We start from the raw sequence: 57,671 nt of genomic DNA on the forward strand, positions 1-57,671 counted from the left end.
ATTTAAAAATGACTAAAATACTAGAGAGAGTATTGACTAAAGATTTAGAAATAAATAAAATAGATTCGGAAGAAATTGACTATATTATCAGAAAATTATAAAATAAGCTATCTGAAAGGTTAAAGGAGTGAACAAATGGTCAAAAAAGCGAGTGAAGCAGAAATCTTAGAAGAACTTTATGATTTAATTCTTAGTAAAACATTGAATAGCAAAGAACGTGAAGTTTTAGTGCAGAGTAAGAATAATTTAGAAAAGGGAAATTATACTCCGAAGGTAATCAACGATCTTCAACATTCTCTAGCGCCTCTTGCTAGAAAACAGGAATTATCTAGTGAAGTTGTGAGGTTTTATCTTCAGTTGTCGCAACAATTTATTGAAAGAGGTCAACGTGGAAGTTGGCTTTCGCTTTAATGATAATAAATCTTTCCTTTAGAATGAGCAAACAATTCAATACACTTTATAATAAATTTTTTATAAAATAAGAGTAGTTTTTTTTATATATTATAAGGAGATTTTAAAATGGTAAAAAATATATCGTTGGATTGGTTTTTGGGAATTTTATTGCCTTGCTTATGGATTGGTATTGTTTCTGGACTAATTTCTGGAATGGTAAAAATTGGTTGGGAAGCCATTCTTCCTCCTCGTACAAAAGAGCGAGATGAAACAAACCCTCCTCAAAAACTTATGCAACAAATTGGCTTTCCCCAAAAAATTACTCATGCTTACTTTTTGTATTCTAAAGACCAAAAAGTGTATTGGTTTGCCTTGATTCTTCATTTCAGTTTTTCAATTGTTTTTTCATTTATTTTTGTTGTCTTATCACAAATATGGAGTGGTATAAGCTTAGGCGAGGGGGCTCTTTACGGTATTATTATCTGGTTTTTATGGCATATTCTGTTAATGCCTATTACTAGAACGGTACCACAACCTTGGAAGCAACCTTTTTCAGAACACTTTTCAGAATTTTTTGGGCACATCGTCTGGGCTTGGTCAATAGCTGCTGTGAGTTTTTATATGATTGCTACTCACTATTCAGATGTTCTTTCACTTTTCTAAAATAAAAAGAGCCATTCTTAAGGGGGCTTTTTTTATTTCAGATTTGATGAGAATTTATTCACTTTAAAGAGATTTTCTTCAATAACAAATTCCCACTTTTGTACGTCTTTTTGATATGTTTGTCTATCAGGCAGGGGATCTTTTAGCATTTCATTATATCTGGACATTGACCTTGAGGTGACAAGGTACATAAGGCTATCATTTTCATCAAAAGATAGAGAATATTTCGCTTTAAGGGAAATTTCCACAGTAATTTTATTCTTGAATTGGTGTAGGTTGTTTATTCCTTCAATCTGAATATCAAAAATGGATTCTTTTTTTCCATACATATCATTGTGAACAATATGTTTGTCCTGTTTTTTTAGTAAATTTTTACTGTAAAATTGACTGTTTTGATATAGTTTTGACTGATTCCATGAGCTAAGAACAGCTAAAATAAGAGCTTCAATCTCATCAGCCTTAATTACGTCTTCTGAGATATTTTTAGCGGTAATATATTTTTTTTTAGTTAATTTTTCAATTAACAATAAGGCAAGTGGTGATAAAACTAGAATAGGGATTAGAAGTAGTTTCAGGGAAAATAGATTCATATTAATTTGTGGTTTCTACGGGGGTTAAATAAGCTTTAAATTCGTGATCTGTGGAGCTGTCTCTTGTTGTGATAGTGCACTCATCAAAATGAGTGATATTTGATGAAACTGTAGCTCTATAGGCAGAAACAGTAATCTCTTGACTTAATGTTGAGTCGGGAATGCTATATGCTAAGGTCACTTCTTCCAAGTCCATAAATAAATCTCTGAAACTTAATTTTTTTATTTTTTCTTTTGTTTCGTTTAAATTTTCTGAGGCACTCCATCCAAGACCTAAAAGAGTGTCAAAATCGTAATATGAAATTTTTATTGCAGCATCAGAGATATTTTTGTCTTTAAAGTTGACTGACATCGTTTTATCCCGAGCACCTCCAGTAAAGGAAATGTCAAAGAAGAGAAATTTAGGTGCGGAGATGGTTAGAGTGGCATCAGGATCTGGAGAATCATGATTTAAATTAACTTGGGCATTTCCTTTGGCATTCGACCAGTTTCCTGCAATTGCCTCTTCAAAATCCTTCAAAAAAGATTGATTTTGAGCCTTCCATGCTTCATTAACTGAAGTCATGTTATTTTTAATTGGAGTTATTGCTTTTTTATACTGAACGGAATTTTTCCGATAGTAGATCATCTTTTGCTTTTTATTGCTTAGTGTCAAAATGTTTCCCGAAATATCAAAAGATGTTTGATATTTGTAGGAGTTGAGATAACTTAATTCATGTTTCTTTTCATTAAATTGATAATTTTTTTCTTTAGTGAAATTAACGATAGAAGTACTCTTATTGGGAAAATCTAATAATTTGAGATTACTTGTTACTTGTATGGGTTCTTGTAATAGTTCCCACTGACCCTTTATTAGTGTACTTTCTGACTTTGTTAGTTTGCTACATGCTGAAAGAGAGAAAAAAGTTGTTATTAGTATAGCTACTACGATAATTTTATTTTTCAATTTTTACTCCGTTTTAGAAACATTTCCAGAAATTTGAACCCCTTCATCACCACATTGTGTGATGAGTAAGGCAGTATCAAATGATAACTTTCCGTTCTTATATGAAAGTTCGGAAGGGGAAAAGCTTTGAGAAATCGTGCCAGTATCAGTTGTTACATCATAGGAAAAAGCAATATATTTGATACGGTTAAACATTTGTTCGGCGGTGAGGTCTTTAATGATATTTAAAAGTTTCTTAGGATCTACTGGAATATGATCTGAAGGTTCTAATCCTAAAATTCCATTAGGTTGATAAGAAGCATAAGCGTTGTGAATTACTTTTTGGTCAAAATTTGTCAAAGAATCAGAAGAGGCGTGAAATGAAAGATTAGTTCCACCATCAAAAGTTAATGTTTGCATTCCGGGCGCCCAAGCCACACCTTGCCCAGTAGTTGCTACTGCCTTAAAGTGGCCTGACCATGTTCCAATCATTGCTTCCTTGAGTGATTTTTCAATGATGTCTGTTTTTGCTTTCCAAACTTCATTCAAATTAGTCACTGATTTTTTCTCTTTGGCTTCTTTGTCGTTAATTTCTTTGGTCTTTTCTTTTTCAAGCTTACTTCCTACTCGATAATAAACATTTCCACCAATATCTGAACTCGTCGTATCAAATTTTAAAATATCCTGACCATGTTCTAACTTATAATCATAACTGTATGAACCAATAATAATTTGTCGACCTAGCTTATAGTCGTATTCATTAGTAGCAAGTGTGACTTTTTTCTTATCAAACTTGATTTTTTCACTGGTAGATGCGGTTAAATCTAGCAGTTTATGTGCATCTGCAGTACTCGTTGTTTTCGGAAGATTGATTTTACTTTCAGAATACGAAATCCACTCCCCTTGAATAGCTTGGTGAGGATTAGTATTAGTTTTAACGCTATCTTTACTTGAAGTTTTACAGCTGCTTAAAATTCCAATAGAAAAAATAGCAAAGATGATAATAAAAAATTTTTTCATAAATTTATATACTCCAATTTTGGTGACATTACGGCTTAATTATAGCATATAAGTGAATAAATATAAGTAATATCAGAAAAATGATGATGTATTTTGAAGATTATTTATAAAATTATTATGCAAGTGCATTTTGTCAAACAGTTATTGAATATGTTGATATAAATTCTAAGGGGGTTATGATACAATAGTTTAAGAAATTAGAAAAGAGCTTAACATGAAAATTAATACAATTCCACTAAAAATTGTCGTGTCAGTCATTATGGTTATAACAGTGATATTGTCTATTGTATTTGGGATAGGAATATGGGAAATTTTCCATAAACCTGATATATTGTTTATAAAAGTTTTATTTTATTTTTCATTTCTTATATCTTTGTTGTTAAATTTAGTATCTTGCTCTCAAGTATATAAGATATTAAAATATATGGATAAAGATGTTATATTCACCAAACAAATTCAGGGAATAATTAATAGAATAAAGAAGATAACATATGCTGTGTTTGTTGTTTTATGGGGAATTTTCCCAATGATGTATCATGCGGCAATGATTACAAAGGTTTATGCTACGATTCCAATTGCATTAGTTTTTATTTTCTCACCTTTAATTTTAAGTACATTTACTGCTGTAATTGAACAACTCCTCAGAAAAATTATTGAAATAAAATCTGAAAATGATTTAACAGTATAAGAGAAGGGAGAAATTAATGGCTATTAAAGTACATATAGATAGAATTTTGGTAGAACGGCAAATGTCCGTTACAGAGTTGTCAGAAAAAGTTGGTATTACGATGGCCAATATTTCGGTATTAAAAAATGGAAAAGCCAAGGCTATACGTTTCTCCACTTTAGAAAGTTTGTGTAAAGTATTAAACTGTCAACCAGGAGATTTACTTGAATATATAGAGGACTAATTATTTAAATAATAAATAAAAACACCTAGAGGTGTTTTTTTATTTCTTTAAATATCAAGATAAACAATAAAAATATATCGTAAAACGATAAAAAAGTGTTGACAATCAGTAATTTTTTTACTAAAATAAAGTGGTATTTTGATATCAAAAAAATGATTTACTCGCATCGACCAAAATTTGAGTAAATCATTTATAGAGAAAATAACAAAATTAATGAGGTCTTTTGTGAAGACACCAGTTCTTTTTTGCTACCTTAAAATATTGTAGCATGTATGGTAAAGTAGCACAAGACTTGTTCTCCTATTACTATAATAGGAACCAAAATAAAGGATAGAAAATCTAAAATAAAGAAATTAATGATATGAAAAAGAGAAAAAGGATCAAAATTTCTCCAATACAAGGTGCTGTAATAGTTTTAATGTGTTTTATGGTAATAAGTATCGTCTTTAATATCCACGAATCACAACGGTGTGAGGTGTTAATACAAAAGTATAAAGTTGAACATATAGCGCGTGCTCGTCAATACAATATGATTATGCTGCTTTATAAATCAGTACCAATTGAATGGGAGAATGCCCAAAATGAAAATTCTAAATTATCGGATACAAAGTTGGTGAAAACTCTAGATGATGCTAAAGAGTTTAATGAAAAGGAAAGTAAGATAGGACAATGAGAAAAGTTGGAATAATCTGTCTCATATTTCTTACCCTAATCGTTTCATTGATTGCTTTTAAAGTGTATATAAATTATGAGCTTGACAGAAGAATAACTCTTGAATTTAAAAAAGAACAACAAAGTATAGAAAGAAGTGCTAGAAATAAGGTAGGGAGCACTTTTACAGAACAAACTGGATGTTCATAGTAAAAACTTAGATATCTTTAGCATTAAATGATGACCCTTGTTGCAATTTTTAAGCGACAGGGGTTAAGGCATTGTAAGGGTGGAAGAGTTATTTCCCTCCTACAAAAATATGGACTTAAAAGTCTGAATAAAAAAGGAAGATAGACTTCATGAAAAATTCTAAAATTTTACTTACCACGGTGACATTACTGACACTTACTGCAATTGGTATGCAAACCGTAGATGCAGCTACTGTATCAGGCGCAGAAAATAGTACGGAGAAATCATTAAATAATTCCCAAAATAGTTCAACAGATTCAACACCAACACAAGATGAGTTAAGAGCACGTTTTAATGAACTAAAAGCTCAAAAAGAGGCGAATCAAGAGGCAGCGACATACAATAAAAATGCAAGTGATGAAAAAAATGCAGAACTTACTTCTCAACATAAAGTAATGGATATTGCAACAAATCAAGAGGCCGCTACAAATAATCTCCTTGCTACCCCATATAAATATGCGGAAATTGAAGCGCAAGAATCGGCGGCAGGGAATCCAAATTCAATATCTGGAACAGATTACAAGAATTCAGAGCTTCAAGCACAGCATGAAGAGCAACAAACAGAATTAAGAGCAGAATTTAATAATCTTAAAGCAGCTAAGTATAACCAATCTCCTTCAGCGTATAAAGATGGTGAAATATCAGCGCAAGAAGCATCAATCGGAAACCCAGATAATATCAAAGGTAGTGACTATAAAACAGCGGTTTTAAAGCGTCAAGCATCTGAAAAAGAAGCACAAGAACATGATGTTAGTGGAACGGATTACCGTAAGAGCGTCACTAAGTTGGAAAAGTTAAACAAAAAAGATAGTGCAAAAACTACAGAAACAACTAATAAAGTGGCTGGAAAAGAAGCTGTTAAAGTCAATCCTATCGTTTCAAGTGGAACGGTATCAATCCATAGTGCACAGCCTGAAAGTGCTAAAGCTGTAAAAGCAACAGCTACGGGAACAAAAGCTACCACAACGTCTGTAACTAAATCAGCCAATCAAAATGAAGTTAAAACTCTTGCTGCAAGTTTACCAACAACGGGTGATGATGCGGGTCTTTCACTTTTTCTTACATTTATAGGAATGATACTTTTTGGTTCTGTAGGAGTTATCCTTGCGTTATTTCAAAAACATGGACGTCATAGTAAATAATTCTGGTTTATTGAAGATTTTGTTCAATTTGCGTTGAAACTATTATGTTGAAGATTCTCAAACCTTAAACTTATATTTATACTTGGGAGTAGGTATAATTAATATAGTGAGAATCGTAGTTTATTTATTATGAGAGAGAAAAAAGAGATGGGACAGAAAATAAAGTCAACGGATATTCTGAGAACGATAATTGGACTTTTATTATTGTTTGTCGGCTTCTATATCATGTCAAGTATTGATTTACATATTGGATATGTTCAAGAATTTACACTTCTGATTTTTAGTATTGTAGGAGTAACTGTGATTTTTGGAAATCAGGCATTGATATGGTTTTCAAAACCACAGGGAAGATATACAAAAATTGCCATTGCATGTTTAATTATTAATATGATATGGTCAATGCTTGGAGGAACTATTGTTGCACTGATTTTTGGTAATTCAGGGAATCATGCCAATGCAGTATTTGGAGATTATATCATGATATTTTTCGTCCCGTTTATGATTATGGGCTAAGAATTATTTTCAATCGGAATATTGGAAACACTTCGTACAAAGTGGGGATTACCAACTATGATTTCGACTTTAGTCACTTCGGTAATCTTTGGATTAATTCATTTTAATACCTATAATGGTGGAAATGTTTTGCGAACAATTATTCAAATCTTATTAGTTCAGGGAGTGGCGAGATTGATATTCAATTACGCTTACTTGAAAACATCGAGTATTTGGACTTCGTATGCTGTTCATTTAGTCTTTGATTTAGTGTTTCTATTTGTTTTACCTTTTGTGATACCGAAATAAGGATAGGTTATAATAATATTTTGATTAAAGATTCATCTGGTAACTAATTAAAGATGTGCTTAGATCAAAAAAAGAATATAAAAAAACAGACTAATGATAGTCTGCTTTTTTTAATATTTTATGAAGATATTTATCCTTTATCCGCACCAGCTGTGATTCCATTGACATAGAATTTTTGCATGATGACAAATAGGATTGTGATTGGGATGGCGATGATAACACAGCCTGCGATAAATTGTGTGAAGAAGGCTGTGGCAGCTCCTTTTTGCGAGTGAACCATGCTATATAAACCATAGGCAATTGTAAAGGTTTCTGGATGGGCTTGATTATTTCCTAAAATGATTCCAGAAAAGATGAAGTCTGTCCATGGGGCGATGAATGCCATTAAAGCAGTATAAACAATGATTGGGCGAGAGAGAGGCAAGGTGATATGCGTGAAAACTTGCCATTTGTTTGCTCCATCAATTGTTGCAGCTTCATCAATTGAACGTGGGATGGTGTCAAAGAAGCCTTTAGCGATATAGAAACCTAATCCAGCTCCACCAACATATACCAATATCAAACCACCGAGGTTTAACATGTTCATTGCTTTTAAAATATAATAAAGAGCAATCATTGACATGAATCCAGGGAACATTCCGAGAACGAGGGCGATTTGCAAGAATGGTTTACGGAAAGCAAAACGTAAACGGGAAAGTGTATACGACATGATAATCGTAATAAATGTAGAAAGTGTAGCAGAGATAACGGCTACGATAAAAGTGTTAATAATCCATGAAACGAAGGGGAAACTACCACTTTTATTTTGGAAAAGTTGGATATAATTCTCAAAGGTAAATGTTTTGGGGATGATTGTTGAGACAAACCCTGTATTGTTTTGAGTCAGACTGGCTAAGACAATCCAAATAATAGGGAAAATCCAAACAATTGCTAAGAGAGCGAGTAGAATATATCTCAAACTTAATGAGATACGGCGTTGCGTTTTATAAGATTTCATTTCAATTAGCCCTCCTTAAATGCATTTGTACGACGGTATGCTACTAATGAAATAGATGCATTAACAATGAAAATCAAGATACCAAGAACTGCGGCTGCGTTGTAGCGTTGTGTTTGACCGAATACGAGGTTGTAGAGCCAAGTAACAAGAAGGTCGGTTGAACCTGCACCTTGGTAATTTGGATTCATTGGCCAACCACTAGTCAAGAGGTAAATAACGTTGAAGTTATTGATATTACCAATAAACTGTTGAATCAATGCAGGAGTCATAACAAAGAGAATCTGAGGGAAAGTGATAGAGCGGAAGATGTTCAAACTATTTGCTCCGTCAATACGAGCAGCTTCGATTTGATCTTGGGGGAGATTTTGGATAATTGCAGTAGACACAAGCATTGAGACAGGGATACCAATCCACATATTAACAAAAATTACCGTAATCCGTGCGACCATTGGGTCAGAAGCTGCACCAATAAAGTTTATTGGATTAGAAATAAGATGAAGATTCATCAAGATTCCATTTAAAGCTCCTTGTTGGTCCAAAAATTGTGCCATCATCAATAAGGTTACAAATTGTGGAACGGCAAATACGATAACAAAAACGGTTCTCCAGAATCCTTTAAATTTAATTCCAGTAGATTCAATGAGAAGAGCTAGTAATACACCTCCAAGGAATGTTGTAGCTGTTGCAACAATTGCCCATACTAAGGTCCATCCCAAAACTGGGAAGAATGTGCCAGCTAAATCACCGGTTAAAACATTAGCAAAAGCTTGGAATCCAGTCCATGAGAAAGCAGTAGCATGAAGGCGATCATAGTTTGTGAACGCCATTGAAATCATATATACAGTAGGTAAAACGGTAAATGCTAGAACACCAATCAATGGAACAGCCATCAAAGTTGCATAAAGTTTTTCGTCAAGTAAAGAAGCGAGTTCTTCTTTATTTGTTGGGATATGTTTACCTTCTCGTTTTAAATAATAAAGATGCTTATTTGAGCGGTAGTTGAACCAATAAAGCAGTATAAATAAAATCACAACAAGACAGGCAATAAGTCCCCAAAGTAGAATTAAAACAGAGTTATCTGGTTGCAAAGTTTGTGGAAAACCAGAGGCATCGGTAATTGTTCTTTTTATTTTATTTGGGCCTAAGCTACTAAGAAGAGAGAAGGCACTGATTCCAGAGAAAAGAAGCCAGCCAATAAATGCAATTTCAAGAATTAAAAGTGTGAAGCCTTTTACCCATTGTTTATTTTTAATTTGGTTCAAACCCATAACAAAGAAGGTTAATTTTGTTACTGTGTCCCCTTTTGAGAAAACTTCGCCTAATTTAATTGATTTTTCTTCAGGAGAAATCGTGCTTTCAGTGAGTTTTCTTTTTTTCTTTTTAGTCATAATATTTCCTTTAAAAATTAAGAGGTTAGGCTGAAGGAGCCCAACCTCTTATTCACATATAACCATTAGATTGTCTCTTATTTAGAGATGCTGTCTTGGAATTTTTGTAATTGAGCTTGATAGTCAGCTGGTTTGATAGAGCCAGTGTAAGCACCGTTCATCAAAGGACCAGCATTATTCCAGAAAGTTGCCATTTGTGGAAGTTTAGGCATTACTACAGAATTTCCTTCTTTAGACATTGTAATAACTGCTTTGGTAACGTCTGAATTCTTCACAGCGTCATTCATTTGAGCGTCGTTATTTGTAGGAACATCTCCTTGAGAATTAAAGAGTTTCAACTGAGCAGATTCACTTGAGAGATATTGAGCAACTGTTTGAGCAGCAGCTTGACTCTTAGAAGCTGAATTGACTGCAAATCCTTTAATACCTTGGAATGATTGGAGTTGTTTAGCTTGTCCATCAATGTTGATTGTTGGGTAAGGAGCAACTGCGAAGTTATCACCTAAAATCTTTTTAATGTTAGCAGTATCCCAAGGACCGTCAAACATGGCAGCAACTTTACCGGCTTGGAGTTGATTTAAGGCGTTAGTTGTTTGAATTACATTTTTATTTGATTTTTGTGCAGCAATCCATTCAAGTGCTTTAACACCATTTGCCGATGCAACGTCAGTAGATTTCACATCTTCGCCTGATTTACCGAAAAGGGTTGTGCCAGCTGTAAAGAATACTGGATAAGAGTAGTAAGGGTCGGTGTAGTTAGCAGCAAATCCAGCTTTAGCAGTCATTCCTTCCCAAGTTTTGACATCGTCAGCTGACAATTTAGACTTGTTATAGAAGAGGACAAGAGATTCTGTTGATTTAGGGAATGCATAAATCTTGTCTTTGTAAGTTACACCATTAACAGTGACATCAGAGTTGTCTTTTTTGATTTCGTTAGCTAATTTTGTAGCAACTGGATTGATATAACCTTTATCAGCCATATCACCAAGTTGGTCATTTGGTACAGCGAAGACGTCAGCATATTTAGAAGGGTCTTTTGCGATATCTACTTTAGCATTTGCTGAACCAGACGCATTGGCAATAATTTGAACTTTAAGGTCTGGGTATTTTGAAGCCAATCCTTTAGCAACGTCTGTATATGTTGCTTTTTGTTGTGTGTCTACATAAACACGAACTGTTCCTTTAATGCTGTCTGAGCTAGAAGATGATGATTTGTTAGAACTTGCTGATGAACCGCAAGCTGCGAGGGTTGCGAGGGCGAGTACAGATGCTCCACCAAGAGCAACTTTTTTCCATGATTTCATTTTGTGTTTCCTCCTAATGAAAACGGTTTATTTTATACACTCCTCATTTTACGCAACCGTTTGCTTTTTGTCAAGGGAAAAAATATTACATTTTGATTACTTAGAAATTGGTTTATACCGACTTTTCAGCGTATTCTTTAGAATGAAAAATAAATGTTTTAAAAAATAATATGCGAAAATTGTCGCAAACGGTTGCGTCAATGAAAGCGTTATGATAAAATATGATTAATGTGAGATTTATCTTCTCCAGATGTGGTGGAAATGACACTATCGAAAAGCGACGGAAAAGGTGCTTTTCGCTGTCCTTGAGATTAATTGAAAATAGTTTAAGACAGTACAGCCATCAAAAAAATTTGGAGGTTCTATTATGAACAAAGCTGCAATTTATCATCGTCCTGAGTCGGAATTTGCTTATCTTTATGCAAAAAATCTGATGCATGTTCGTCTGCAAACACAAAAATGTGATGTGGAAAAAGTCGAATTATTTTATGGCGATCCTTATTCGTGGGAAGGGCTTGACAACCCTGAAACACAGTATTGGGCTAGTCAAAAAGTAGAGATGAAAAAGTATCTCTCTACTAATATTAGCGATTATTTTGAGGCCGAAATTACTGTTGCAACGAAACGAGTAGATTACTTATTTGTCATTACAGGTTTGGATGGAGAAAAAGTAGTTTACACAGACCAAGGAATGTTTGATTATGATGAGAGCTTGGTGACTAAAAAATATGGGGCTTTCCGTTTGCCTTATTTCCATGAAAGTGATCGTTTTAAAGCACCTGAATGGGTCAAAGAAACGGTTTGGTATCAAATTTTCCCTGAACGTTTTGCCAATGGGGATACGAGCAATGATCCTGAGGGAACAAAAGCTTGGAATCCACAAGATGTTCCTGACCGTCAAGATTTTTATGGGGGAGATTTGCAAGGGGTGATTGATCATTTGGAACATTTGACTGAACTCGGTGTGAATGGTATTTACTTTACCCCTATTTTTCAAGCTTTTTCTAATCATAAATATGATACAGAAGATTATATGGAAATTGATAAGCAATTTGGGGATAAGGAATTGTTTAAAACTTTGGTGAAAGAAGCACATGCGCGTGGTATTAAAGTCATGTTAGATGCGGTCTTTAATCACATCGGAGATACGTCTGCTCAATGGCAAGATGTATTGAAAAATCAGGAAAAATCAAAATTTGCGGATTGGTTCCATGTTAATAGTTGGCCAGCAACTTATACTCCGACTGATGATTTTGAAAATGCTGAAAATGCAACTTATGATACTTTTGCCTTCACCCCACATATGCCAAAACTGAATACGGCTAACCCAGAGGTTGAAGCTTATCTTTTGAAAGTAGCTGATTATTGGATTTCTGAGTTTGATATTGATGCTTGGCGTTTGGATGTGGCGGATGAAGTGGATCATACTTTCTGGAAAAAATTCCGCACAACTTGTGATGCGGCAAAAGATGATTTTTATATTTTAGGTGAGGTTTGGCATTCTGCACAACCTTGGTTAGTTGGTGACGAATTCTCTGCCGTTATGAACTATGCTTATACTGATGCGATTAAAGATGGTTTGATTACGAAGAAGATTTCTTTGGAACAAATGGTTTCTAATATTAATACGCAACTGACATTATACCGTAAGCAAGTGAATCAAATGATGTTTAATGTTTTAGATTCTCATGATACACCCAGAATTTTGACTGTTGCAAAAAATAATAAAAATTTGATGAAATTGGTTGAAACGTTCACCTTCATGCAACCAGGTGTGCCTTGTATTTATTATGGGGATGAGTATGCGGTGACAGGTGGAATGGACCCTGAGTGTCGTAAGGTGATGCCTTGGGAAGAAAAAGATCAAGATTTAGAGATGTTTGACTTCTTTAAAAATTTGATTGCTCTACGCAAACAATATCAAGGAATTTTAAGTGATTCAGAAGTAGAATGGAAAATCGTAGATTCAGAAAATGGCATTGTGAAATTTGAACGTGGATCTCTGAAAGCTATTTTCAATATTGGCGAAAAACCGGCTTATTTTTCAGCTGATGAAGTGGTTTTCTCTAATTTGGTTGACCAAAATAATATTTTACAATATGGTTTTGTAATCTATAAATAGAAAACGGATTCTGTCAGTTCACTGCGACCGAGGGAATCATTGAATCGGTAAATAAAGAAACTATCGGCTTTGCTGATAGTTTTGTCAGTAAAAATTGCTGACAGAATCTTTGGTTTAGTGAGTATTTTACTGACGGGATTAACTTATAAAGCTGTCAGTAAAATTTTAATTGAGTTCATTCTCCTATATCCTAGGAAAATAGGAGAATGAACTCACATCTTAATGGAGTAATTAATATGAAAGAAAATTGGTGGCAAAAAACAGTCGTTTATCAGATTTATCCGCGTTCTTTTATGGATGCTAATGGTGATGGTGTTGGTGATTTGCAGGGAATTATCTCTAAATTAGATTATCTTGAAAAACTTGGGATTGGTGCAATTTGGTTGAGTCCAGTTTATCAATCGCCAATGGATGATAATGGTTATGATATTTCTGATTATCAAGCAATTGCTGATGTTTTTGGAACGATGTCGGATATGGATGAATTGCTCTTGGAAGCTAAAAAGCGAAATATTCAAATTGTTATGGATTTGGTAGTTAATCATACTTCTGATGAACATAAATGGTTTGTGGAAGCTAGAAAATCAAAAGATAACGGTTATCGTGATTATTATATTTGGGCTGATGAACCCAATGGTTTGCAATCTATCTTTTCTGGTTCTGCTTGGGAATTTGATGAGGAATCGGGCCAATATTTCCTTCATCTTTTTAGCAAGCGTCAGCCAGATTTAAACTGGGAAAATCCTCAGGTTCATCAAGAAGTTTATGACATGATGAATTTCTGGATTGATAAGGGAATCGGCGGTTTTCGTATGGATGTGATTGACTTGATTGGGAAAGAAATTGACCAAGAAATCACAGGAAATGGGCCTAAATTACATGAGTATTTGCATGAAATGAATCAGGCAACTTTTGGTCAGAAAAATTTGTTGACTGTGGGTGAAACTTGGGGAGCAACACCAGAGATTGCGGAACTTTATTCTGACCCTAAACGTCAAGAATTATCAATGGTTTTCCAATTTGAACACATCACAAATGCTTATCTTGATGAGGGCGAAAAATGGGATAAAAAGGAATTTTCAGTTTCAAAACTTAAAGAAATTTTAGCCAAATGGCAAGCTTTAGAAAAAGGTTGGAATTCACTTTTTTGGAATAATCATGATTTACCACGGATTGTCTCAAATTGGGGAAATGACGGGAAATATCGTTTGAAATCAGCTAAAGCTTTTGCGATTTTATTGCATTTGATGAAAGGAACGCCTTATATTTATCAAGGTGAAGAGCTTGGAATGACGAATTATCCTTTTGAATCAATTGAAGAAGTCAATGATATCGAGTCACGGAATATGTTTGCTGAACGCTTAGCTGCTGGTCATTCTGAAAATGAAATCATGGATTCAATTCGTCGTGTTGGTCGTGATAATGCAAGAACACCAATGCAATGGACTGCTGGAGAAAATGCAGGTTTTACTGATGGAAAACCTTGGCTCGCTGTCAATCCTAATCATGAAGAAATTAATGCTGATCAAGCCATGAGTGATCCTGATTCTGTTTTTTATACTTATCAAAAGTTGATTGAACTTCGTAAACAACATGATTGGGTCATTTATGGGGACTTCAAGTTGATTGATTCTGAGGCTGATGTTTTTGCATATTTGCGGACTTATAAGGGCAAGAAATATTTGGTCGTTGCCAATTTATCTGATGAAGAAAATCAATTTAAAACAGGATTTGTCTGTCGTGACTTATTGATCCACAATGAAAATTTCCTGCCTGAACTTTCTCAGATTAAATTAAAAGCTTGGGAAGCCTTTGCTTGCGAAGTGGAATAGTTAAAGCGCAAAAGGGTGAGGTGAAAATGAGCGAATTTAAAAGAATGGTTGCTGGCGAACTCTATAAAGCAAGTAAAGTTGAACCAGAATACAAACCTGATAATAATCGAGCATTAAATCAAGAAATTAACCAACTCAATCTACTTGATACAGAAAAAATTGTGGCACTTGAAAAAGAACTTTTTGGTCAAACTGGCGATGAGTTATTTGTAAATCCACCGCTTTACATCGACTATGGTAAAAATACAAGAATTGGTCAGCGCTTTTATGCCAATATGGACTGTATTTTTCTGGATGTTGCACCGATTACGATTGGCGATGATGTGATGTTTGGACCTCGCGTCAGTCTGATTACGGCTTCTCATCCAATTGATGCCGGAGTTCGACAGCGTGGACTAGAATATGGAAAAGCGATTACGATTGGTAACCGAGTTTGGCTTGGTGCAGGAGTAATTGTTAATCCGGGCGTTACGATTGGCGAAAATACAATTGTGGGTTCAGGAACGGTAGTGACAAAAAATTTGCCAGCAAATGTGATTGCAGTAGGTAATCCAGCAAGAATTCTCCGCGAAATTACTGATTCTGACCGACTTTACTGGGAAGAAAAAGAGAACGAATATTATGAAAAATAGGCTTTTACTTCTGTCAGTAACTTTACTTGCGACGTGTGCTTTAAGTGCTTGTCAAAAAGCAAATTCAAAAGATTCATCAGTAAAAAAAGTGGCTGTCAGCCAAAAGGTTGATAGGAGTTTGTATCGTAATTTTTATGAAATATTTACGAGTTCATTTGCCGATTCAAATCATGATGGCGAAGGTGATTTAAATGGGGTCACGCAACATTTAGACTACTTGAATACTGGAAAATCCAATTCTACAACGGATTTAAAAGTGCAAGGACTTTGGATGACACCGATTTTTGCTAGTCCTAGTTATCATGGCTATGATGTCACTAATTACGAAGAAATTAATCCTAAATTTGGAACAATGGCTGATTTTGAAAATCTGATTGCTCAAGCTAAAAAACGAGGAATTGCTGTGATTTTAGATATGCCATTTAACCACACGGCGACTGATAATGTTTGGTTTCAAAAAGCACTAGCTGGCGACAAAAAATATGTGGCTTATTATAATTGGTCAGATACAGCTAAAGAGGGTTATAGTTTAGCCAGCAACGGCAAATACTATGAGTCAGAGTTTGATAAATCCATGCCAGACCTCAATCTTGCCAATCCTGAGGTCAAAAAAGAAATTGCAAAAATTACGAAATTTTGGTTAGACAAAGGTGTTTCTGGTTTTCGTTTGGACGCTGTCGGTTTTTATTTCTCAAATGATGACAAAAAAACGACGGCCTTTACCAAATGGCTGACAGACACGGTCAAAAAGCAAAATCCAAAAGCCTATTTAGTGGGTGAAGTTTTTTCAACGGCTTCGGCAATTGATGATATTTATCCATCAGGTATTGATTCATTATTTGACTTTCCGAATGCTTTGCAATCGAGTTCAAGTCCAATTAATTCAGCTTTAGTCTTAGGTGAAGGCTCTTTATTTGGTCAACAAATTGAAGCATGGGACCAAGAAATTCATGCGGATAACCCGAAAGCCATTGACGCTCCTTTCTTGAGTAATCATGACACAGACCGATCTGCAACACTTTTAAGTTCTTTATCCATGCAGAAAATGGCTGCTCAAACTTATCTTTTGATGCCGGGAAATCCATTTATTTACTACGGTGAGGAATTGGGGCTGACCGGTTCTGGCATTGACCAAAATAAACGTTTGCCAATGCCGTGGAATGCTGCCGGGACAGATTCTCCCAAAGCAGACATTTCTGTGCCAGGTGCGACAGAAATTGCCACAACTGACGGAGGCTCAGTAGCTCAACAAGAAGCCAATCCGAACTCACTGCTCAATTGGTACAAAAAAATTTTACGGGTCAAAGCAAAATATCCTGAAATTGCGACGGATAGATTGAAAAATATTTCTGTCAGTGAAGAGAGCTTGTCTGTCATTAATTATGGAAAGGATTTGACTATTATCAATAATTTTTCCGATACAGAAAATGTGACAATGAAACTCCCAAAAAGCGTTGTTGGGACAAAAATCACTGACCAACTTTCTGTCAGTAGTTCTCAAGCAAAATTAACTGATGGAAAATTGACAATTCCAGCTTACAGCACCGTTATTTTGAAAAAATAAATAAGTTCAGTTTAGGGACTTTAAAAATGAAAATGTAAAACTATGAAAAAAATAAAAACAAATGATTTTCACAAGATGGTAGGTTATCAGATTTATCCAAAATCTTTCAAAGATACCAATGGAGATGGCATTGGCGACATCAATGGCATCATTGAAAAAATTCCTTACCTACGTGAATTGGGGATTGATTTTATCTGGATAAATCCAATTTACAAGAGTCCACAAGTTGACGGGGGCTATGATATTTCTGATTATCAAGTCATTGATGAAATGTTTGGCTCACTTGAAGATTTTAAAAAATTACTAGATAAAGCGCATGAAAATGGCTTGAAAGTCATCATGGATTTGGTAGTCAATCATACATCAGACCAACATCCTTGGTTTTTAGAAAGTCAAAAATCAAAAGACAATCCTTACCGTGATTATTATTTGTGGGAAGACGCTAGCCCTAACCAAATGCCAAATGATTGGATTTCCTTTTTTGGTGGTTCAACTTGGGCTTATGATGAAAAAACAAAACAAGCTTATTTTCACGTTTTTGCCAAAGAGCAGCCTGATTTAAATTGGAAAAATCCCAAAGTTCGGCAAGAAATTTATGACATGATTCGCTGGTGGTTAGATTTGGGAATAGATGGCTTCAGATTAGATGCGATTTCACACATTCAAAAAATGCCATGGAACTATAAAATTAAATCTTGGAAAGGCGACGGCCCGTGGGTGCCTTTCATGAATGTTGCTGGGATTGAAACATATATGTCAGATTTGAAAGCTATTTTTGATGAATATGGTGCTTTGACTGTTGGGGAAGCTTCAGGGGTTCGCTCCAAGCAAGCGCCCGATTGGACCGATGAAGCTGGCTATATCAATATGATTTTTGAATTAGAACATAATGTCAGAAAATCAAATGGCAATGGTCAGGGCAGTATTTATGGCTACAAAAAAGTCATTATGCGTTGGCAAGAAGATTTGCTTGAACGGGGTTGGAATGCTTTGTATATTGAAAATCATGACCAACCAAGAAGTATTGATACTTTTGGCGATGGTTCAATAGAATCAGCAAAAGCGTTAGCTGTCAGTTATATGCTCTTAAGAGGAACGCCTTTCATATATCAAGGGCAGGAATTTGGGATGACTAATTTTCCATTTACTGACGCAAAGCAATTACGAGCTGACGAGATTAAAAAGAAATATGAAATGTTACTGACAGAACTGTCAGCAAAGCTGTCAGTTCCTCAATCTGCCGATTCAACATCTTCCGTTGGTCGCGTTGAACTGACAGAACTGTCAGCAAATCAAGCACTAGCAGAAGTCACTCAAAATAGTCGTGAACACTCAAGAACACCAATGCAGTGGGACAATTCTAAAAATGCAGGATTTACAAGTGGACAAGCTTGGATGGAAATTAATCCAAATTTTTCTGTTATTAATAGTCAAACTAATCAAGAACTCATTGAACTTTATAAAAAATTGATTGAATTACGGCATCAAGAACCAGCGATTTCAGAGGGTTCAATTAAATTTCATTTTAAAAGACATCCTCAAGTTTTAGTTTATGAACGAGCTGAATTTTTAATTATTGTCAATTTGGCTGACAAAAAAGCTCATTTAGATTTTACAAAAATTGACAGTTTGACTGACAGCTCTGCTGAAAGTTCTGTCATTAATTATCAACAAGTCTTGGGTAGTTCAAATCAAAAATTTCAAGAAAAAATGGTTCTGTCAGCCTGGGAATATCGGGTTTATAAAAAATAGAAGGTGAGAACAGGATAACACTATGAAACAAATCAAAAGAATTATGGGCATTGACCCTTGGAAAATCACATCAAATCAGATTGAAAAAGAAGACCGTCGTTTGCAAGAATCACTTACTTCCATTGGCAATGGCTACATGGGAATGCGCGGAAATTTTAGTGAAACTTATAGTGGCGACAGTCACCAAGGAACTTACATTGCAGGCGTTTGGTTTCCAGATAAAACACGTGTAGGTTGGTGGAAAAATGGTTATCCTGAATATTTTGGTAAAGCAATCAATGCCCTCAATTTTGCTTCTGTCAGAGTTTTTATTGATGACAAAGAAGTTGATTTAGCCGCAAGTCACGTGACTGATTTTAATCTGTCGCTTGATATGGAAAAAGGGGTACTCACCTATACTTATGTAGCTTATGGAGTACGTGTGACCGCCGAAAGATTTTTCTCAATTGCTCAACAAGAACTTGCGGTTTTTGCTTTCATGTTTGAAAGCTTAGATGGTGAAATTCATCAAATCCGTACAGCCTCAATCATTGATGCAAATGTTCGTAATGAAGATTCCAACTACGATGAAAAATTTTGGACAGTAAAAAACCTTGATAATACAGCTACAGGTTCATTTATTGTCACCGAAACAATTCCTAATCCATTTGGAGTTGAACAATTTACGGTAGCAGCTAAACAAAGCTTTGCAGGCGATTTTACTCGAGTTAAGCAAGAAACAAGAGAAAGTTCTGTTTTAGATGTTTACGAAGCAAAATTAATAGAAAATGCACCACTCACCTTTATCAAAAATGTTTTAGTTGTCACAAGTCGTGATATTGAACCCTCGAATTTAACAAAGGTGCTATCAAATTTGACCCTTGAAATTTCTAAGAAAACATATCATGAATTTTATAAAGAACAAGAAATCGCTTGGAAAAAACGTTGGGAAATTGCTGATGTACAAATTGACGGTTCAGCAGAAGCTCAACAAGGGATTCGCTTTAATCTTTTCCAACTTTTCTCTACCTATTACGGCGAAGATGAACGTTTAAATATTGGCCCTAAAGGATTTACTGGAGAAAAATATGGCGGAGCAACTTATTGGGATACAGAAGCCTATGCCGTTCCATTATACTTGGCACTTTCGGATGAAAAAGTTGCTAAAAATCTTTTAAAATATCGTCATAATCAATTGCCACAAGCACAACATAATGCCCGTCAACAAGGACTTAAAGGTGCTTTGTATCCAATGGTTACTTTTACAGGTGTTGAATGTCATAATGAGTGGGAAATTACATTTGAAGAAATTCACCGTAATGGAGCAATGGCTTATGCGATTTATAACTACAGCAACTACACGGGAGATGAAACTTATCTTGCTCATGAAGGCTTAGAAGTTTTGATTGAAATTGCTCGTTTTTGGGCAGATCGTGTGCATTATAGTAAACGAAATGATAAATACATGATTCATGGAGTCACAGGCCCAAATGAGTATGAAAATAATATCAATAACAACTGGTACACTAATAAATTGGCAGCTTGGGTTTTGACTTATACTGCTGAAAGTTTAGCGAAATATCCACGCCCAGTTTTAATTGAAGGAGCTGAAATTGCTCACTGGGCAGAAATTGTGGATAAAATGTATTATCCAGAAGATGAAGAATTGGGTATCTTTGTTCAACATGATGGCTATTTAGATAAAGATTTGACTCCAGTGGCTCGACTTGACCCTAAAAATCTTCCATTGAACCAAAATTGGTCTTGGGATCGAGTGTTACGTAGTCCATATATTAAGCAAGCAGATGTGCTTCAAGGAATTTATTTCTTCGGCAATCAATTTTCATTAGCCGAAAAACAACGAAATTTTGATTTTTATGAACCATTAACTGTTCATGAAAGCTCACTTTCTCCATCCATTCATGCGATTTTAGCAGCAGAGCTTGGCATGGAAGACAAGGCTGTTGAAATGTATGAAAGAACAGCTCGTCTTGACTTAGATAATTATAATAACGACACAGAAGATGGACTTCACATCACATCAATGACTGGCTCATGGTTGGCGATTGTTCATGGTTTTGCCCAAATGAAAACCTGGGATGGTCAATTGAGTTTCGCCCCATTTTTACCACAAGCATGGACGGGTTATGCCTTTCACATTAACTATCGCGGACGTTTATTAAAAATTTCTGTTGGTCAAGAAGTGAAACTTGAATTATTACGTGGCCAAGTCTTAAATCTTGAAATCTATGGTGAAAAAATTGAGTTAAAAGATTTTTATGTTACGAAAACAAAGTAATTTGATGTCTTTAAATGACTTTTTTATCAAAAATCTAAAAAATAGTTGAAAATTAATCGAAAATTTGGCAAAATAAAATTTCAGAGTGTCAAATAAAAGAAAGAGAAAGGAGCGGTGAGTTGAGCTGGGTTTAGCTAGTCTCAAGTGAAAATATGGCAGTTACAATTAAAGATGTTGCAAAAAAAGCTGGTGTTAATGCCTCAACGGTCAGTCGGGTCATTAAAGATAGTTCAGAGATTTCGGATAAAACAAAAGTAAAAGTTCGCAAAGCCATGCATGAATTAGGTTATCGAAGGAATGCAGCGGCTCAGATTCTAGCTTCGGGAAAAACAAATACAATTGGTGTTGTTTTCCCGCCAGTGGCTGACAAAGCGAGCCAACCTTTCTTTATGAAAATATTGACCTCAATCAATGAAACAGCTCGTGATTACGATGTTTCAATCGCTATTGCGACGGGGCATTCAGCCAAAGAGTTGAAAAAACAGATTGAACTTCAATATTCAGAAAAGCGTGTTGACGGATTTATCGTGCTTTACGCTGGAAAAAATGATGAAGTTCGCGATTATTTATTAGAAAATAAGGTTCCTTTTGTTTTAGTTGGAACTCCGGCTGAAGGAAAAAATGAAATTACCCATGTGGATAATGATAATATGCTGCTTGGACGCGAGGCTGTTCGTCATTTAGCACAATTAAAACATCAAAATATTTCATTTGTGACCGATACGAAAGAAACAGAAGTTTTTGAAGAACGTTATCAAGGTTTTAAAGATGAATCCGAGAAACTTGGGCTCAATCATGACCTCTTGTTTATGGATGCTAATTTTTCCTTGCGAAATGAAACAGCTCTTGTAGTTATGGATGATGTCTTGTCTTTAAAAGTTGTGGAACGTCTAAGAAGTCAAGGTCTAAATGTTCCAGAAGATGTGAGTTTAATTACTTACAACAACTCTATCTTTGGAGCAATGATTCATCCTTATTTAACAACTTTTGACATTCATATTGAGCAATTAGGGGCAAGTGCAATTAAGAAAATCTTGGACTTACGAGATAAGAAAGAAAATTTGCCAGAAAAATCAATTATCCCTTTTGAATTAATTATTAGAGAATCAACAAAAGCTAGAATTTAAGTTCTAGCTTTTTTAGTTTTGTTTAAGATAAGGTTAAGCCTAGTACAAGACAAAAATATGATAATAGTGTAAAATAATAGAAAGGGTTGGGCGCAGTTTTATTGACTTTCCAAGCAATTTAACTAAAAATAATTTATAAATTATGAGCCCTAAAAAATATGAAAAGGGATGGATTCAATGATTAAAATTTTATTAGTGGAGGATGATTTATCACTCTCAAAATCTGTTTACGATTTCTTAAAATCATTTGCGCAAGTCAAACAGGTTTATGATGGAGTTGAAGGACTCTATGAAGCAGAATTGGGAATTTATGATTTAATTTTGCTTGATTTAATGCTTCCAGAAAAGAATGGTTTTGAAGTCTTAAAGGAATTACGTGAGCAAAATGTAGATACACCAGTCTTAATCATGACTGCTAAGGAATCTTTGGATGATAAAATGCACGGATTCGACATTGGAGCAGATGATTATTTAACAAAACCTTTCTATTTAGATGAACTAAAAGCACGTATTCAAGCACTTTTGAAACGGACAGGTAAATTAGAAGATTCAAACGGTTTAACTTATGGAAATATTCGTTTGAATTTATCAAATAAATCAACTTTAGTTGATGATCAACCTGTTGATTTAATCGGAAAAGAATTTGATTTAGTCGTTTATTTAATGCAAAATCAAAATGTTATTTTGCCAAAAGAGCAAATTTTTGACCGGATTTGGGGCTATGACAGTGATACAACAGTAACTGTTGTTGAAGTTTATATGAGTAAAATTCGGAAAAAATTGAAAGATACAGAATTTGTCAATAATCTTTCAACCTTGCGAAATGTTGGCTATATCTTGAGATAAAATTTTACTGACAGCTTATTGTCTAGAGATGAAAGTCATCTATAAATTAACAAAAAGTTCTGTCAGTAAATCTATCTAGAAATGAGACCTCTTTGAAGAAAATAATTAAAAAAGTTAAATCTTCAGCTATTGTAAAAAATGATGGGAAAAATTTCCTTCATTTTTTTCTAGCTTTTACAGTCATTTTTGTTGCTTTAGCCGTGATTATTATTCAAGTCATGCAATTAGGAATGTATCGAGCGACTGACCAAAATTTACACAATTTGGCTCAAAACCGAGTCTTTTTGATAGAAGCAGCGAATAATCAATTAGGAATGAATAATTCGCAAGATAGTGGCTATTACGGTCCCAATAATAGTGTAATTTTTTATGATTCAGAGGGTAAAAGTTTCATACCTTCAGCGGGTTCAAATGCAAATATAAGTACAAACTTTGGCATGAGCCTTCTGCAAAAAACAATGAAATTTAACGAAAATCAAATTAACACTATTCAAACTGTTTCTGTAAAAAATCCTTATGGAGATAATTGGCACTATCGTTATCTGACAACATCACAATTTATTATTACAAATACTGATGGAACAGTAACTCCGGTTTATGCACAAATTTTTTCAAATGTTGACCAAATTCAAGATGCCATGAGCCGAGCCATGTGGGTCATTGTGACAACAATGATTACTTTCTGGCTTCTGTCAGTAATTATTAGTCTATATCTTGCAAACTGGACATTAAAACCAATTTTGGCCGCTTATGAAAAACAAAAAGAATTTGTTGAAAATGCTTCACATGAATTGAGAACACCTCTGGCAATCTTGCAAAATCGTCTAGAATTACTTTTCCAAAAGCCAACAGCAACAATTATTGATGAATCAGAAAATATTTCTGAAAGTTTATCAGAAGTTCGTAATATGCGTTTATTAACAAGTAACTTACTGAACTTAGCTCGTCGAGATTCTGGAATCAGAATTGAGCCAGAGGCGACTACGGCAACTTATTTTGAGAATATTTTTAATAGCTATGAAATGCTTGCTGAAAACGCAGGTAAAAAGTTTTCAGGCCATTTGAAATTAGATGGAACGATTAATTTGGACCAAGCCCTGATCAAACAATTGCTAACCATATTATTTGATAATGCTCTTAAATACACGGGTGATGAGGGTGAAATCTCTGTAGATGTTCAAAAAAATGGGGGATTCTTAGTTTTTGCTGTCGCCGATAATGGTGAAGGAATTTCTGATGAAGATAAGAAAAAAATCTTTGACCGCTTTTTCCGAGTAGATAAAGCAAGAACGCGTCAAAAAGGTGGCTTAGGTTTGGGTCTTTCTCTGGCCAAACAAATTGTTGAAGCTTACAATGGGAAGATTACAGTTGAAGATAATAAACCTAAAGGTACAAAATTCATTGTTAGAATTCGTGTGGATAGCACAATTTCAAATCCTGCAAAAATTTTCCAAAAGTTGTAAAATATGATAGGAAAAAATTACTGACAAATTATGATAAGATAATAGTAACATTCAAATTATGACAATTTTGTCAGTCGATTTACTAGTTTTTAAAGACAATTTCTGTTAGTAAATAACTAAGTAAATCTAAAAAGGAGAAAATCAGAGATGTCAGTGTTAGAAAAAATAGACAGCCCAGCGGATTTAAAAAAAGTATCAAATCAAGAACTAGAAGAATTAGCTTCAGAAATTAGAACAGCAGTTCTTCATAAAGTATCAAACATCGGTGGACACGTTGGCCCAAACTTGGGTGTGACTGAATTAACAATTGCCCTTCATAAAGTTTTCAATTCACCAATTGATAAGTTTATTTGGGATGTTTCTCACCAAACTTATCCACATAAAATTTTAACTGGACGTAAAAATGGATTTACTGATGGACATTTCCATGACATCACACCTTACACCAGTCAAAGAGAATCAGAACACGACTTTTTCACAGTTGGCCATACCTCGACTTCAATTGCTAATGCCTTAGGTTATGCCAAAGCGCGTGATTTGACAAATGACAAAGGCAACATTGTTGCGGTCATTGGTGACGGTTCACTTTCTGGGGGACTTGCTATGGAAGCCCTCAATAATGCCGGAGATTTCAAAGGAAACCTCATTATTTTAGTTAATGATAATCAAATGTCAATTGCTGAAAATCATGGAGGACTTTACCGTAACCTTGCCGAACTTCGGGCGACAAATGGTCAAGCCGAAAATAACTTCTTTAAAACTTTTGGTTTAGATTATAAATATCTTGAAAATGGAAATGATATTGAATCTTTAATTCACCTATTTGAAGAAGTAAAAGATATCGACCATCCAATTGTCCTTCATATTCATACTGAAAAAGGACGTGGTTATCAACCAGCTCTTGAAAATAAAGAAGCTTTTCACTGGCACATGCCTTTCGATTTAGAAACTGGTCAATCAAAAGTGATTGATTCTGGTAAATCTTATAGTTCAGTTATGTTGGATTACATGGATAAAAAGGTTTCAGAAGGCCTTCCTCTTGTTGCCATCAATGCAGCAATTCCAGGAATCTTTGGACTGAAACAATTTGCAGCTAAATATCCTAACCGTTATATTGATGCAGGAATTGCTGAGCAATTTACCATTACTTTTGGTGGTGCAATGGCTGCGGCTGGTGCTCGTCCAATTATTTTCCACAATTCTACTTTTGTTCAACGTGCTTATGATCAATTTTGGCATGACTTAGCAATTAATGAAGAACCAGCAATTGTTATTGTTAAAGGTGGAGTTATTTCAGGTTCAGATGAAACACACCAAGGCTCATCAGCCATGACTTGGATTTCAAACATTCCAAATATCAAATATCTTGCTCCAACTTCTGAAGAAGAATTTATTTCAATTCTTGATTGGGCACTTGAGCAACATGAAGAACCAGTTGTGATTCAAATGCCAGAACACGGCTTAGAATCACGTCCGACTGTTCTCACAGATTATTCAACCCCTTCATATCAAATGACAAAATCAGGCGAAAAAGTTGCCCTCTTGGCACTTGGTGGTCTTTATTCACATGGTGAAAAAGTAGCTAAAGTTTTGGCTGAAAATGGAATTAATGCAACCCTAATAAATCCACTTTTCATCAACGATTTGGACCAAGCTTTCCTTGAAAACTTAGTTGAAAATCATCAAGTTATTGCGACGATCGAAGATGGAATTCTTGACGGAGGATTTGGTCAAAAAGTTGCTTCCTTCCTTGGTAAGTATGATGTTAAAGTTTTGAACTTTGGTGCGAAACGTGAATTTAATGATTCTGTTCCAGTGACAGAACTTTATAATCGTTATCATTTGACACCAGAACTTATGGTTGCTGATATTCTTAGTCTTTTGAAATAAAAATTTACTGACAGATGTTCCAAAATATTTCTGTCAGTAAAAATAAAGAACTGGTAATGTCTGTCAGTAAAACTAGCAAGAATGATGATAAGTTCTTACTTAATAAAGTGAAATAGATGAAAAAAGTATTAGTAAAAGCAGTACATGGCTACCAACGCTGGATTTCTCCAGCCTTGCCACCAGCCTGTCGCTATTATCCTACCTGCTCCAATTACATGGTTCAGGCCATTGAAAAACATGGACCAGCCAAAGGTTTGGCAATGGGAACAGCACGTATTTTACGTTGTCACCCATTTTGCCAGCCAGGATATGATTTAGTTCCAGACCATTTTAGTTTGCGAAGAAATTGGGCAGAACCAGAAAAAGAAGAAGACTCAAATTAATTTGAGTCTTTTCTATTTATAAAATTATAGAAAACGCTTCAAAAAATAGATGAAATCGCTATCAAATGTCATAAAAAAATGTTAAAATGAAAAAAAGAATAAAAAAGGAGTGTCATCTATTATGCCATTTAGTAAAGATTTTCTCTGGGGCGGAGCAACTGCAGCTAATCAATGTGAAGGCGGCTATAATCAGGGAGGACGTGGACTTGCCAATGTCGACCTTGTTCCACACGGAAAAGATCGTTTTCCAATTATTACAGGGGAAATGAAGCACCTTGAATTCGATGAAGACCATTTTTATCCAGCAAAAGAAGCGATTGATATGTATCATCATTGGAAAGAAGACCTCGCACTTTTTGCTGAAATGGGATTTAAAACCTATCGAATGTCTATTGCTTGGACAAGAATTTTTCCAAAAGGCGACGAACAAGAGCCAAATGAAGAAGGCTTGCAATTTTATGAAGATATTTTTAGAGAATGCAAGCGTTTAAGAATTGAACCCTTAGTAACCATCACTCACTTTGATTGTCCTGTCCACCTAATTAAAGAATATGGTGGCTGGCGTAATCGAAAAATGGTTGGTTTCTATGAAAATTTAGCCAGAGCAATTTTTACTCGTTATAAAGGATTAGTTCGCTATTGGTTGACATTTAATGAAATTAATATGCTCCTCCATGCTCCATTTATGGGAGCAGGACTTGTTTTTGAAGAAGGAGAAAATAAAGAACAAGCCAGATACTTAGCCGCTCATCATGAACTATTAGCATCGGCTTTAGCAACAAAAATTGGACATGAAGTTGACCCAGAAAATAAGATAGGCTGCATGTTAGCTGCTGGAGATTACTATCCATTTGATTGTAATCCAGAAAATGTTTTTGAAGCTCAAAAACAAAATCATGATAATCTCTTTTTCATTGATGTTCAATCTCGTGGAAAATATCCAAACTACCTTTTAAAGAGATTAGAGCGTGAAGAAATTACACTTCCGATTGAAAAAGGCGACTTAGAAATCCTTGCTGAAAACACAGTTGACTTTATTTCATTTAGTTACTATGCAAGTCGAGTCGCTAAAGTCAAGGATGAGGATGCAGATAAATCAGCTGGAAATATCTTTGAATCTGTAAAAAATCCTTATTTAGAGGCCAGTGAATGGGGTTGGCAAATTGACCCACTTGGTTTAAGAATCACAATGAATTCTATTTATGACCGCTATCAAAAACCATTATTTATTGTAGAAAATGGTTTAGGAGCAGTAGATAAACCTGATGAAAATGGATTTGTAGCTGATGATTATCGAATTGATTACATGGCTGCACACATCAAAGAAATGAAGAAAGCAGTTGAACTTGATGGCGTTGAACTATTAGGTTATACTTCTTGGGGATGTATTGACTTAGTATCAGCAGGAACGGGTGAGATGAGCAAACGTTATGGATTCATCTATGTCGACCGAGACGATTCTGGTAAAGGAAGTTTGAAACGGACGCCTAAGAAATCATTTAACTGGTACAAGAAAGTTATTGCAAGCAACGGTGAAGATTTAACAAATGAATAATTAAAAAGGGGGGCTTTCCTCCTTTTTTTATCAAACAAAACATTTCTTTGATTTAAGATTTTTATCTAGCAAGAAAAATTTACAATAGTTAAGCAAGTGTCCATTAAAAGGAAGCAGTGCTAGAACTTTTTTATGAAATATGATAAAATCGTGTATTGCGTAATTTTTAAATCCGCAGTCATGAAGTATGAAAAAGCCTCGATGATATTTAAGAAATTTAAAAAGTTACAAGTGAGATAAGAATGATGAGGATAAGAAGTGAAAAGTATTAAAAATACATGGAAGTTGTTTGCCCTAGACTGGAAGCGAATATTTAAAAATCCCGTGGCGACTTTTTTAATTGTCGCCCTAATGATAATTCCCTCTTTATATGCTTGGTTTAATATTAAAGCCCTGTGGGACCCCTATGCCAATACTTCGCAACTGCCAATTGCGGTCTATAGTGCAGATAAATCGGCAAGTTTTCAAGATAAAACCATCAATATTGGTGATGAAGTACTGAAAAATTTAAAGAAAAATCACCAATTAGGCTGGAAATTTGTTGATTCCAAAGCAGATTTAGATAAAGGTGTGAAATCTGGAAAATACTATGCTGGAATCTATTTACCAAAGGATTTTTCAAAAGACCTCTTAAGTTTCACCACGGGTGATATTAAAAAACCACAAATTGTTTATTCAATTAACGAAAAAATCAATGCCATCGCTCCCAAAATAACATCAAAAGGAGCCTCTTCTCTACAATCGCAAATTTCTGAAGAGTTTATCAAAACGGCAAGTAGTACCCTTTTAAAAACCTTCAATACAATTGGTTACGATATTGATAAAAACATGGTAAGTATTCAGAAGGTTAAATCAGCGATTTTATCAACTAATGATAATTTAGGAACCATTGATAAATACACTCAACAAGTTGTTGATCTTCATGGAAAAATGCCAGAAATTAAAGAAAAACTGGCAAAAGCTAATGAATTTATCACTTATTTACCAGAAGTAGATGCTTTAGGTCAAAAGGTCATTAAATTAAATGATAAAATGCCAGAAATTGATAAAAGTTTTTCACTCGTTTTGACCCTTCAAGAGAAAATACCTGAGATTCAAAATGCTGGAAAACAAATCTCGATGATTGATGATGACTTTGCGTCAGTAGAAAGTACCATGACTCAAGGTATTCAAGAAGCCAAACAAGGTTTACAAATTATCAATCAAGTCCAAAAATCAATGCCAGACATTAAAAAATTGGGACAAGATGCTGATAGTTTGGGGACTATAACCTTGGATGCGGTGAAAAAAATGCAGAGTGCATTGCCTAGCATTACAAATAGCGTTCAAATAACACTTCAATCAATTCAAGAGTTCTCAAAAAATACTTCATCCGTTATTTCTGTTATTGATCAAGCGATTGCCGATAATCAATTAACTGATGATGAAAAGGAACAAATAAATAGCTTAATTACCAATTTTACTAATAACATTGCTAAACAAAGAGAAGCCATTCAAAATATTGTTGAATATATGAAGCAGGTGCAAGAAAGCAATGGAAATCACGATTTAGATTCTACTATTGAGCAATTAACTAATCTAGATTCGCTCTTGTCAGAACTTAGTACCAGAATGAGTCACCTAAATGACTTAGTGCAAGAGGGTGATGTATCTAAAATTCGAGCTTATCTATCACAAATCAATGATGTAGTAAATAATATTTCTGATTTAATTAATAAAATTGATGTCAGTGAGATTAGTAGTACAATTAATAAAGCTCTAACAACATTGATTAATACCATAACAGACGCTAAAGGTTTATTAAATCAAGCTCAACAAATCGACTTTGATGCCTTACTAAATTCAACAAGTCAAACAGTTTCTAATGCTATTACCATTTTAGAAAAATATCAAGGCGAAATGCCAGCCATTAAACAAGAAATTCATGATGCGAATGTAATGTTAAATGGCAATATGACAACGATTGTTAATGCAATTAATGAAGGAGCTAATCTCTATAAAAATGAGTTTCCTACTCTTAAAACTAAGTTAGGGACTGCTTCTGATTTCTTTAAAAATGATTATGCTGGTGTTCGTAAGGATTTGACAGATACCTTAACAATGGCAAATGAGAAAATGCCTGATGTTGAGTCTGCTTTGAATCAAGCCAACGATTTAATTCAAAATGATTGGCCTGAAATCAAATCAGGAATTCAAAAAGCAGCCACAGCTATTCAAAAAGGTGAAAAAGAAGTTGACTTAGGTGAAATCGTCAAACTCCTAAAATTAGATGCGACCAAAGAAAGTGACTTCCTGACACAACCGGTTGAAGTCCAAGAAAATCAAATCTATCCGATTGCCAATAATGGTTCAGCAAGTACACCTTTCTATACTGCGCTTTGTCTGTGGGTCGGTGCAGTCTTACTTTCAAGTTTGGCAACAACGGAGGTTCACTTATCAGATAAAGATAAAAAACGTTATTCTAAACGTGAACAATTCTTTGCTCGAATGGGAAGTTTCGTAGCCATTGGACTTGCTCAAGCCTTGATTGTAACGCTTGGAAATTATTTTGGTTTAGGAGTAGATGTAAGAGATCCATTCTACAGTGTTCTCTTTGCCTTACTAATATCCATAGCCTTTATGATAATGGTTTATGTTCTGGTCGCCCTGTTTGGCAATGTAGGTAAAGGAATAGCGATTATCATCCTGGTTCTTTCCATTTCTGGTGGTGGTGGGAACTATCCAATCCAAGTTTCTGGAAAATTCTTCCAAGCCATTAATCCTTATTTACCATTTACTCATGCTGTCAACCTTTTACGAGAATAAGCGGGAGGAATTTACTGGCCAAATGCTTGGTTTGCGATAATCATTCTTGTAGCAGTATCAATAGTATTTGTTGCAATAGGTGCCTTCCTCTTCCCACACTTTGAAGATAAAACGAAGAAAATTTCCGAAATCGGAAGCAAGAGTCATTTCTTCCATTAATGTTAAGAAAACTACTGACAGACTGGTCAGTAGTTTTTCTATTATTTATAATCATAATGAGCAAATAGTAAGGGAGAACTTGTGCTATAATATGTCTATGACAAAAGTAAACGAAGAACGTGTACAAGAAATTTTTAATAGTATTTCATCAGATTATGATAAAATGAACGCCATTATCAGTTTTAAACAACATGATTTATGGCGTGCTAAAACAATGAAAAGGATGGGAGATTTAACTGGTCTGTCTATTCTTGATTTGTGTTGTGGAACTGGAGACTGGACTTTTGATTTATCTGAAAGTGTCGGCCCTTCTGGTAAAGTAATTGGTCTTGATTTTTCAGAAAATATGCTCGAAATTGCTAAGGCTAAACTTAAAGAAGAAGCGAAGAAAAACATTGAATTTCTCCAAGGAAATGCAATGGCTTTACCTTTTGAAAATGAAAGTTTTGATGTAGTTACGATTGGTTATGGTCTAAGAAACACACCTGACTATCTTACTGTATTAAAAGAAATTTTTCGTGTGTTAAAACCAGGGGGCAGAGTAGTTTGTATCGAAACTTCACACCCCACATTACCAATTTATAAACAAGCTTTTGAACTTTATTTTAAAAATGTCATGCCCTTTTTTGGTAAAGTTTTTGCCAAATCTTTAAAAGAATATCAATGGCTTCAAAAATCAGCAGAAGATTTTCCAGATGCCAAGACGCTTGAAGAACTTTTTAGAAAAGCTGGCTTTGTTGCCGTAGACTATCAAAAACATGGCGGTGGAGCAATCGCAAGTCATTTTGCCACTAAATCCAAAAAACCTAAATCAAATATTCGTATTGGTAAAAAGTAGTCGGTCAATAAAAAATAAAAATTTCGAGGGAAAAATATGCCTTATAAACGTTATGGGGAAATTTTTAAAAAACTACGAGAACAAAAGAATTTTTCGCTTTCTCATTTTTCAGAAATAGGTATTTCAAAAGCGAGTTTATCAAGATTTGAATTAGGTCAAACCATGATAAGCTTTGAACGCTTGGATAGTGCGCTGCAAGAGATGAATGTGACTTTAGCTGAGTATGAACATTTTATCAATAATTTTTCAATGGATTATAAAGAAGAATTTTTAGAAGATATAATTCTTGCGGATATTGCAGATGACGTCGATAAACTTCATAGTCTCTATTTAGAAGCTATGGAATATGATTCAAAAATGCTAGCTTATTGTGCTAAAAGTCGGTATGAAACACTGACACAAATGGAAGCTGACGATGTGGTTGAATATCTCTATGACGTTGGAGAATGGGGCTATTTTGAACTTTCAATTTTTTATCTGACTTTGGATAGTTTCAGTGAACGAGAAATTATGTATTTGATGAAAGAACTATGGGGGAAGAGTAAACACTTATATGGTGTTTTTAAATATCGCAGAAGAGTTCTTCAATCTTCGTATCGAGCGGTCGTTTTGCTTTCCTCAAAAGGAGCTCGTGACTCAGCTAGAAGTATCTTGCAAAAAAGTTACCCTAAAGATTATTTCTACGACCTCTATGTTGAAAATCTAAGAAATCTGGCACATGGTTTTTATAGCTATTGTTTCAAAGACAAGATAAGCGGTGAAAAGCAAATCAAAAATGCCATTGAAATTTTTGGGCAAGTTGGATATGAAGATTTAGCAGATTATTATCAAAAACGATATCAAAAGCTTTTAGGAAAATTATTAACATAAAAAAGTCTCCAGATTACTTCGTTGCATTTTTGCAATGATTTAAAAAGGAGACTTTTTTTCTGCTAGAATAAAATTAAAGATAAAAGAAAGCGCGCTTGATTATCAAGAAAAAATAAAAAAGGAGGAAATATGTTAAAAAAAGAAAGAGAAATGAGAGAGAAAATTTTGAATCGAATTGAGAAATTGCTACAGGCAGGTTCAAAATTAAACGAAGCAGAAAAGAAAATACTGATGGACTATTATGAACAGATTGAAAAATCTAAAAATATGGAATTTGAACTCGTTCATCTTAGAAATGCCTTGCTTCCTTTGGTGATTTCTTCTCAACATTCTTTAAATGTCTTAAAATTTTACAAGGAACTTCGTTCAGAGCGAAAGGTGACTTGGGGCGAGGGAAGTTCTTTACTGACTGGGATAGCTCAATTTCCAGAAAAAAATGAAAGGAAACACTTATGAAAACAAAACAAATTTATGTAAGTCTTATGACTTCAGCAATCTTGCTATCAGCAGTTACTCCAATAATAGTTAATGCTGATGTCATTAGTTCTAACGGGACAACAGAGCAAGTTTCTAATAGACAAGCTTCAAACACTGATGTACAAGGACAATTTGAACCCTATGTTTCTGTTGAGGATAACCAGTATGTTTTAAATATTCCGGAAAATATTCAGGTTAGCCAAACTGAGATTGAACAAGTAAAACAACAAATTAATGCTGTAAATCAGCAAGTTGAAACGAATAAATTAATTATAAATCCTATCACTAAATAAATTGTGAATCGTGCCTCTACCCTGAAATCATCGGGATACACCTATGGGAATTTTTGGTGGGGAACTTGCTACTACTTCAGAAGTAATGCAGCAGTTTATCAAATGGACCATGATTTAGATAATTGGGCTATCGGTTCAGGTCTTGTTGGTATATTTGCCCCACCAATTGCTGCTCTGGGTGGTGCTTATTATTTGAAGGTTAAAAGTGATTTAGATTATATGAATAGTATCCACCAAAAGGATTATCTTAATATGGAGGTAAACTGGGTGGGAGTCTATTCAATTTATGTTCCGTAAGGAGGTAGAGTGATGTTTTTAGTTTTATGGCTGGCGATTATCGTCATCTCATTTCTTTTACAAATCTATGTTTGGCCACGAATTCCAAAATCAATTTTTAAGTATAGAGGTTTAGTCTTATCTATTTCTCTCATTATTCTTATTTTTGTTGTAAGAATACCACTAGAAAATACTGCATTGACACTTCCATTTTATTTGATGATGTTTTTCGGGCTCTTTCTTTTTTGGAAAGATAGAAAACTTTAAGTAAATCTGTAGTTAAAAAATTAAAGGTACTCGATTGAGTGCCTTTTTGAGTAAATTTATACAGGTGATGTGTATATTATTAAAAGTACAAAACATAAGGAATCTATTTTATGGTATAATAATCTTGCTTAAAAATTTATTAAAATAAGCGTTAGTAGGGAAGTAGTAATGAAATTAAAAGATATAGAGAAATCAACAAATAAAAATCTTTATCTGCTTTTTCTAAGTGTACTCGTGGGCTTGACTGCGGGTTTTTTGGCCAGTCTTTATCGGTTGGCACTGGAAAAAGCTGAAACTTGGGGCTTGAGTATTTATCGCTTTGTTAGCTCACACATTATTTTTATTCCCCTCCTTATTTTGGGTTTGGCTTTCTTAGCCTTTGTGGTTACTTTCTTTATGAAGAAATATCCGATGAGTTCAGGTTCTGGGATACCACAAGTTAAAGGGCAATTACAGGGTTATTTTAAAAATAATTGGTTCACGACTGCTTTTGCTAAATTTATCGCTGGGACTTTAGCAATGTTTGCAGGTCTATCACTGGGGCGTGAGGGTCCCTCAGTTCAACTTGGGGCTTCAATGGGTCAGATGGTTTCTAGCCGGTTGGCTGAAACTGAACGTCATAAAAGAATTCTAATTGCTTCTGGAGCATCTGCTGGTTTATCTGCTGCTTTCAATGCACCTTTGTCAGGTGTCATGTTTACTTTGGAAGAAGTATTTAAATACTTTTCTCCATTGATTTTATTAACTTGTATGACCTCAGCAATGGTTGCTGATATGGTTGCACGAATAATGTTTGGGAGTGGTCCAGTTTTTCATTTCCAAATTGTTGGTTCAATTGAACTCTCAAATTATTGGCTACTTATTATTTTAGGAATTATTTTAGGACTTTTCGGTGCTTTTTATAACTGGACACTCCTCACAAGTCAAAATTTGATGAAGAAAATAAAGAGTCCATTTCTTCGTGTTTTACTTACTTTTTTAGTGGTTGGGGCAACTGGTTTATTGTTTCCTAATATAATTGGGAGTGGCCATCGTTTAATGGATTCCTTTAGTTTAGAAATGGGATTAGCCTTTCTATGTTTGATTCTCATTGGGAAATATCTGATTTCAATGGTATCTTATTCTTCGGGTGTGCCAGGAGGAATTTTCTTTCCCCTGTTAGTTTTGGGTGCTAGTCTTGGAGCTGTTTTTGCGACAATTGTTATTTCACTTTTTCATCTTCCAAGCCATTTATTTGCCAATCTAGTAATTTTAGCGATGGCTGGGACTTTTACAGCAATTGTTCGAGCACCGATGACTGGAATCCTTCTTTTGGTGGAAATGACTGGTTCATTTGACCATTTACTTCCTCTGGCTCTTGTCTCTTTAATTGCTTATGTCGTTGCTGATTTATTACAATCTGAGCCAATTTATGATTCCTTATTAGACAACATGTTGAAAGAAAAAGAAATTGATGTTGATGATTCGGATAAGCAGATGATGTTTGAAACAATTGTTCAATTTGATTCAGTTGCGGATCGTAAGAAGTTGTCAGAGATACATTTACCAGAAGGATGTTTGCTGGTTTCGGTTCATCGTTCAGGTAAGGATATCATTCCACACGGGAATACTGAATTACAAGCAGGAGATTATTTGACCTTTTTGATTAGACGAGAAGATGAAGTGATTGCTAGAGAACAACTTCGTCAGGTTTTAAATGAAAAATAAAAAAGTGATATTCTATCACTTTTTTTATTTGCTTAAATATTGCCAAAGGATTGATAAAAACAGACTCACAGCATAAGCGCTGTTAAATAGAACCATATTTCTCAGTGAATAAACAAAGCTGCGAGGACTTGGAACTTGACTAGCATGAGATTTTAGATTCTTTCTGATAATTGGAAAAGTGAGTAAACTAAGTAAAGTTGGCCATTCAAATATTCTAAAGATAAATCCAATAATAATAGCTAAATAGGAAGAATACATCAAAAGTTGAAAAAGTTTGATTCCGTTTGGACGACCGATATAATAAACTAATGTGTAACGATGATTTTTTATATCGCTATCTAAATCACGTAAATTATTGGCCAGCATGATGTTTGCAATGGTAAAAATGAGTGGTAAACTTGCAATTATCATGGCGATGGCTGCAAAAATACTACCAGTAAAGCTAAAAGAGTCGTTTGTGAAATCAAGATTTAGGTTAAAAATAGGTGATTGAGCGCTGTTGATTAAGATGATCATTGCAAAAATTCCAAAGCCCATTGTCCCACCAGAAAAAATTTCTCCTAAAGGCATACGTGAAAGTGGAATAGGACCGTAAGTATAGAAAACGCCAATAAAGAAGACGATTCCACCAAGAATAAAGAAAAGCCAGCCAACAAAATAAGCGAGGAGAAATCCTAAAAAAAGGCTCAAAATAAGCATAAACAAGATAATAGAAGCTACCAATCGGGTGGAAAGATTGGCTTGACCAATGATATTTTCTTGCTTTTTATAATCTTCATCTTTGGCTTTTTTGAAATCTTGATAATTGTTAATAGCAGTTACGGTCATATCAAAAAGGAGCATTGCTATTAAAAATAAGAGAGATAGGCCAATATTTATCATTTTAAAATAGCTTAAACTAAAAAGTAAACCAATAATGTAAGGGAAAATACTGGCGATTTTAGTTTTTATTTCGACGAGTTCTAAAAAATTTTTGAGGGACATAATTACTCCTGAAAATATAATTTGAATAAAAACAGCCGTTATTTTACGGCTTTTACTTATTTATTTTTTGAGAAAATAATTCTCTATTTTTTAATCATATTAAAAAAGTTTAAGTAAAAACGTTAACAAATGTTACTCATTTTACTGAAGTGCTTTCATTTCTATTGTAATTATAACTGATTATAGGTTAAGAATCAACATAGACTTGAAGATTATATTTAGTAATCTTTGTTAAGATAAATATAAAATATACTAATTTTAATTGATTTGGGAACGGTTTAAGCTTCCAATAGTTCGTACTAAAGATACTACAATATGAGAATAAGATTTGAAGGAAAAGGCTTTATAATCACTTTTGTGAGGGATTCTTAGCATTTATTTTAAGGTTCGGTTAAGCAATGGGTAATATAATCATTTCTCATGAGTGGTGGAGAAAATTTACTACTGATGTTAAATTGTTTTTTAACTCACAATAAGTTGTGAGAAATGAATTTTTAAACGTCCATAGCGTGCAATGACGTTAAACTGCTTACGGTAATCCTACACAAGCGTTCGGACTTTATGATGTGTATGGGAAGTAACCATGTTAATAGAAGATAGACTGGATTCAGTTTGAATCCTATGGAATGTTCTTAGTGGCGAAATCGAAAGGTCTAAATGAAATTAAGTAAAGTTGCTATTTCAACGGGATTAGTTGCATCATTCATGTTTATTGGGGGCGGAATCGCTCATGCGGATACACCTAAATCAACTCATGAAGTTGCTATAGAAGTAATTAACGGAAACTACGGAAATGGAGATACTCGTGTCACTAACCTTCAAAGTAAAGGTTTTGATGTGAAAGCAATCCAAACAGAAGTTAATAACATTCTTACAGGAACAACAACTCAAGTTTCTGCAACAACTAAAACTGCTGAAGAACAACCTACTAAAGTTACATCAGTTGCACCAACTCAAGCAACACAAAGTGTTTCTGGTGGGCTTAATATGAGCCAAACTTCTGGACAAGTTGACATCCAAGCTCTTGCTAATTATATGGCATCGAATACAGCTAATGCAGCGGGCTATTCTGCTAGCGAATGGGCTTATATCATTACTCACGAATCAAATGGTGGGATTGATAGTGTGAATTCAAGTTCAGGTGCTTATGGTGCTTTCCAATTGCTAGGTCATGGCGAATATGCTGGAATGACTTTGGCAGAACAAATTGCGATGGCAAGTAAACTTCCTGCTGGTAGCTGGGTTGTTTATAACTAAGCATTGATTAAAACTCGTCTTAAAATCTTTGATAAATAAATCAAACTTAGTGGCTCATAGCAATCAACTCTCAAGTTCGTTTGGGATTGATTGAGTATAAAAAAGAACACCGAATTCGGTGTTCTTTTTTATTAGATGGCCCCTGCCAGAATCGAACTGGCAATCACTGCTTAGGAGGCAGTAGTTATATCCAATTTAACTAAGAGACCAGAGATAAATTACTGACAGGCTTACAAAATATTTCTGTCAGCAACTTTTAATGAGCTTTATTTATTGTCAGCATCAAAAACAATGCCAGCACTTTGACGCATTTGGTATGAAGTTTCTGAAACTTCTTGGGCAAATTGATGTAGGTCATAACTTGCAGCAAAATCATTATTTTCTAAGATTTGGGCAAAGTCAACAGCTTCATCATAAAGAGAGTGTTTTGGAGCTTCAATGTCGATTATAGTTTCTGAACCATCCATAGCAATGAATTTGGCAGAAGTAATCGCATTAACACCATCCAAAATTAAAGTTCCATCAGTAGTATAGATTTCACTAGGAAGATATGAATTCACATTTCCTGCGCATTTAATCGAAACTTTGTAATCTTGATAGTCAAGAATTCCAACACCAGCTAAATCAACGCCTGACGGAAGTAAAACTGCATCATAAGTTGCTTTTTGTGGTTTGCCAAACCAAAAGATTGCAGCATACAAAAGATATACACCAAGATCGGCTAAAAGTCCACCAGAGAATTTTGCATTAAATTTATTAGGGATTTCACCGTTTAAAAGAGCAGGCATTTTTGATGAATATTTTGAATAAGTAAAGTCTGCCCCTTTGACTGTTTTGTCAGCAAGAAAGTCTTTAATAATTGAAAATGAATGTTCATGAATATTTCTGGCTGCTTCAAAGAAGAAGACCTCATTTTCTTTAGCAAGCTTAATAATTTCTGTCAGTTCTTTAGGATTTGAAAAGGCAGGTTTTTCAACAATGACATTATGTCCTGCTAAAATTGCGGCTTTAGCTTGCTCAAAGTGGAGGGCATTTGGACTGGCAATATAGATAATATCAAGTGAAGCTTTAAAAAAATCGTCAAGATTATCGAATTTTTGGATGTCTTTAAAATCGGCAGAAAACTGATCAGCAGATTTGAGCCGACGGGAATAGACTGCAGAAAACTGAAATTTTTCAGTCATATGGGCAGCATCAATAAATGAGCGAGCAATCCAGCTCGTACCAATTACTCCAAGTTTTAGCATCAAATTCTCCTTTATAGGTGGACAGAATCATTCGTTAGAAGATTCTAAAATTCTATTAAAAGCTTGTTCTATTATATCAAATTTTTTCTTAAAGGTCATTGCTCTACTATTGAATTTTCAGTAAATAAATTATAAAAATAAGAATTCCAAAGATTCCATGTCACTTATTAAGAGCTTTTGTCAGTAAAATTAAGAGTTTTTGATGTGAACGCTTAAAAAGTAAAAAAATTGTCAGTTGATGACAAAAAGCTCAAAAATTGTGGTAGAATATATAGAAGAAAATTTGGAGAATTAATTTTGAAGAAAACGTTGATTATTGGTGTCACTGGTGGGTCAGCAAGTGGAAAGACAAGTGTTTCACATGCTATTTTAGAAACTTTTTCAAATGAACGAATTGCAATGATTGAACATGATAGTTACTATAAAGATCAATCGCATTTGACTTTTGAAGAACGGACAAAAACGAACTACGACCATCCATTAGCCTTTGATACAGATTATTTAATTGCTCAATTAAAAGAGCTTCAATATGGACGAGCGGTTGATATTCCGATTTATGATTATGCAAAACATACGCGTTCACAAGAAACTTACCGTCAAGAACCTGTTGATGTTTTAATCGTTGAGGGAATTTTGGTTTTAGAAGATGAACGTTTGCGTGATTTAATGGATATCAAAATATTTGTTGATACAGATGACGATGTGCGGATTATCCGTCGAATTCGCAGAGATATTGAAGAAAGAGGAAGAACTCTTGATTCAGTAATTACACAGTATTTAGATGCTGTTAAGCCAATGTATCATCAATTTATTGAACCCACAAAGAGATATGCAGATGTGATTATTCCTGAAGGGGTATCAAATACTGTTGGGGTTGATATTATTACGACGAAAATCGCTAGCATTTTAAACGACTAAAAAAAGCTGTCTATGACAGTTTTTTTGTTTTTGGATAGTGAATCTCGTGAAAAATTGGAAAAATAAAAAGGCTAATTGTCCTTAAATAGCAATAATGGTAATGCTTACTTTTTTTGTGAAAGTATGATATACTTAATTCGTAACAATTGCAGAAAGGAAATCCGCAACTTAAAGCGGTGGGTTATGAGAAATTTGTAACCAAGGGATTTTGTCAAAATGGAACTTTTTGAATCACTGAAACAAAAAATTAGTGGAAAAGGCTTAAAAATTGTCTTTCCTGAAGGAACTGATGCACGTATTTTAGGTGCTGCAAATCGTCTTAACGCTGATGGACTAATTACACCTGTCTTTATTGGGAATGTAAAAGAAGTCACTGAAACATTGATTTCACGTGGAATTAATCCTGAAGGCTTTGAGATTTATGACCCAGAAAATTGTGGACGTTTTGAAACGATGACGGAAACTTTTGTGGAACGTCGTAAAGGTAAAGTTACAGAAGAACAAGCAAAAGAGCTCTTGAAAGACCCAAATTATTTTGGAACGATGCTTGTTTATATGAAAATTGCTGACGGAATGGTTTCTGGCGCAATTCATTCAACTGCTGATACTGTTCGTCCGGCCCTTCAAATCATTAAAACGAAACCAGGAGTAAAATCTGTTTCTGGTGCTTTTATTATGGTTCGTGGTCGTGATGACAATGAAAAATATATTTTTGGTGACTGTGCGATTAACATCAAACCAGATGCACCAACTCTTGCCGATATTGCTGTAGCTTCAGCCGAAACAGCAGCACTCTTTGATATTGACCCCAAAGTTGCCATGCTTTCATTCTCAACTAAAGGTTCTGGAAAATCAGAAGATGTTGATAATGTAGTAGAAGCGACAAAACTTGTTAAAGAAGATTACCCTGAAATTGAAATTGATGGTGAACTTCAATTTGACGCTGCTTTTGTTCCAGCGGTGGCTCGTCAAAAAGCACCAGATTCAACTGTTGCTGGTCGTGCCAATGTCTTTATCTTCCCTGATATTCAATCAGGAAATATTGGATATAAAATTGCTCAACGATTGGGTAATTTTGAAGCGATTGGGCCAATTTTGCAAGGTTTGAACGCACCTGTTTCTGACCTTTCTCGTGGAAGTAACGAAGAAGATGTCTATAAACTTGCAATTATCACAGCTGCCCAAGCTTTAAAATAAATAATGATATTCTGTCAGTAAATTTGTAAATGAATAATTACTGACAAGTCTGTCATTAATCCGCCATTTGAGGCGGATTTTTTTGTTGGTCTAAAAATGTTATAATTAAAGAATCAAAAAGGAAATGAGAAAAAATGAGAAAATCAAAAATTTTTGCTCTAGTAGGGTCGATTATTTTTTCAATTTTGGCACTTGTTGGGCTAATTAGTTTTTGGGCCATTATTTATATGCCAGAGAATTCAGAAATTATGACAGAACTTCAAGATTCAGGATTTGATAAGCAATTATTATCTACCGCAGCAATGATTGCAGCTCTGATTTTAATCGCTTTACTAGCTTTAAATTGGGTGGCTTTTGCAAGATTGACAAAAGAAAAAGGTTGGGGAATTTATTTCTTAGTTGTTGGTATCTTTTATTGTGTAGCCTCTGTTTTTAACGGTGTTGGCTTAATTTTGACCTTACCAGTTGCCCTCTGTTTCATTCTTGCTTATGTCTATCGAAGACGAGAAGTCCTTGAAAATAAATAAAAAAAATACTGACAGACTTTCTGTCAGTAATTTTTTATTAGACTTTACATGATGCCCCAATGATTAAAAGCATTGATGATTCCGTGGTTAGTATTTTCTGTAGAAATAAAATCGGCTAACTCTTTTAATTCAGGAACAGCATTTCCCATTGCCGTTCTGTGGTCAGCTGCTTTGAATAAATCTAAGTCATTGCGACCATCACCAAAGGCAAAAGTTTGACCAGTGAAATTTAGCACCTCTTTGACATGATTAATTCCTGTCCCTTTGTTAGTTGTGCTGTTTGTAACATCAATCGAACTTGGAGAGTTCATGAAAAAGTTAAGTTCAGGAACGCGTTCTTTATAATAATCAACTTGACTGAGTTGATTGGTCAAAACCAAAAGCATATTGACTTCCTGAGAGAGGTAACGTCTAGCATCTGCCTGTGGCATTGGCATATGAGTGTAAGCATAAGCGGTTTTAGCTAAGTCAGTTAGTTCACTCACCCAATAACCTTGACTGTCATAAAAAGAAAGAGCTTCTGAGTGAGGACTTGCTGCCTCAAGTAATTTTTCAACACTACTTGTCGGAATTTCTTCTTTATATATTGTTTCACCATCTAAAACAATATACTGTCCGTTCATGGCAACCGCTCCACTAATCCCAGTTAAACTCATGATTTCATCAAGTTCAAAATGTCCACGGCCAGTAGCAATGAAAGGTAAAACACCATTTTCGCGAATCCGATGAATTCCTTCAATAACTTCTTGGTCAAGTTTACTTTGACTGTTAAGCAACGTTCCGTCTAAATCGAAGAAGGCTAAAGCCTTATAATCATTGATATTTTCCATAATTTTATTGTATCAAATTTATGATATAATTGTAAGTGGAATTATCCATTCTTTTATAAAGAATTTAAATGACTGACAGAACTGTCAGTTTGTGTTAACTATAAAAATAAATAAATATAATTAATATTATTTTACTGACAAACCTGTCAATATTATTAAAAATGAGTGAAAGTAAAAAAATGCCTGCAAAGAAAAAAACAACCAGAAGAAATACTAAAAAAGAACAACAGAAAAAGGCCGCAACACGCAAAATGATTGCTTTTTTTGTTGGGCTTCTTTTAATCTTATTTGCGCTTGCTCGCCTAGGAATTGTCGGAGTCTTACTTTATAACATTGTCCGCTTGTTTGTTGGTTCTCTTGCGATTGTTTTTCTTCTCTTGCTTGCTGGACTAATGATTATTTCCGTCTTTCGTAAGCAAGTTTTAAAAGAAAATAAAAGAATTACTCCAGCCATTATTTTAACTTTTATCGGCCTAATGTTTGTCTTTCAAATTCGACTTCATCAAGGATTTAATGAAACTTTTCATCTTATCTGGTCTGATTTAATGGCTGGCCGTGTCATTCATTTTGTCGGCTCAGGTGTTATTGGAGCATTAATCACCGAGCCTGCTAAAGCCTTGTTTTCAGTCATTGGTGTCTATATTATTGCTGCAGTACTTTGGTTAGTTGCTATTTATCTTATGATTCCAGGACTTTTCCCTAAAATGCGTGAAGATTTACATCAACGTTTAGCGAAATGGAAAGAAAAGCATGCCGAAAAAGCAGAAGCTAAAAAAGCAGCGAAAGCACTTGCTGAGCTAGAAAAAAAACAAGCTGTAGCAGAAAGAGAAGAGCTTCCAGAGGCAGCAGAAAATTCATTATTTACCTCAGCACCTACTGAAATTCCAATTAATATACCAGAAGCGCCTTTTGAAGAAAATGAAACTGAAACTGAAAGTCCAGTTTTAGCAGAAGTTCCTCTTGATGATGAACCTGTCAATTTTTCAAATACTAATAACTATAACGGTAACTATAAATTACCAACCATTGATTTACTGGCAGAAGTTCCTGTCAAAAATCAATCAGGCGAACGTGAGAATGTTCGTAAAAATATTGGTATTTTAGAAGAAACTTTCAAATCTTTTGGGATTGGTGCCAATGTTGAATCGGCAGTCGTTGGTCCATCAATTACAAAATATGAAATCAAATTAGCGACTGGAACAAAAGTTTCACGCGTTGTTAATTTATCAGATGATTTAGCATTAGCCTTAGCTGCTAAAGATATCCGAATTGAAGCACCAATTCCTGGGAAATCTTTAGTCGGCGTCGAAATTCCTAATGCCGAAGTTGCAATGGTTGGTTTCCGCGAAATGTGGGAGGCTGGCAAAACTAATCCAAGCAAATTGTTAGAAATTCCTCTTGGTAAATCATTAGATGGTGGAATTCGCACATTTGATTTAACAAGAATGCCTCACTTATTGGTTGCAGGTTCAACTGGTTCAGGTAAATCAGTGGCGGTAAATGGTATTATTACTTCAATTTTGATGAAAGCTTTGCCTAGTCAAGTGAAGTTTCTGATGGTTGACCCTAAAATGGTCGAACTTTCTGTTTACAATGATATTCCTCATCTATTGATTCCAGTCGTAACAAATCCACGTAAAGCTTCACGTGCCCTTCAAAAAGTTGTTGACCAAATGGAAGAACGCTATGAACTCTTTAGTCGTTATGGCGTCCGTAACATTGCTGGCTATAATGAAAAAGTACAAAGATATAATGCAGAATCAGATGAAAAAATGCTTGAACTTCCTCTGATTGTAGTCATTGTTGATGAATTAGCCGATTTAATGATGGTTGCCAGTAAAGAAGTGGAAGATGCAATTATTCGTTTGGGACAAAAAGCTCGAGCAGCAGGGATTCATATGATTCTTGCGACACAACGTCCATCTGTTGATGTCATTTCTGGACTAATTAAAGCAAATGTTCCTTCAAGAATTGCCTTTGCTGTTTCATCTGGAACAGATTCACGAACAATTTTAGATACTAATGGGGCTGAAAAATTACTAGGTCGTGGGGATATGCTCTTTAAACCTATTGATGAAAATCATCCGATTCGTTTGCAAGGGGCTTTCTTATCTGACGATGATGTCGAATCTGTTGTGACCTTTATTAAAGACCAATCAGAAGCTCAATATGACGAAAGCTTTGACCCTGGTGAGGTAGATGAGAGTCAAGTTGGTACGGGCGCTTCAAATACAGGATCTGGTGACCCCTTATTTGAAGAAGCACGAAATATGGTTATTATGGCTCAAAAAGCTTCAACGGCTCAATTGCAACGGGCTTTAAAAGTTGGATTCAATCGCGCCTCTGACTTGATGAATGAGTTGGAAGCGCAGGGAATTGTTGGTCCTGCTAAAGGAACGACTCCTCGTAAAGTCCTTGTTAGTCCAGATGGAGAATTTATTGGAGGAGTAGAAGAGTGAGTGAAGAACTATATTATCGTCACTATTTTCTACAAATCTATGAAATCTTACGAGAAGATGAACAAAATAAAAAACTTTCAATCAAGGAAAAAAATGTTTTAGCTGATGCTTTGGTTTTAAATGAACGCAAAGAACCAGTTTTACAAATATTAGGCCAGCTTTATATGCGCTTAGAATTTTGGAATCGGCCTGCTGATGATGAGATTTTAAAAGGCGGCATGAAAGCCCCAGTCAGAACACTTTATGAAGAATTAAAGGCAGATAAAAATATCACTTCTTCACAAAAATTTATTCCAGGAGTTGAAGCGTATCGACCGATTACATGGAATGATGCTTTGTATGGAAATAAAATGACGGAAGATGATGGCTTTATCGGTGGGGGCTATGTCACTTTTGACTCTAATGAAAAATATAAATCAATGGAAGAGAGAATAGCCGTACCTGATAATGAAATTGTTAGAAATGCAAAATCAAGTTTTGCTAAACTCTTTCAAGTTGGTTGTTTAGGTTTTGCTCTGCTCATCCTGCTCCTTGTTCTCTTGGGGTTTGCTTTAAAAATGGTAACGAGGTAGTTAAAAATGACAGTATTTGATGAATTTAATGAAATCAAAAGAAAAGGACTCCCTCAAATTTTAGTAATTTTTGGTGAGTCAAGGGAACTAGTTGGAGAATTGAAAAATCAACTCTTAACAGAGGTTAATTTCGAGCCAACGGATTTGAGTCAGGCTTATTATGACTTAACTCCTAGTAATAGCGATTTAGCCCTTGAAGATTTGGAATCTCTCCCTTTTTTCTCAGATTCTCGGTTGGTAATCCTGGAAAACTTGGTTAATTTAACAACGGCTAAAAAAAGTGTTTTAGATGAAAAACAGTTGAAGCGCTTTGAAAATTTTTTAGATGATCCGCCGGAAACTACGCAACTTGTTTTAATCCTTTATGGAAAATTGGACAGTCGTCTTAAAGTTGTTAAAAAATTAAAAGCTAAAGCAGCTTTGCTTGAAGCACAAGAATTAAAGAGTCAAGAATTAATTCAATATTTTAGTCGAATAAGCCCTTTACCAAAGGCAGTTTTGAGTTTAATTGCCGCTAAATCAAATGATAATTTTTCAGTAATGAAGCAAAATATTGACCTCGTTCAAACTTATGCACTAGGGCGAGAAGTGACACTTGATGATGTGGAAAAAGTCGTCCCAAAATCGCTACAAGATAATATTTTTGCCTTAACTGATTTAATTTTTAAAGGAAAAATTGATGAGGCGCGTGATTTAGTACATGATTTGACCTTGCAAGGGGAAGATTTAATTAAAATATTAGCTATTTTGACAAATTCTTATCGTTTGTATTTACAAGTCAAACTTTTCCAAGCCAAGGGTTGGCAAGAAAATCAACAAGTTGCCTTTTTAAAAATGCACCCTTATCCTGTAAAATTGGCCAATCAATTGGTTAGAAAATTAAACGTTAAATCCTTAAAAAATGGACTTTCTGATTTAATTAAACTTGATTTTGATATAAAAACAAGTGCAGCTGATAAATCCTATCTTTTTGATATCACTTTAATCAGGTTGACCTTGAAAAAAAAATGAAAATCTGTTATCATAAATAATGGACATTTTATAATGATGATGATGAAGAGGTAAAAATGCCGACATTTAAATTTACGCCTAAAGATATCTATGAAGCAGACTTCTCTACAAAGATGCGTGGTTACGATAAAGAAGAAGTCGATGAACTCCTTGATGACGTTATTGCTGATTATGAAACTTATCAGACTGAAAACTTGCGTCTTCAAGAGGAAAATGAGTTTTTGAAGAAAAAGATTGCTGAATTAGAAATGCAAGTTTCTAAACCAAATCAAGCAAATCTTGATGATACACAACGCTTTGACCCTAACCAAATTCTTCAAGCACGTTCAAGTAAACCAAAAGTGGAAATGCGTAATCCAAGTAATTTTGATTTACTCAAACGAATTAATCGTTTAGAACAAGCTGTATTTGGACCTAACGGCATTGCTAGTGAAAACAACTAAGAAAATATAAAATTGAAATGTTTTATGTTCTGCATTAGGTTTAGCAATGAACCTTTTTGCAAACTTCACAAGATGTGAAGGCAAAGATTTTGGTAAATGAACTTTATTGTTCTGCTTAATTTTTGATAGAAACAGTTTTCGGATAATCGCGCGATTTTTTTGTAAATCGTGAGGAAAGTCCATGCTCGCGCGTTGCTGAGATGCACGCAGTGATTGTGCTAGGTCAAACAATAAACCTAGGTAGGAGCGTCATGCCTAACGGCTGGCCAAAACGCTAAGTCTTTTGATATGCGTGAGTAGCCTGTAAAAGTGCCATAGAGACGAGTCTTAGAGGAAACTCTAAGAATGGAACGTGGTAAACCCCTCAAGCGAGCAACCCAAACTTATGGTCGGGGCACTTGACTAGCCAAAATGAAGGCGTGGTCGAGGCTGAAATTAAGAATTTTGGCAGACAGATGATTATCGAAGGGGAGATTCACGAATGTGAATTGAACTGGAACAAAACATGGCTTATAGAAAACTGTATGACACAGGCTGGGGCTTTTAGCCTCGGCTTTTTTTGATAAATAGTGTTTAATTGAAATAGATAGAATTATCTCTGTTCATTTTATGCAGAGAATGGAAAGTTAAAAAATGCAAAAGAAATTCAAGTTATTAGCAACTTCTTCAAGTGGTTTAGAGAGTTTAGTTGCTCGCGAACTTCGTAATCTGGAAATTGAAAATGTTTCGATTGACGACCGTTCACGTGTCTTCTTTGAGGGAAATTTGGCAACAATTGCTAAGGCGAATCTTTGGTTAAGAACGGCTGACCGTGTAAAAATTGTAGTTGGGGAATTTAAAGCTAGAACATTTGATGAATTGTTTGAAAATGTTTATGCGCTTCCCTGGGCAGAGCTCATTCCTTTTGGAAGCCAATTTCCTGTCAGCAAAGCTAAAGCGGTGAAATCAACTTTACATAATGAGCCGTCAATTCAAAGTATCACTAAAAAAGCGATTGTCAAAAAATTACAGACGACATATCATCGTCCTGAAGGTGTTCCAATTCCTGAAAATGGAGCTAAATTTTCAATTGAGATTGCTTTACATAAAGATATGGCAACTGTATTGATTGATACGACTGGCGATTCTTTATTTAAACGAGGCTATCGTTCAGAAAAAGGAGAAGCTCCTTTGAAAGAAAATATGGCAGCTTCGATTATTTTATTAACCAATTGGTTAGCAAATCCTCGTCGTGCTTTTGTTGATCCTACTTGTGGTTCTGGAACATTTACAATTGAAGCAGCAATGCTGGCTTTAAATATGGCACCAGGAATGAATCGTCCATTTGCTTTTACTGCATGGCCTTGGTTTGATGAAGAAATTTTGAAACAAGAAAAAGCTTTGGCCAAAAAACAAATTCGTACAGATTTAGAATTGGATATTCAAGGTTTTGACATTGATGGAAAAATGATTGAAATTGCAAAACATAATGCACTTGCGGCAGGCCTTTCAGATGTGATAAAATATAAGCAAATGCGACTTCAAGATTTTAGAACTGATAAGCTTGACGGTGTCTTAGTTTCTAACCCGCCTTATGGGGTGCGTTTGGAAGATGAAGAAGCTGTTGCAGCTCTTTATGGTGAAATGGGTAAAACTTTTGCGCCACTAGAAACTTGGAGTAAATACATTTTGACGAGTGATGTCGCTTTTGAAAAGCATTATGGGGCAAAAGCAACTAAAAAACGCAAACTATATAACGGAACACTTAGAACAGATTTGTATATGTATTTCGGAAAACGTATGAAATAAATTTTACTGACAGAACAAAAAGCTATTACTAAAACAAAAAAATTTTAGTGATGACGGCTGTCAGTAAAAATTCAGACGAGTTTGAGCAACTCTCGTTGTCTGATTCACCATTTTATTGGAATTGTGGGAATCTTATTCGGAGGAAAAATGTCAAACAAAAATAAAAAAAATAGAAACAAAAACAAAAATAATAACAATAATAAACCAAAAAATGAGCAACAAATTGGTGAAAAAACTTTGAAACTTCAAGATTTACAAGATTTTACCGTAGGGCAAATTGTTGCAGAATCAAAACGTGTTGATAAAGAAAATGAAGAAAATGAGTCTGTTTTAGATAAATATATTCGTCAGCACCGTGGAGAAATTGAAGAAGCTAAAAGTAAAAATTTGGACGAATTCATTCAGGCAGAACGTACAAATATAGAAGTTCCGGTTGAAGAAGATAAAGAAGCTAAGTCAGAAAAACTTCAAGAAGTTTCCAAAGAGGAAATCGACGAGAATGATGAATTAGCAGCTTCAAAAATTGAAACTGAAAAAGTTACTGACAGTTCTGATTCTGATTTGTCAGCAGAAAATAAAGACTTAGAAGTTGCTGACAAGGAAAGCGAAGAAACTAAAAAATCAAAAAATGATTTAGTTTTAGATCCAGTTGTGATGGTCGACGCTCCTGTCAGTACTTTGCCAGAGCAAAAAGAAGCTCCGCAAGTTGAAGAAGTCAAGAAAACTGAACCAACTGACGAAGAAGAAGCCGAAAGTCCACAAGATGAGAAGGTAGTTGCTGCACCAGTTATGATGTCAGCAAACGAAGTTCCAATGGACGAGCCAAGTGAACCAGAAATTTCTGAAACTGACACTAAAACTGATTCAATAATTGACGAAAAATCAGAAGTTGAACCAAAAGTAACAGAAGAACCAGCAGAAGAAATTAAATCTGATTCAAAAGAAGATTCTACTGAAAATAATCAAGCCCTTGAATCGGGAGCTGAGGAAAAAGTGACAGATTCACCAAAAGAGACAAAAAGTGATATTCCTGATAAAGTTATTACTGCTGAATCAGTTTCACCTCACTTACTAGCTGAAACAACATCCTTTAAAGCAGATAAAGTAGAAGAAAATGCGGCAAAAATTACTGACGAAAAGTCAAAAAATCGTAAAAAACCAATCATTATTGGTCTATGTGCAATTGTTTTAATTGCAGCTGGAGCGATTGGATTTGCCCAATATAATAGTCATCAAAAAGGGAAAACGGTTCAAACTTCTCAAAGCAGTCAGAGTGATTTAGATAAATATCAGAAACAATACGATGCTTTTTTCACTGACAAATCACATACTATTTTGAGAAATAGTCAATTTAGCAAGTTATCAGCTCTTGAAACTTTAGTTGATGCTCACAAAAATTCCATGGCATGGTCAAATGCAGTTTCTGATACAGAAAGCCTAAAAGACCAAATTAATGCGATTAAGAAAGTGAATGCTCTCTTTACTAGCGCAGCAATTACTGACGGAAAACTTGATTCATCAGCTAAAATAGTGGCAAATGTAAAAGTTCCAGAAACTCCTAAAACAACCAATGAAACCCTGAATAAATTACTGACACAAGCCATTGATTTAGCTAAGAGCCAAGTTGCTAAGGAAAGTTCAGCTAAAGCGTCTGCAAGTGCAGCAGAAGCGAAAGCGAATCAAGGAGCTACTAGCCAAAGTTCTACATCAAGTACAGCTAGTCAAAGCAATTCTACGACGACTCCTTCGTCAGCAGCTTCAGCAGGTTCAAGTACAAATGCCAGCACAAGTAGTAATGCTAATGGTTTGAGTAGCAACGGAGTTAATTTAGAAGTATCAGCAGCACGTGTCCAACCTCAAGCTGGAGTCAACACGAATGATCCTGCTTTCACATGGGGAGCTGGAATTAAAGAAATGGTTCTGAATAAAGCCCGTGAACGCGGCTATATTACAGGAGATAATTATATTTTAGTTCCAACAGCGATTCATACAACCAATGGTTCCCAAGGTTTCCCAGCCGGAATTGTTAGTGGTTATTACAATCTTTATGCACCAGATGGTCGGTATTTAGTATCAATCAATGCTAAAACAGGTTTCTTTGTTGGTAATGGTTCTGGTCATGCTGATAACTTAGATTATGACGCATAGAAAATAAAAAATAATCATCATTTTGATGATTATTTTTTTTACTGACAGAAACCTACTGACAGAAACCTACTGACAGAAACCTACTGACAGAAACCTACTGACAGAAACCTACTGACAGAAACTTACTGACAAAAAATTCACTGACAAAAATTTACTGACAAAAATTTACTGACAAAAATTTACTGACAAAAATTTACTGACAAAAATTTACTGACAAAAAAACTTTCGCCAAAATCAGCGAAAGTTTTTTACTTTTATCAATTATTCGATTAGAAAATTAATAAGTCATGGTCAGTATGAGTGAAGCTTTCACAACCATTTTCTGTTACGTAAAGACAGTCTTCAATACGCACACCTACTTTACCAGGAATATAAATTCCAGGTTCGTTAGAGAAGCACATTCCTTCTTGAATTACGAGGTCGTTACCGGCAACAATAGATGGATACTCGTGAACGTCCATTCCAATACCATGTCCAAGGCGGTGATTGAAATATTCACCATATCCTGCTTTAGTAATTAAATCACGAGCAACAGCATCAACTTCATGTGCAGTAACACCAGGTTTAATGAAGTCCATAGCAGCTTGTTGAGCTTCCTTAACGATTTTATGTATCTCAGCATCAAAGTCATTAGGTTGACCAATAGCGATTGTACGTGTCGCATCAGAAGCATATCCGCCACTCATCACACCCAAGTCAAAGAGCAAAAGTTTATTTTCTTGAATTTCAACATTTTCAGGTGCACCATGTGGATTAGCAGCGCGAGCTCCTGATAAAACAAGCGTGTCAAATGACATCTGTGGAACACCCATACGTTTCATTTCGTATTCAATTTTTGCAACGATATCAGATTCAGTCACACCATTACGTTCAGCAGCAGTGGCAAAACCAATTTCAAAACACTTGTCAGCAAAATCACCAGCAACTTTCATTTTTTCAATTTCATCTGCTGACTTAATCAAACGCATCCGTTCAATCAAAGGAGTCAAATTTACAAAATTAATATCACCAAATTGTGCTTTCAACCCTTCAGTTTTAGCTAAAGGAATATCTGAAAATTCAACAGCAATTGATTTAACATCTGATTTTACATGATTTTTAACAACTTCCCAAGGGTTTTGAGAATCTTCATATCCGAAAATATCCAGACCACTTGTGTGTTCTTTAGCTTTTTCCACTTCCAAAGCAGGAGTAAATAACATCGGAGTTGAATCTCTAAAAATCATCAGCCCAGCAATTCGTTCATGGGGATCAATTGCTAGCCCTGTTAGATAATTTAGAGTTGTCGGATTAGTGATGAAAGTCATATCGACTTCCTTGTCATTCAGAAAAGCTGAAATACGTTCAATTTTGCTCAAAATGGTTCCTCCAATATTTATGAAAATGAGTTTCTTAAATTCTCATGAAAATAAAAAACACTATATCCCCTATTCTACGCTATTTTTATTAAAAAATCACGTAAAAAAACATAGCTGAAGGTTGAAAAGGTTTACAGTTAATGATATAATTTGTAAATGAAAATGGTTTTCATAAATACTATGAATAAAAAGAAAAGAAAGAGGATAGCCAATTATGGTAGAATCAACAACAACAATTTATGATGTGGCACGTGTCGCCGGAGTGTCAATGGCAACCGTTAGTCGTGTTGTAAATGGAAATGCAAATGTAAAGGAAAAGACGCGCCAGAAGGTCTTAGAAGCTATTGCTGAGCTTGACTATCGTCCTAATGCAGTTGCGCGCGGACTCGCAAGTAAACGTACAACAACAGTTGGTGTTATCTTGCCAACCATCACTTCAACTTACTTCGCAGCGATTACTCGCGGGGTTGATGATATCGCTTCCATGTATAAATACAACATGATTTTAGCTAATAGTGATAATGATGTTGAAAAAGAAGAAAAAGTTTTAGAAACTTTCTTATCAAAACAAGTTGACGGAATCGTCTATATGGGTTCATCTTTAGATGAAAAAATTAGAACTTCCCTCAAAAATTCAAGAACACCTGTCGTTTTAGTTGGAACAATCGATGGAGATAAAGAAATTCCATCTGTTAATATTGATTACCATTTGGCTGCTTATCAATCAACTAAAAAATTGATTGATAGTGGAAATAAAAAAATCGCTTATATCATGGGTTCATTGAAAGACGTTGAAAATACAGAACGTATGGTTGGTTATCAAGAAGCTTTGCTTGAAGCAAATATTGAATTTGATGAAAACCTCGTTTTTGAAGGTAATTATAGCTATGAACAAGGAAAAGCACTTGCTGAACGTTTACTTGAGCGAGGAGCAACTTCTGCAGTAGTATCACATGATACAGTAGCCGTTGGACTCTTGTCTGCAATGATGGATAAAGGAGTGAAAGTTCCTGAAGATTTCGAAATTATCTCAGGTGCAAATTCACCAATTACTCAATATACATATCCAACTTTAACTTCTGTTAACCAACCCCTTTACGATTTGGGAGCAGTAGCAATGCGTCTTTTGACAAAATTAATGCTTAAAGAAGATGTTGAACAAAATCAATTAGTTTTGGATCATGAAATCTTTTCTCGTCGTTCTACCAAATAAAAAATCAAGCCCTTTTGAGGGCTTTTTTTATTTAAAGTAAAAAGTATTTGACATTTGAGAGAAAAGTCGCAATAATAGAGAGATGATAAAAAGAATTTATTCAATAGATTAAATGAATAAATTGTTAAGGAGTTTGATATGCAAGAATTAGATTTAATTATTGTTGGAGCAGGTCCTGTTGGTCTATATGCGGCTTTTTACGCAGGAATGCGCGGTTTATCAGTTGCAATAATTGAATCAGCGCAAGTTCCAGGTGGTCAACCCCAAAATCTTTACCCTGAAAAATTAATCTACGATATTGCTGGCCTACCAGCAGTGACAGGGGCAGATTTGACAAAAAATCTTTTAGAACAACTAGCACAAATCTCTCATCGATTATTTCTTGGGGAGAGCGTTCAAAAAATTGAAAAAGAAGAGGGGATTTTTTCTGTAACTACTGATAAATCAACCAGAAGAGCCAAAGGCGTTTTGTTGACGACTGGTGCCGGCCTTTTGAAACCTCGAAAGTTAGGAATTGATAACGAAGAAACTTTAGCCAATGAAGGAAAAATATCTTACTTTATCACTTCTCTAAAAGAGTTTGAGGGAAAAAATGTTGCGGTTTTTGGTGGAGGAGATTCGGCTTTAGATTGGTCATTAATGCTTGAAAAAGTAGCTAAAAATGTTCATTTGGTTCATAGAAGAACTGCTTTTCGTGGTCATGAAATTACAGTTGACCGAGTGATGAATTCTAATATTCAAGTTCATACGCCTTATACTTTTTCAAATTTGATTGAAAATGAATTAGAATTAAAAAAAATAAAATCAGAAGAAAGCTTGAACTTTTCGATTGATAAAATTTTGGTTAATTATGGTTTTTTAACAAATCAAGTGACTTTAGCTGAAAACTTAGAAGTCAGTCGTAATGGTCGCGTTAAGGCCGATTCAATGATGCAATCCAATATTGAGGGACTTTATGTCGCAGGAGACGCAAGTGATTATCCGGGAAAAATGCCCTTGATGTCCGTTGGTTTTGGTGAAGCAGTCCATGCGATTAATGCCATGACGAAAAAACTTGAATTTGACCACCCACTTAGAGGGGGACATTCTTCATCCATTTTTTAAAATAAAAAGCGTATTCTAAATAGGGGTACGTTTTTTTTATGAAATACGGTATAATAGAGAAAGAAAAATGACTTGAACTTAGCTTCATTAATAAAAATGAGCCAAGTTTTATGAGTGCTTTGTTTAAAAAGCAAAATAAAAGTAAATTGGGAATGTTTGATGATATTAAATTTGATTATTTTAGTAGCCTTGGTTTGGGCTTTCATGGTTGGTTACTCACGAGGCTTGATTTTACAAGTCATCTACAGTTTTGGTACGATTATTGCGGCCTTCATTGCAGCCAGTAATTATAAAGAGTTAGCACAAAAATTGAGTATTTGGGTTCCTTTTTCAAATGCCACAGAAAACTCACATCTCTTACTTTTTAGTGATAAGCTTCTTTTTCAACTCGATGATGCTTTTTATGCGAGCATTTCGTTTTTAGCAATTTTTATTGTCGTTTATGCTATTATCCGTCTTATCGGTTTATTTTTACATTTTGCACTTAGTCCTCTGGGAAGAAATGGAAAAATCATTGCTGGAATTTTAGGATTTGCGGCGACTTATTTTGGTTTACAAATGGTCTTGATGGTCTTGAGTTTGGTTCCTATTGCAGCGGTTCAAAGTCAACTTGATGCTAGTTTTCTAGCTCGTTTTATGGTTTTACATACACCGATTTCATCAGGAATCTTGCAAAACCTTTTTATTGAAAATATTGTCCACATTAATCCTCTAGGATAGTGCTAGGGGAGAAATCTACAGATACAACTTGAAATTTAAATAGAATGAATAAAAAAATTCTCCAAATATTGGAATATGATAAAGTCAAAGAACAGTTCATGAATGCTTTGACGACAGCGCAGGGTCAACAAGAATTAAAAGATTTAAAACCTTTGACAGATAAGGAAAAAATTCAGCTCCTTTTTGATGAAGTTGCTGATTTTCGCTTATTGACCCAAGAAAATGGCCTATTAAATTTAGGAAAAACAAATGATTTAACAGAAATACTCAGACGTCTAGAGCTTGAAGCCAGTCTTTCAGGCAAGGAATTCGTTGAAATAAAAAAAGTGATTCAATTAGGGATTAATATTCAACGCTTTTTTGATGAAGCTGAAAATGTTGAAACACCTTCACTAGCTATTACTTTGGAAAAATTGGTTGATTTATCAGCATTAGTCAAAAAATTAGAAATTTTTGATAATGCGGGAAGTCTTTATGATAATGCCAGTCTCGAATTGATGCATATCCGTGCTTCAATCAAGAGTCATCAATCAGAAATTCGGAAAATCATGCAGGAAATGCTGACCAAAAATCTCTCATCTTTGAGTGAAAATGTCATCACTATCCGAAATGACCGACAAGTGCTTCCTGTAAAAGCAGAAAACAAAAATAAAATTGATGGTGTAGTTCATGATATGTCTGCTTCAGGTCAAACGCTTTATATTGAACCAAATGCGGTTGTTTCATTAAATAATAAACTTAATCAAAAGAGAATTGAAGAACGCCAAGAAATCACAAGAATTTATCGTGAGATTGCTAGTCAATTAAAACCTTATAGCTTTGATATAAGACAAAATGCTTGGCTGATTGGTCATATTGATTTTGTTCGTGCCAAGTATCTTTATTTAGCAGCGAATAAAGCGACACTTCCAGAATTAACAACCGATAAAGATATTACCCTTTTTGCAGCTCGCCATCCTTTGATTGAAGCAAAAATAGTTGTGGCAAATGATATTAAATTTGATGCAGGGCTCAATACGATTGTTATTACCGGTCCAAATACGGGTGGGAAGACCATTACTTTGAAAACAGTTGGTTTGTTGACAATATTGGCTCAATCAGGTCTGCCAATTTTAGCCGCTGATGGCAGTCGAATTCATCTTTTTGATGATATTTTTGCCGATATCGGTGATGAGCAATCCATTGAGCAAAGTTTATCAACTTTCTCAAGTCATATGACTAATATTGTTCATATTTTAGCTCAAGCAGATGAAAATAGTTTGGTCTTGTTTGATGAACTTGGGGCAGGAACTGATCCAAAAGAAGGAGCGGCTCTTGCTATTGCCATACTGGAAAATTTACGTGAACGAAATGTGAAAACCATGGCAAGTACTCATTATCCTGAGTTAAAAGCTTATGGGGTCGAAACGCAACGAGTAATCAATGCAAGTATGGAATTTAACATTGATAAAATGCAACCCACTTATCATTTGCAACTGGGAGTGCCTGGGCGTTCAAATGCCCTGGAAATTTCGAGAAGATTAGGTTTGCCAGAAACTATTATTTCAGTAGCCAGTCAACAAATTTCTGACAGTGAGCATGATGTCAATCAGATGATTGAAAAGTTGGAAGAAAAAACACGTGAAGTGATTGAAAGTTCAAGAAATATTAAAAAAATTGAACGAGAAAATCAAAGTTTACATAAAGATTTGACGAAAGTCTATAATCAAATTAATCGTGAGCGCG

51 protein-coding genes, 1 tRNA gene, 1 other RNA gene and 1 pseudogene (1 of these 54 cut by a window edge) are annotated in these 57,671 nt (G+C 34.8%); 43 read left to right on the forward strand and 11 right to left on the reverse strand.

Features of this window, described 5'->3' with window-relative positions:
* Window positions 1-135 precede the first annotated feature (135 nt).
* The gene (locus tag HFD15_RS01560) at window positions 136-411 is read left to right on the forward strand and encodes a bacteriocin immunity protein (RefSeq protein WP_012898279.1); all 276 of its coding nucleotides are present in this window, start codon (window positions 136-138) and stop codon (window positions 409-411) included.
* 108 nt (window positions 412-519) lie between these two features.
* Window positions 520-1,056, forward strand: coding sequence for a YagU family protein (locus HFD15_RS01565; RefSeq protein WP_012898278.1), 537 nt, complete (start codon window positions 520-522; stop codon window positions 1,054-1,056).
* A gap of 32 nt (window positions 1,057-1,088) precedes the next feature.
* Here the strand turns inward: HFD15_RS01565 and HFD15_RS01570 are convergent, their stop codons facing one another.
* The 3 genes from HFD15_RS01570 to HFD15_RS01580 are packed head-to-tail and all read right to left on the reverse strand — an operon-like array spanning window position 1,089 to window position 3,591.
* Complete coding sequence (locus HFD15_RS01570; RefSeq protein ID WP_025016955.1) at window positions 1,089-1,646, reverse strand: hypothetical protein; 558 nt, start codon at window positions 1,644-1,646, stop codon at window positions 1,089-1,091.
* 1 nt (window position 1,647) lies between these two features.
* Complete coding sequence (locus HFD15_RS01575) at window positions 1,648-2,592, reverse strand: hypothetical protein (RefSeq protein WP_023189711.1); 945 nt, start codon at window positions 2,590-2,592, stop codon at window positions 1,648-1,650.
* A gap of 3 nt (window positions 2,593-2,595) precedes the next feature.
* Complete coding sequence (locus tag HFD15_RS01580; protein ID WP_058208142.1) at window positions 2,596-3,591, reverse strand: hypothetical protein; 996 nt, start codon at window positions 3,589-3,591, stop codon at window positions 2,596-2,598.
* A gap of 214 nt (window positions 3,592-3,805) precedes the next feature.
* Between HFD15_RS01580 and HFD15_RS01585 the strand changes: the two genes are divergently transcribed.
* From HFD15_RS01585 to HFD15_RS14215, 6 genes are all read left to right on the forward strand, one after another.
* Window positions 3,806-4,279: a DUF2975 domain-containing protein gene (locus HFD15_RS01585; protein ID WP_058208141.1), complete on the forward strand. Its 474-nt coding sequence runs from the start codon at window positions 3,806-3,808 to the stop codon at window positions 4,277-4,279.
* Between the two features lie 16 nt (window positions 4,280-4,295).
* Complete coding sequence (locus HFD15_RS01590; RefSeq protein WP_023189708.1) at window positions 4,296-4,502, forward strand: helix-turn-helix transcriptional regulator; 207 nt, start codon at window positions 4,296-4,298, stop codon at window positions 4,500-4,502.
* A 361-nt stretch (window positions 4,503-4,863) separates the two neighbouring features.
* A complete protein-coding gene (locus HFD15_RS01595) occupies window positions 4,864-5,175 on the forward strand; it encodes a hypothetical protein (protein ID WP_025016952.1) in 312 nt (103 codons plus the stop codon).
* A gap of 337 nt (window positions 5,176-5,512) precedes the next feature.
* Window positions 5,513-6,544 (forward strand): hypothetical protein, encoded by a 1,032-nt coding sequence (locus tag HFD15_RS01600; RefSeq protein WP_058208139.1) that lies wholly within the window; start codon window positions 5,513-5,515, stop codon window positions 6,542-6,544.
* A gap of 147 nt (window positions 6,545-6,691) precedes the next feature.
* Complete coding sequence (locus HFD15_RS14210; RefSeq protein ID WP_238785261.1) at window positions 6,692-7,057, forward strand: hypothetical protein; 366 nt, start codon at window positions 6,692-6,694, stop codon at window positions 7,055-7,057.
* A 21-nt stretch (window positions 7,058-7,078) separates the two neighbouring features.
* Window positions 7,079-7,345 carry a CPBP family intramembrane glutamic endopeptidase gene (locus tag HFD15_RS14215; RefSeq protein WP_255457142.1) on the forward strand — a complete coding sequence of 89 codons (267 nt, stop codon included), beginning with the start codon at window positions 7,079-7,081 and terminating at the stop codon, window positions 7,343-7,345.
* Between the two features lie 130 nt (window positions 7,346-7,475).
* Here HFD15_RS14215 and HFD15_RS01610 read toward each other — a convergent pair whose 3' ends face one another.
* The 3 genes from HFD15_RS01610 to HFD15_RS01620 all read right to left on the reverse strand — a co-directional run bounded on the left by HFD15_RS01610 (window position 7,476) and on the right by HFD15_RS01620 (window position 11,034).
* Window positions 7,476-8,342: a sugar ABC transporter permease gene (locus HFD15_RS01610; RefSeq protein ID WP_015426871.1), complete on the reverse strand. Its 867-nt coding sequence runs from the start codon at window positions 8,340-8,342 to the stop codon at window positions 7,476-7,478.
* Window positions 8,343-8,347: 5 nt separating this feature from the next.
* Window positions 8,348-9,730 (reverse strand): carbohydrate ABC transporter permease, encoded by a 1,383-nt coding sequence (locus tag HFD15_RS01615; protein WP_023189703.1) that lies wholly within the window; start codon window positions 9,728-9,730, stop codon window positions 8,348-8,350.
* A 77-nt stretch (window positions 9,731-9,807) separates the two neighbouring features.
* Window positions 9,808-11,034, reverse strand: coding sequence for an extracellular solute-binding protein (locus tag HFD15_RS01620; protein ID WP_167593247.1), 1,227 nt, complete (start codon window positions 11,032-11,034; stop codon window positions 9,808-9,810).
* Between the two features lie 367 nt (window positions 11,035-11,401).
* Between HFD15_RS01620 and HFD15_RS01625 the strand changes: the two genes are divergently transcribed.
* The 20 genes and pseudogenes from HFD15_RS01625 (at window position 11,402) to HFD15_RS01715 (ending at window position 36,170) form a co-directional block, all read left to right on the forward strand.
* Window positions 11,402-13,156: a glycoside hydrolase family 13 protein gene (locus HFD15_RS01625; RefSeq protein WP_023189702.1), complete on the forward strand. Its 1,755-nt coding sequence runs from the start codon at window positions 11,402-11,404 to the stop codon at window positions 13,154-13,156.
* Window positions 13,157-13,392: 236 nt separating this feature from the next.
* A complete protein-coding gene (locus HFD15_RS01630) occupies window positions 13,393-14,988 on the forward strand; it encodes an alpha-glucosidase (protein ID WP_058208162.1) in 1,596 nt (531 codons plus the stop codon).
* Window positions 14,989-15,014: 26 nt separating this feature from the next.
* Entirely contained in the window at window positions 15,015-15,620 is a 606-nt protein-coding gene (locus HFD15_RS01635) for a sugar O-acetyltransferase (RefSeq protein ID WP_032941364.1), read from the forward strand.
* Window positions 15,610-17,184: an alpha-amylase family glycosyl hydrolase gene (locus HFD15_RS01640; RefSeq protein WP_167593246.1), complete on the forward strand. Its 1,575-nt coding sequence runs from the start codon at window positions 15,610-15,612 to the stop codon at window positions 17,182-17,184. Before HFD15_RS01635 ends, HFD15_RS01640 begins: the two co-directional genes overlap by 11 nt.
* 42 nt (window positions 17,185-17,226) lie before the next feature.
* Window positions 17,227-18,936 (forward strand): alpha-glucosidase, encoded by a 1,710-nt coding sequence (locus tag HFD15_RS01645; RefSeq protein ID WP_167593245.1) that lies wholly within the window; start codon window positions 17,227-17,229, stop codon window positions 18,934-18,936.
* A gap of 22 nt (window positions 18,937-18,958) precedes the next feature.
* Complete coding sequence (locus HFD15_RS01650) at window positions 18,959-21,214, forward strand: glycoside hydrolase family 65 protein (protein WP_058208136.1); 2,256 nt, start codon at window positions 18,959-18,961, stop codon at window positions 21,212-21,214.
* A 152-nt stretch (window positions 21,215-21,366) separates the two neighbouring features.
* On the forward strand, window positions 21,367-22,341 hold the full coding sequence (locus tag HFD15_RS01655) for a LacI family DNA-binding transcriptional regulator (RefSeq protein ID WP_003130365.1): 975 nt from the start codon (window positions 21,367-21,369) through the stop codon (window positions 22,339-22,341).
* Window positions 22,342-22,518: 177 nt separating this feature from the next.
* A complete protein-coding gene (locus tag HFD15_RS01660; RefSeq protein WP_021722129.1) occupies window positions 22,519-23,187 on the forward strand; it encodes a response regulator transcription factor in 669 nt (222 codons plus the stop codon).
* A 92-nt stretch (window positions 23,188-23,279) separates the two neighbouring features.
* A complete protein-coding gene (locus HFD15_RS01665) occupies window positions 23,280-24,650 on the forward strand; it encodes a cell wall metabolism sensor histidine kinase WalK (RefSeq protein WP_003130363.1) in 1,371 nt (456 codons plus the stop codon).
* Window positions 24,651-24,797: 147 nt separating this feature from the next.
* A complete protein-coding gene (locus HFD15_RS01670; protein WP_039115753.1) occupies window positions 24,798-26,540 on the forward strand; it encodes a 1-deoxy-D-xylulose-5-phosphate synthase in 1,743 nt (580 codons plus the stop codon).
* Between the two features lie 116 nt (window positions 26,541-26,656).
* Window positions 26,657-26,923 carry a membrane protein insertion efficiency factor YidD gene (gene yidD, locus HFD15_RS01675; RefSeq protein WP_010906087.1) on the forward strand — a complete coding sequence of 89 codons (267 nt, stop codon included), beginning with the start codon at window positions 26,657-26,659 and terminating at the stop codon, window positions 26,921-26,923.
* A gap of 121 nt (window positions 26,924-27,044) precedes the next feature.
* Window positions 27,045-28,478 carry a 6-phospho-beta-glucosidase gene (locus HFD15_RS01680; protein ID WP_167593244.1) on the forward strand — a complete coding sequence of 478 codons (1,434 nt, stop codon included), beginning with the start codon at window positions 27,045-27,047 and terminating at the stop codon, window positions 28,476-28,478.
* A 258-nt stretch (window positions 28,479-28,736) separates the two neighbouring features.
* Window positions 28,737-31,442 (forward strand): annotated as a pseudogene (locus HFD15_RS01685) (YhgE/Pip family protein).
* 97 nt (window positions 31,443-31,539) lie between these two features.
* Window positions 31,540-32,280, forward strand: a complete 741-nt coding sequence (locus HFD15_RS01690; RefSeq protein WP_025016941.1) for a demethylmenaquinone methyltransferase — start codon at window positions 31,540-31,542, stop codon at window positions 32,278-32,280.
* A 36-nt stretch (window positions 32,281-32,316) separates the two neighbouring features.
* The gene (locus HFD15_RS01695) at window positions 32,317-33,150 is read left to right on the forward strand and encodes an XRE/MutR family transcriptional regulator (RefSeq protein WP_023189691.1); all 834 of its coding nucleotides are present in this window, start codon (window positions 32,317-32,319) and stop codon (window positions 33,148-33,150) included.
* A gap of 129 nt (window positions 33,151-33,279) precedes the next feature.
* Entirely contained in the window at window positions 33,280-33,606 is a 327-nt protein-coding gene (locus tag HFD15_RS01700) for a bacteriocin immunity protein (RefSeq protein ID WP_017864849.1), read from the forward strand.
* Window positions 33,603-33,920: a hypothetical protein gene (locus HFD15_RS14220; RefSeq protein ID WP_235586225.1), complete on the forward strand. Its 318-nt coding sequence runs from the start codon at window positions 33,603-33,605 to the stop codon at window positions 33,918-33,920. Before HFD15_RS01700 ends, HFD15_RS14220 begins: the two co-directional genes overlap by 4 nt.
* 3 nt (window positions 33,921-33,923) lie before the next feature.
* Entirely contained in the window at window positions 33,924-34,217 is a 294-nt protein-coding gene (locus tag HFD15_RS14225; protein WP_235586224.1) for a hypothetical protein, read from the forward strand.
* 12 nt (window positions 34,218-34,229) lie between these two features.
* Window positions 34,230-34,463, forward strand: coding sequence for a hypothetical protein (locus HFD15_RS14575; RefSeq protein WP_058208135.1), 234 nt, complete (start codon window positions 34,230-34,232; stop codon window positions 34,461-34,463).
* Between the two features lie 168 nt (window positions 34,464-34,631).
* Window positions 34,632-36,170, forward strand: a complete 1,539-nt coding sequence (locus HFD15_RS01715) for a ClC family H(+)/Cl(-) exchange transporter (protein WP_023189689.1) — start codon at window positions 34,632-34,634, stop codon at window positions 36,168-36,170.
* Between the two features lie 24 nt (window positions 36,171-36,194).
* On the opposite strand, the gene menA is transcribed toward HFD15_RS01715, so the two are convergent.
* Window positions 36,195-37,154: a 1,4-dihydroxy-2-naphthoate polyprenyltransferase gene (gene menA / locus HFD15_RS01720; RefSeq protein WP_003130349.1), complete on the reverse strand. Its 960-nt coding sequence runs from the start codon at window positions 37,152-37,154 to the stop codon at window positions 36,195-36,197.
* 657 nt (window positions 37,155-37,811) lie between these two features.
* Here menA and HFD15_RS01725 point away from each other — a divergent pair.
* Window positions 37,812-38,411, forward strand: coding sequence for a transglycosylase (locus HFD15_RS01725; protein ID WP_003130347.1), 600 nt, complete (start codon window positions 37,812-37,814; stop codon window positions 38,409-38,411).
* A 136-nt stretch (window positions 38,412-38,547) separates the two neighbouring features.
* Here HFD15_RS01725 and HFD15_RS01730 read toward each other — a convergent pair.
* Window positions 38,548-38,620, reverse strand: a tRNA-Arg gene (locus HFD15_RS01730).
* A 57-nt stretch (window positions 38,621-38,677) separates the two neighbouring features.
* Entirely contained in the window at window positions 38,678-39,658 is a 981-nt protein-coding gene (locus tag HFD15_RS01735) for a Gfo/Idh/MocA family protein (RefSeq protein WP_017864844.1), read from the reverse strand.
* A 297-nt stretch (window positions 39,659-39,955) separates the two neighbouring features.
* On the opposite strand from HFD15_RS01735, the gene udk reads away from it, so the two are divergent.
* The 3 genes from udk to HFD15_RS01750 all read left to right on the forward strand — a co-directional run bounded on the left by udk (window position 39,956) and on the right by HFD15_RS01750 (window position 42,300).
* Window positions 39,956-40,576, forward strand: a complete 621-nt coding sequence (gene udk / locus HFD15_RS01740; protein ID WP_010906081.1) for a uridine kinase — start codon at window positions 39,956-39,958, stop codon at window positions 40,574-40,576.
* A gap of 216 nt (window positions 40,577-40,792) precedes the next feature.
* The gene (pta, locus tag HFD15_RS01745; RefSeq protein WP_023189688.1) at window positions 40,793-41,773 is read left to right on the forward strand and encodes a phosphate acetyltransferase; all 981 of its coding nucleotides are present in this window, start codon (window positions 40,793-40,795) and stop codon (window positions 41,771-41,773) included.
* A gap of 134 nt (window positions 41,774-41,907) precedes the next feature.
* Window positions 41,908-42,300, forward strand: a complete 393-nt coding sequence (locus tag HFD15_RS01750; protein WP_003130340.1) for a hypothetical protein — start codon at window positions 41,908-41,910, stop codon at window positions 42,298-42,300.
* A 44-nt stretch (window positions 42,301-42,344) separates the two neighbouring features.
* Here HFD15_RS01750 and HFD15_RS01755 read toward each other — a convergent pair whose 3' ends face one another.
* The gene (locus HFD15_RS01755) at window positions 42,345-43,130 is read right to left on the reverse strand and encodes a Cof-type HAD-IIB family hydrolase (protein ID WP_003129459.1); all 786 of its coding nucleotides are present in this window, start codon (window positions 43,128-43,130) and stop codon (window positions 42,345-42,347) included.
* A gap of 161 nt (window positions 43,131-43,291) precedes the next feature.
* Here HFD15_RS01755 and HFD15_RS01760 point away from each other — a divergent pair, with 161 nt between their 5' ends.
* The 7 genes from HFD15_RS01760 to HFD15_RS01790 all read left to right on the forward strand — a co-directional run bounded on the left by HFD15_RS01760 (window position 43,292) and on the right by HFD15_RS01790 (window position 51,551).
* Entirely contained in the window at window positions 43,292-45,589 is a 2,298-nt protein-coding gene (locus HFD15_RS01760) for a DNA translocase FtsK (protein WP_081040698.1), read from the forward strand.
* On the forward strand, window positions 45,586-46,161 hold the full coding sequence (locus HFD15_RS01765) for a hypothetical protein (RefSeq protein ID WP_012898252.1): 576 nt from the start codon (window positions 45,586-45,588) through the stop codon (window positions 46,159-46,161). Before HFD15_RS01760 ends, HFD15_RS01765 begins: the two co-directional genes overlap by 4 nt.
* 6 nt (window positions 46,162-46,167) lie before the next feature.
* Entirely contained in the window at window positions 46,168-47,172 is a 1,005-nt protein-coding gene (holA, locus tag HFD15_RS01770; protein WP_058208127.1) for a DNA polymerase III subunit delta, read from the forward strand.
* A gap of 56 nt (window positions 47,173-47,228) precedes the next feature.
* On the forward strand, window positions 47,229-47,615 hold the full coding sequence (gene gpsB / locus HFD15_RS01775) for a cell division regulator GpsB (RefSeq protein ID WP_003129453.1): 387 nt from the start codon (window positions 47,229-47,231) through the stop codon (window positions 47,613-47,615).
* A gap of 134 nt (window positions 47,616-47,749) precedes the next feature.
* An RNA gene (gene rnpB / locus HFD15_RS01780) (RNase P RNA component class B) lies at window positions 47,750-48,133 on the forward strand.
* A 115-nt stretch (window positions 48,134-48,248) separates the two neighbouring features.
* A complete protein-coding gene (locus HFD15_RS01785) occupies window positions 48,249-49,403 on the forward strand; it encodes a class I SAM-dependent RNA methyltransferase (RefSeq protein ID WP_003129451.1) in 1,155 nt (384 codons plus the stop codon).
* A gap of 147 nt (window positions 49,404-49,550) precedes the next feature.
* Window positions 49,551-51,551: a cell division site-positioning protein MapZ family protein gene (locus HFD15_RS01790; protein ID WP_023189683.1), complete on the forward strand. Its 2,001-nt coding sequence runs from the start codon at window positions 49,551-49,553 to the stop codon at window positions 51,549-51,551.
* A 269-nt stretch (window positions 51,552-51,820) separates the two neighbouring features.
* Here the strand turns inward: HFD15_RS01790 and HFD15_RS01795 are convergent, their stop codons facing one another.
* A complete protein-coding gene (locus tag HFD15_RS01795; protein WP_003129448.1) occupies window positions 51,821-52,909 on the reverse strand; it encodes a Xaa-Pro peptidase family protein in 1,089 nt (362 codons plus the stop codon).
* Window positions 52,910-53,123: 214 nt separating this feature from the next.
* On the opposite strand from HFD15_RS01795, the gene ccpA reads away from it, so the two are divergent.
* The 4 genes from ccpA to HFD15_RS01815 all read left to right on the forward strand — a co-directional run.
* Entirely contained in the window at window positions 53,124-54,122 is a 999-nt protein-coding gene (ccpA, locus tag HFD15_RS01800; RefSeq protein ID WP_003129447.1) for a catabolite control protein A, read from the forward strand.
* A 138-nt stretch (window positions 54,123-54,260) separates the two neighbouring features.
* The gene (locus HFD15_RS01805) at window positions 54,261-55,226 is read left to right on the forward strand and encodes an NAD(P)/FAD-dependent oxidoreductase (protein ID WP_023189681.1); all 966 of its coding nucleotides are present in this window, start codon (window positions 54,261-54,263) and stop codon (window positions 55,224-55,226) included.
* A 159-nt stretch (window positions 55,227-55,385) separates the two neighbouring features.
* Window positions 55,386-55,946, forward strand: coding sequence for a CvpA family protein (locus tag HFD15_RS01810; protein WP_003129445.1), 561 nt, complete (start codon window positions 55,386-55,388; stop codon window positions 55,944-55,946).
* A gap of 44 nt (window positions 55,947-55,990) precedes the next feature.
* Window positions 55,991-57,671: the 5' portion of an endonuclease MutS2 gene (locus HFD15_RS01815; protein WP_058207890.1), read on the forward strand. Its footprint extends 650 nt past the window's final position; the window shows 1,681 of its 2,331 coding nt (coding positions 1-1,681); its start codon is at window positions 55,991-55,993; the stop codon falls past the right edge of the window.

Origin of the sequence: Lactococcus sp. EKM203L, assembly GCF_011800585.1 — a bacterium.
In the GTDB taxonomy this organism is placed as follows: Bacteria; Bacillota; Bacilli; order Lactobacillales; family Streptococcaceae; genus Lactococcus; species Lactococcus lactis.

What these genes read in the sequence shown, in the direction of transcription:
- HFD15_RS01560 (WP_012898279.1), top strand. Translation starts at nt 136, where the DNA reads ATGGTCAAAAAAGCGAGTGAAGCAGAAATCTTAGAAGAACTTTATGAT.
- HFD15_RS01565 (WP_012898278.1), top strand. Translation starts at nt 520, where the DNA reads ATGGTAAAAAATATATCGTTGGATTGGTTTTTGGGAATTTTATTGCCT.
- HFD15_RS01570 (WP_025016955.1), bottom strand. Translation starts at nt 1,646, where the DNA reads ATGAATCTATTTTCCCTGAAACTACTTCTAATCCCTATTCTAGTTTTA.
- HFD15_RS01580 (WP_058208142.1), bottom strand. Translation starts at nt 3,591, where the DNA reads ATGAAAAAATTTTTTATTATCATCTTTGCTATTTTTTCTATTGGAATT.
- HFD15_RS01585 (WP_058208141.1), top strand. Translation starts at nt 3,806, where the DNA reads ATGAAAATTAATACAATTCCACTAAAAATTGTCGTGTCAGTCATTATG.
- HFD15_RS01590 (WP_023189708.1), top strand. Translation starts at nt 4,296, where the DNA reads ATGGCTATTAAAGTACATATAGATAGAATTTTGGTAGAACGGCAAATG.
- HFD15_RS01595 (WP_025016952.1), top strand. Translation starts at nt 4,864, where the DNA reads ATGAAAAAGAGAAAAAGGATCAAAATTTCTCCAATACAAGGTGCTGTA.
- HFD15_RS01600 (WP_058208139.1), top strand. Translation starts at nt 5,513, where the DNA reads ATGAAAAATTCTAAAATTTTACTTACCACGGTGACATTACTGACACTT.
- HFD15_RS14210 (WP_238785261.1), top strand. Translation starts at nt 6,692, where the DNA reads ATGGGACAGAAAATAAAGTCAACGGATATTCTGAGAACGATAATTGGA.
- HFD15_RS01610 (WP_015426871.1), bottom strand. Translation starts at nt 8,342, where the DNA reads ATGAAATCTTATAAAACGCAACGCCGTATCTCATTAAGTTTGAGATAT.
- HFD15_RS01615 (WP_023189703.1), bottom strand. Translation starts at nt 9,730, where the DNA reads ATGACTAAAAAGAAAAAAAGAAAACTCACTGAAAGCACGATTTCTCCT.
- HFD15_RS01620 (WP_167593247.1), bottom strand. Translation starts at nt 11,034, where the DNA reads ATGAAATCATGGAAAAAAGTTGCTCTTGGTGGAGCATCTGTACTCGCC.
- HFD15_RS01625 (WP_023189702.1), top strand. Translation starts at nt 11,402, where the DNA reads ATGAACAAAGCTGCAATTTATCATCGTCCTGAGTCGGAATTTGCTTAT.
- HFD15_RS01630 (WP_058208162.1), top strand. Translation starts at nt 13,393, where the DNA reads ATGAAAGAAAATTGGTGGCAAAAAACAGTCGTTTATCAGATTTATCCG.
- HFD15_RS01635 (WP_032941364.1), top strand. Translation starts at nt 15,015, where the DNA reads ATGAGCGAATTTAAAAGAATGGTTGCTGGCGAACTCTATAAAGCAAGT.
- HFD15_RS01640 (WP_167593246.1), top strand. Translation starts at nt 15,610, where the DNA reads ATGAAAAATAGGCTTTTACTTCTGTCAGTAACTTTACTTGCGACGTGT.
- HFD15_RS01645 (WP_167593245.1), top strand. Translation starts at nt 17,227, where the DNA reads ATGAAAAAAATAAAAACAAATGATTTTCACAAGATGGTAGGTTATCAG.
- HFD15_RS01650 (WP_058208136.1), top strand. Translation starts at nt 18,959, where the DNA reads ATGAAACAAATCAAAAGAATTATGGGCATTGACCCTTGGAAAATCACA.
- HFD15_RS01655 (WP_003130365.1), top strand. Translation starts at nt 21,367, where the DNA reads ATGGCAGTTACAATTAAAGATGTTGCAAAAAAAGCTGGTGTTAATGCC.
- HFD15_RS01660 (WP_021722129.1), top strand. Translation starts at nt 22,519, where the DNA reads ATGATTAAAATTTTATTAGTGGAGGATGATTTATCACTCTCAAAATCT.
- HFD15_RS01670 (WP_039115753.1), top strand. Translation starts at nt 24,798, where the DNA reads ATGTCAGTGTTAGAAAAAATAGACAGCCCAGCGGATTTAAAAAAAGTA.
- yidD (WP_010906087.1), top strand. Translation starts at nt 26,657, where the DNA reads ATGAAAAAAGTATTAGTAAAAGCAGTACATGGCTACCAACGCTGGATT.
- HFD15_RS01680 (WP_167593244.1), top strand. Translation starts at nt 27,045, where the DNA reads ATGCCATTTAGTAAAGATTTTCTCTGGGGCGGAGCAACTGCAGCTAAT.
- HFD15_RS01690 (WP_025016941.1), top strand. Translation starts at nt 31,540, where the DNA reads ATGACAAAAGTAAACGAAGAACGTGTACAAGAAATTTTTAATAGTATT.
- HFD15_RS01695 (WP_023189691.1), top strand. Translation starts at nt 32,317, where the DNA reads ATGCCTTATAAACGTTATGGGGAAATTTTTAAAAAACTACGAGAACAA.
- HFD15_RS01700 (WP_017864849.1), top strand. Translation starts at nt 33,280, where the DNA reads ATGTTAAAAAAAGAAAGAGAAATGAGAGAGAAAATTTTGAATCGAATT.
- HFD15_RS14220 (WP_235586225.1), top strand. Translation starts at nt 33,603, where the DNA reads ATGAAAACAAAACAAATTTATGTAAGTCTTATGACTTCAGCAATCTTG.
- HFD15_RS14575 (WP_058208135.1), top strand. Translation starts at nt 34,230, where the DNA reads ATGTTTTTAGTTTTATGGCTGGCGATTATCGTCATCTCATTTCTTTTA.
- HFD15_RS01715 (WP_023189689.1), top strand. Translation starts at nt 34,632, where the DNA reads ATGAAATTAAAAGATATAGAGAAATCAACAAATAAAAATCTTTATCTG.
- menA (WP_003130349.1), bottom strand. Translation starts at nt 37,154, where the DNA reads ATGTCCCTCAAAAATTTTTTAGAACTCGTCGAAATAAAAACTAAAATC.
- HFD15_RS01725 (WP_003130347.1), top strand. Translation starts at nt 37,812, where the DNA reads ATGAAATTAAGTAAAGTTGCTATTTCAACGGGATTAGTTGCATCATTC.
- HFD15_RS01735 (WP_017864844.1), bottom strand. Translation starts at nt 39,658, where the DNA reads ATGCTAAAACTTGGAGTAATTGGTACGAGCTGGATTGCTCGCTCATTT.
- pta (WP_023189688.1), top strand. Translation starts at nt 40,793, where the DNA reads ATGGAACTTTTTGAATCACTGAAACAAAAAATTAGTGGAAAAGGCTTA.
- HFD15_RS01750 (WP_003130340.1), top strand. Translation starts at nt 41,908, where the DNA reads ATGAGAAAATCAAAAATTTTTGCTCTAGTAGGGTCGATTATTTTTTCA.
- HFD15_RS01755 (WP_003129459.1), bottom strand. Translation starts at nt 43,130, where the DNA reads ATGGAAAATATCAATGATTATAAGGCTTTAGCCTTCTTCGATTTAGAC.
- HFD15_RS01760 (WP_081040698.1), top strand. Translation starts at nt 43,292, where the DNA reads ATGAGTGAAAGTAAAAAAATGCCTGCAAAGAAAAAAACAACCAGAAGA.
- holA (WP_058208127.1), top strand. Translation starts at nt 46,168, where the DNA reads ATGACAGTATTTGATGAATTTAATGAAATCAAAAGAAAAGGACTCCCT.
- gpsB (WP_003129453.1), top strand. Translation starts at nt 47,229, where the DNA reads ATGCCGACATTTAAATTTACGCCTAAAGATATCTATGAAGCAGACTTC.
- HFD15_RS01785 (WP_003129451.1), top strand. Translation starts at nt 48,249, where the DNA reads ATGCAAAAGAAATTCAAGTTATTAGCAACTTCTTCAAGTGGTTTAGAG.
- HFD15_RS01790 (WP_023189683.1), top strand. Translation starts at nt 49,551, where the DNA reads ATGTCAAACAAAAATAAAAAAAATAGAAACAAAAACAAAAATAATAAC.
- ccpA (WP_003129447.1), top strand. Translation starts at nt 53,124, where the DNA reads ATGGTAGAATCAACAACAACAATTTATGATGTGGCACGTGTCGCCGGA.
- HFD15_RS01805 (WP_023189681.1), top strand. Translation starts at nt 54,261, where the DNA reads ATGCAAGAATTAGATTTAATTATTGTTGGAGCAGGTCCTGTTGGTCTA.
- HFD15_RS01810 (WP_003129445.1), top strand. Translation starts at nt 55,386, where the DNA reads ATGATATTAAATTTGATTATTTTAGTAGCCTTGGTTTGGGCTTTCATG.